A 57,671-nucleotide genomic window follows, 5' to 3' on the forward strand; every position below is an offset into this window, starting at 1 on the left:
CGCTCCAACGCCACCGCACACTCCCCCACCCGCGCCGCAAACACCTCCGAACACTCCAACAACTCACGCCCCATACCAACCCACGGCGAACCCTGCCCCGGAAACACCAACACAACCTTGCCGTCCCCACCCGACCTCACCCCACCACCAACAACCACCCCACGAACATCCTCACCACAAGCCAGCGCACCCAGCCCCGACAACGCCTCATCACGCGAACCCGCCACCACCACCGCACGCTCGGACAACACCGCACGCCGCGACACCAACCCCGCCGCAACCTCCGGCAGCACCACATCCGATGCGGAACCGACGAAGGACGCGAGCCGCTGCGCCTGGCCGGTCAGCGAGGCGGCCGTAGCCGCCGACACCACCAGCGGCACCACACCATCAACGGCATCCACCACCGGCTCAGACGCAGGCTCCGGGGAATGCTCCAGAATCAGGTGCGCATTCGTCCCGCTGAGGCCGAAGGACGAGACACCAGCGCGGCGCGGCCGGCCGGTCTCCGGCCAGATGCGAGCCTCGGACAGCACCTCGACGGCACCCACCGACCAGTCCACCTGTGACGACGGGGTATCGGCATGCAGCGTCGCCGGCATCACGCCGTGCCGCAACGCCTCCACCATCTTGATCACACCAGCCACACCGGCGGCGGCCTGGGCATGCCCGAGGTTCGACTTCAGCGAGCCCAGCCACAAGGGACGCTCGGGCTCCCGGTCCTGGCCGTACGTCGCCAGCAGCGCCTGCGCCTCGATGGGATCACCGAGCACCGTACCCGTGCCATGCCCCTCCACCACATCCACATCAGCCGCCGACAACCCCGCACTGGCCAGCGCCCTACGAATCACCCTCTGCTGCGCAAGACCGCTCGGCGCCGTCAGACCATTCGACGCGCCGTCCTGACTGACCGCACTGCCACGGATCACCGCAAGGACCCGGTGCCCGTTGCGCCGCGCCTCCGACAGCCGCTCCAGGACCACGACACCCGCGCCCTCGGCCCAGCCCGTACCATCCGCGGCATCCGCGTACGACTTGCACCGGCCGTCCGAGGACAGTGCGCGTTGGCGTGAGAACTCCACGAACGTGGAGGGGGTCGCCATCACCGTCGCGCCACCCGCCAGCGCCATGGAGCACTCGCCCTGACGCAGCGCCTGGGCCGCCAGGTGCATGGCCACGAGGGAGGATGAGCAGGCCGTGTCCACCGTGATCGCGGGGCCCTCGAAACCGAACACGTACGACACACGCCCGGATGCCACGCTCGACGCCGTGCCCGTCTCGCCGAAGCCCTCGAGTTCCGCCGGAGCCGCGCCCGATTGCCCGTACCCCTGTGCCATGAGACCTGAAAAGACCCCGACGTCATGACCTTTCAACGTCCCTGGGTCGATCCCGGCCCGCTCCAGCGCCTCCCACGAGGTCTCCAGCAACAGCCGCTGCTGCGGATCCATGGCGAGCGCCTCACGCGGCGAGATCCCGAAGAAACCGGCGTCGAACAGGCCCGCCTCGCGCAGGAACCCACCCTGATCGGCATACGACGTGCCGGTCTTCTCCGGGTCAGCATCGAACAGACTGTCCAGATCCCAGCCTCGGTCCTCCGGGAAGCCGGACACAACGTCCCGGCCCTCGCTGACCAGCCGCCACAGGTCCTGGGGGCTCGCCACACCGCCCGGAAGGCGGCACGCCATACCCACGATCGCAATCGGCTCCGCGGGGTCGGCGGCCCCTGTCGCCTCCCTGGCCGCCTCGTGCAGACCCAGGACCCTGGCCCGAAGGTGTCCGGCAAGGGCTTCGGGAGTCGGGTGGTCGAAGGTCACCGTGGCGGGCAGGCGCAGCCCGGTCCGTTTGGTCAGCCGGTTGCGCAGTTCGACGACGGCGAGGGAGCTGAGGCCGAGGTCGCGGAATGACCGGCCCGCCGGGGTGGGTTCGGCGCTCGTGTGGGTGTGGACGGAGGCGGCCTCCTGGCGGATCATCTCGCCGAGCAGGGCGAGCTGGTCCCGCTCGATCAGGTCCGCAAGGCGCGCGCGTAGGGCGGCGGTGATCGTCTCGTCGGCCTGTGTTGTGGCGCGGGGCTCCTGTTCGGTCAGGGTGTCGAGGAGCGTCCGCACTCGGTCGCCCGGGTTGACGGTGGTCGGCCAAAGTGCCACGAGGGCCGGGGTTCCGGTCTCGATGAGTGCGTCGAAGGCGCCGGGGCCCTCGTCCGGCCGGCCGAGGGCCAGCAGCGAGCCGGGCAGCCCGCGCAGTCGGCGGTCGCGGACCACGGCCTCGGTGAGGGCGGCGGTGACCACCGTCGGGGCAAGGCCGTCGGGCTGCGCGCCCAACAGTGCGGCAGCGTCGGTCACCACCACGAACGCGGCGAGATCGTCGTCGGCGGTGAGGTCGTCCAGTGCTCGGGCGAGTTCGGGGTCGTCAGCGGTGTGCACGACCGCGGTCACCGGACCGGTCCTGGTCAGGGCCGCACGGAGCGCCAGCGGATTCGAGCCGTCGGCCACGACACGGACGATCTCCACGCCGTCCGCCGGTAGCTCGGCCCGGCCCCGGTCGTCGACGGTATCGGTTGCCTGGACGAGCACGAGGTGGCGCGTTCCGTGCACGGTGACCAGGTGGCGGGCGAGGGCCGCGCCTGTCTTCGTGTCGGCACCTGTGACGATCACGGGGCCGTCGAGTGCCGGCGTGGCAAGATCCGGCCCGTCCACGACGGGGAGGCGGACCAGCCTGGGCCGCAGCAGGTTCCCGTCCCGTACGGCGAGCTGGGGCAGGCCCGAGGCGACGGCGGCGATCAGCGCTTCGGCGTACTCGGACTCCGGGGTACTGGCTTCGACGTCGACGATTGTCAGCGGTGCGCCGTGACCCCCGTCGGCCTGTGCGGCCCGTGCGGCAGCCCACAGCGCGACTTCGGCGCGCTCTGGCGTCCCGTCCCGGTCGGTGACGCCCATCACGCCCCGGGTGAGGACGACGAGCCGGGACCCCGTCTCCTCGGCCCATCCAGCGCGGGCCGACGTCAACGTGTCCGCGTCCGCCTCGGCGAGGACGGTCACGTAGGTGGCCGCGTCAGGGGTGGTGCGTGACGTTGGAAGGTCGGCGTATTGCCGTACGTCGGCGACGCCGGCCTTCCGAAGAGCGGCGGCCAGGCCATCGGTGACGGCGTCCCGGCCCACCACCGCCCAACGGAGCTCTTCCGGCACGTCGGAGGAGACTGCCGCCCCGCTCCAGTCCCTCAGCATCAGTCCCTCGTAGTGACCGTCGGCGGCGTATCGCAGCCGGGCCGGCAGGTCAGCGAGGAGGCGACGGATGACCTTCCCCGAGGCGGTCCTGGGGATGGTCCGGGCCTCATGTATGCGTTCGGGGAGCTTGTACGGGGAGAGCTGGGTGCGGCAACGGTCGAGCAGCCGGGTGAGGTCGACACCGTCCGGACCAGGAACCACCCAGGCGACGGGGACCTCGCCGAGGGTGTCGTGGGGCATGCCCGCGACCGCGGCGTCGGCCACGCCCTCGGCCCCGCGCAGGGCGGCCTCGATCTCGTCGGGGTGGATGTTCTCGCCGCCGCGGATGATGACGTCCTTGAGACGGCCGCAGATGGTGAAGTAGCCGGCTTCGTCGCGCCGGGCCAGATCGCCGGTGTGGAACCAGCCGTCCTGCAAGACCTCGGCGGTGGCCTGCGGGTTGTTGTGGTAACCGACCATGACGTTCGGCCCGCTGACCCAGACCTCGCCCTCCTGCCCGGCGGGCACCTCCTGTCCGGTGCGGGGGTCGACGATCCGGACTCCGACACCGGGCACGGGCAGGCCGCAGGAGCCCTCGACCACGTGGCCGTCGGGCGGGTTGATGGTGATGGCGCCGCAGGTCTCGGTGCTGCCGTAGGCGTCGACGAGGGGGACGCCGAAGGCCGCCTCGAAGGAACGGCGCAGTCCGGGGCCGGTGACGGCACCGCCCACGAGGCCGATCCTCAGGTCGGGCAGAGACAGGCCGGTGCGGTGGGCGATGCCGACCAGGTGGTGGTAGGTAGTGGGGACGCCGGCCAGCAAGGTGGAACGGTTCTCGCGGAGAGCGGTCAGGATGTCGTCGGCCGAACTGCCGTCCATGATCCGGGCGGTGGCTCCGGAGACGGTGACCGACAGGACGCAGGCGATGTGCGACAGGCTGTGGAAGAGCGGCAGTGGCCACAGGACGCGGTCATGCTCGGTGAGTCCGGGCACGGGAATGTAGCAGGAGGCAACGGAGTAGAGACAGTTGCGCTGGGTGGACAGGACGCCCTTGGGGCGGCCGGTGGTGCCCGAGGTGTAGAACATCCAGGCCACCTCGTCCAGGCCGAGGTCATCCGGAGCTTCGGTGACGGGCTCGGTGGCGACGATTTCCTCGTACGCCACGGCGCCCGGGGGCAAGGTGTGCCCGGCATCGGGGCCGAGGGCGTCGGCCACAACGACGGACACCTCGCGTGCCGCTCGGGGAATCGACTGAAGAAATGTTTCGGCATTCGCGGTGCCGGTGAGGGCGAGCGTCGCCGCGCTGTCGGCCAGGAGGTATTTCATTTCCGCCGGGGCGGCCTGCGGGTTGATCGGTACGCCGATGCCGCCGGCCCGTACCACGGCGAGATAGCTCTCCACCATCGCGACCGAGTTGCCGAGACACAGAGCCACCCGGTCGCCGCGCCGGACACCGAGGCCGACCAGGTGACCGGCCAGTCTCCGCGTCCGTGCGTCGAGTTCTCGGTAGGTGACCGCGTGCCGGTCGTCCTCGAAAGCGATCTTGTCCGGGAACCGGCCCGCGTTCTCCCTCAGGATGACCGACAGCGGGGTGATCAAGTCGGGAAGCACCTTGGCTCGATTCTCCTTCCGGCTTTCTCCATGCGGGGGCGAGTCGACTCGGAGCCCCTTCACAAAGAACACGGATTCCTTTGCCGGCAAGGGAATCTCGTCGTTCGGCGGGCGCGCAGGCATCAGGCTGCTTCGCGAAATCAAGCTCTGCCCTGAACAACACTAAACAGGACGACCTGCGCCTGACATCCCTTGGTCTGGTAGCTCCCGCCTGAAGGCATGAGACCCGTGACAGTGTCATGTAGATCTCGAAAGCATTCGCGGCCCGCGGCTGTCACAGCCGGTTCTGCCCGGTGAGCCGCTTGTGGAGGACGCGGCCGCCGTCCTTTGGGAGCTGCTCGCCGAGCGGGGTCCGGCGAGCTTCGACTTGGTGTTCGCCGACGGTGTCACCCTCGCCGCCGTAAAAGGGGCCTGACCGACACGTGCCTCGGGGCTGTGACAACCGATGTCGTCACAGCCCCGAGGCACATTGGTCACACGCCGGAGGTCTCCAGGCGCATCGTGGTCGGCGCCGGTCTCGGATCGGCCACGAGATGGAGCCGCTCGACGTCCCGGCCTGCGCCGTCCAGGGCCTCGACGCAGGAGCGGGGTGACTCCTCGAAGCCTGCGAAGCGGTAGGCGACCTCCAAGCGCGTGCTGGGCGAGCATCAGTTCACACATCTCATTGCTGCCTTCGATGATCTCCATGAGTTTGGCGTCCCGGTAGGCGCGGGCCACCACATGACCGTCCCTTGCGCCCGCCGAGGCCATGACCTGGACGGCGATGGCGGCTCCGCGGGCGGCCTGCACCGCGCTGACGTGTTTGGCGAGCACGGTGGCGCTTGGACAGTCCGTCGCCGCCGAGCAGGTGGTCGGCGGGGATCCGTACTCCTTGCAGGGTCACTTCGGCGTGGCCCGCGGCGCGGCAGCCCATCGGGTCCGCGACCCTTCGCACCCGGACACCGGGCGTGTCGGCGGGGATCACGACGGCGGCGGCCCCCTCGCCGTAGCGTCCGAAGACGACGAGCAGGTCGGCGTAGTGGGCGGCGGTTACCCAGACCTTGTGACCGTCGACGACCAGGGTGTCGCCCTCGCCGCGGATGGTGGTGCGGATGGCCGACAGGTCGCTGTCGCGCCGAGTTCACGCAGCGGCGGCTCGGGGATCAGGCCGTCCAGGTTTCAGCCCCCGGCCCGGTCGCCGACCAGGGCGGCGACGGAGGCGGCCGCGTCGGCGAACTCATCACTCACCGGCGGCGAGTTTCGCGTCGTTCACGTCGATGAGGGTGACAGGGACGCCGTGGCCGACCGCCAACGTCGCGATGCTCGGGCCCATGACACCGGCGCCGAGGACGACGAGGTGGTGGTGTGGTTGCCGCATATCGGCCGCCTACTCGCTTTGGGGTCAGGATGGTGCCGGGCAGGACAGAGTCCAGCCAGTCGGCCGGACCGTCCGGACTCCGCGGCGAGGGTGAGCCCGTGAACCACAAGCGCGCCGGACGGGCTCATGGGTCATGAAGCGACTCCTGGCCAATCAGTGTGACCGTCCTGGAAGCGGGTGATCTGCGGTAGCAGCCGCGCCCGCATGGCGTGATCGGTTACCCCGAGGCCGCGTTCGGGAGCGAGAGCGAGCACACCCACCTTCCCGCTGTGCTGGTTACGGTGCACGGCGTCGACCGCCCGACCGGTTTCGTGCAGCCTGTAGGTCCTGGACAACGTGGGGTGAACCATTCCCTTGATGATGAGGCGGTTGGCCTCCCACGCCTCCCGATAGTTGGCGAAGTGGGTGCCGATCACCCGTTTGAGGTTCATCCACAGGTAACGGTTGTCGAATGCGTGGTCGTACCCGGACGTGGAAGCGCAGGTCACAATGGTGCCGCCACGCCGGGCCACGTAAACGCTGGCGCCGAAGGTCTCCCGGCCCGGGTGCTCGAAGACGATGTCGGGGTCCTCGCCGCCGGTCAGCTCGCGGATCTGCGACCCGAAGCGGCGCCACTCCCTGGGGTCGGGCGTGGACTCGTCTCGCCAGAAGCGGTACCCCTCGGCCGACCGGTTGATGACGATCTCGGCCCCCATCGAGCGGACCAGGTCGGCCTTGGCCTCACTGGAGACGACGCAGACGGGGATACCTCCGCCGTTGAGCACGATCTGAGTGGCGTACGACCCGAGCCCGCCGGCCGCGCCCCAGATCAGCACGACGTCGCCCTGCTTCATGGCAGCACCGTTGCGAGAGACCAACTGACGGTATGCGGTGGAGTTCACCAGCTGTGAGCACGCCGCTTCCTCCCATGTGAGATGGGCCGGCTTGGGCATCAGCTGATTGGCCTTGACAAGGGCGATCTCCGCCAGCCCGCCGTAGTTCGTCTCGAAGCCCCAGATCCGCTGCTCGGGGTCGAGCATGCTGTCGCCATGACCGTCCGCGTCGTTCAGCTCGACGGAGAGACAGTGCGCGACCACCTCGGAGCCCGGCTTGAACTTGTGAACCCCGGCACCGACACGCAAGACGACGCCGGACAGGTCCGAGCCGACGACGTGGAACGGCTGGTCGTGGCGGGCCGCCTCCGGTGCGGTGCGGGCGTACCGGGACAGGAAGCGGAAGGTCGGGACGGGCTCGAAGAGCGCGCTCCACACCGTGTTGTAGTTGATGCTGCTGGCCATGACCGCCACCAGCACCTCGCCGGGCCCCGGTTCCGGTGTGGGCACGTCGAAGAGATGCAGCGAGTCGCTCGGGCTGCGGCAGGTGTCCTCGGCCCCGGCATACTTCTCCGCCTCCTCGGCCAGCAACACGACGCCCCGGTAGTGCTCGGGTAGCGGCAGGGCCGCGTAGTCCTCACTGGTGGCCCTACCGGACATGATGGCATCGAGGATTTCTTTCACTGCGTTCCTTCCAGGGCGGGCCGGCGAAAAGGGACAACACGGCTTCCCTCGCTGGACGCTACGTGCGGACCCGCCGCCACAGCATCCCTCATGTTGGTAGAGCGGCTACCCGGCCTTCCGGGCCATGGGCCGGACGAGGAAGTCCTTCCCCGGACCCGCCGAGCCGGTCGTCGCCCCCTCCACCAGGATCCGGTTCCAGGAGCGCGCCAGTTCTACCCGGGAGGTCACGTCGAGCTTGCGAAAGATCTTCTTGAGGTGGAACGCCACCGTGTGCGGAGAGATATAGAGCTGGCTGCCCACTCTGCTGTTGGTGAGGCCCTCGCTGACGAGCTCGGCCACCGCGAACTCGGTGTCGGTGAGCTGACTGATCCGAGTCCGGCTACGGGCCGGTCGGCCGCCGTGGTCGTCGAGTTCACGCAGCCGGCTTTGCACCCGCGCCAGATCCCTGGAGGCCCCCGAGCCCAGATAGGCGCCGGCCGCGCGTCTGAGCAGGTCCACCGCCTGGCCGCGTTCGGCGACACGCTCCGAACGCACCCGGCTCGCGTCCTCCAGAGCGGACGCGCGGGCCCACGGATCCAAGTGCCGCTCGGACACAGCCTCCAGGGCATCCGCATCGCGTGCGTACAGCCCGGAGGCATGCTCGGCCGACGCTCGGACGCTGCGGAAACTGCGGTTCATCACGGCGAGCCGGTGCATGACGCCGACGACGCGCCCGGCGAGATCGTCATCGCCGAGTCGCTGTCCGGCCCTGACCAGCCAGGGGGCCGCGGCCGGCTGAGACACCAACAACTCACGGATGAGCACGTCATGACGGAGAACGCCCTTGAGGAGATGAGCCACGCTCTCCACGCCGTCACGAGCCTCCAGAGCCTGGGCAGCCGCCCAGACACACTGCCCCGGGATGGGGTTCTCCTGCCCGAGCAGCGCCGCGTCCCGCAGGTGGTTGGCATACAGCAATCCGGTCGTCAGGTCCAAGGCGCGGATGGAGCACACGGCCATGACCACGTGCCCCCGCGGCAAGAGCCCACGGTTCCCAGTCTGAGCCGCCAGCCGCAGTCCCGCGTCAGCAGCCGCCACCGCCCTGGTGAGCTGGCCCCCGGCCAGGGAGATCTCCGCCTCGCAGATCAGCAGTGCGGCCTGCACCTCCGGCCGGTGCGGTCCCTGGACATAGGACTGCTCGCCGGCGAGCAACCGTGCGGCGGACCGGAGGCCGCGGACGCGTGTCAGCAGCGTCGCATACCAGATGCTCGCCTCAAACGACGGGTCACGGCCGGGAAACTCACACGAATCCCATTTCGAAACGGCGGCCGCCAGCCCCATGCTCCTGCCAAGCCGTCCTTCGAGCCAGAAAGACGCTGATTGGGCTATAAAGCGACCTCGCTCGGAGGACGATGGGTAGACCATTTCTTTCTCAATTCAGAAGCACTGAGCACTTACGATGCGACGCGCACCTTGCTGTGGGAGGACCACCGGATGGTGTGCCGCAGGGGTATTGATCCGAGACGCTTTGAGTTCAGGATCGACTGCCCGTGAGCCGCGCCCTGGCGTCGAGGACGGGCTCACCGCCGAGATCAGCGCGGGCGTGGTGTGGCGGCTGCTGACCGGACGGCCGGGGTGTGGAACCGCTGTGGTCGGCGATCAAAACACGCGAGCCGGCCAACCTCACCGGCAACCACCTCACCGGCAACCACCTCGCCGACGTCGCCGACACCGCCGAACGCGCCATCCGCCGAGTCTCCTCCGATGGGCAACTCCCGTGGCCCTTCCTCACGCACACGGGATTGATGATCCACACTCAACCACCAACAGAACTAACAAAAAACCTAGTAAGACATTCGTTAAGACGTGTTATGGACAGACCCGAACCGGGGCGGGCCGCGCCCGGGTCGGTGACCTGAATGTCTCACCCGCCCCCGGGATGACCTGCTGGTTTGGATCTGTCAAAGCTCAGCAGGCCGCAAGCCGTTCTCACGCGGCCACCCGCCACGCGAGGTACCACAAGCTCCGCCGAGCGGGCCCCGCTCACACGCTCAGGCCGTACGGCATCATGCAGACGACGACATCGGTGCGCGCCCTGAGGACCGTGGCCAGCAGCAGGCCGCGCTGGTTCTGGAGCATCTTGTAGCGCCGGTGCCGGGGCTCGACCTCGGGGATGAGAACGGCGATCTCCCGGCCGCCCCCGGCCTCGCGCCGCACATACGCGACCATCGGCTGCACCAGGGACCGGTGCGGGCTGTCGATGATCTCCAGGCGCACCCCGGGATTCCAGCGCTCCCAGGAGTCCTGGAGCGCCCGCGCCTTCGCGGGCTCGGCCTGGACGCTGACCGCCACGACCTCGTCGCCCAGGGCGAGCGCCGCCGTCAGCGCGCGCTGCGCGAGCCTGCTGACCTCGCCGAGCGGGACGATGACCAGGCTCATGGTGCGCACCGGTGGCGGCGGGATCCGCCCGGGCCCGAGTTCCTCGCCGGCTGCCGTGTAATAGCGCTGGACGCGGGTGAACAGCAGCATCAGCAGCGGCACCGCGACGACCACCGCCCAGGCCCCTTCGAGGAACTTGGTGGTCAGCAGGACCAGACCGGCCCCGGTGGTCAGCACGGCCCCCAGACCGTTGATCATCGCCCGGTGCGGCCACCCTTCCGGCTGCTCGGTTGCCCAGTGCCGTACCAGCCCGATCTGACTGATGGTGAAGCCGGTGAACACCCCGATGGCGAACAGCGGGATCAGCCGATGGGTCTCGCCCCCCACCGCGATGAGCAGCAGGGCCGACAGCAGCGCCAGCGCCACCACGCCGTACCGGTACACCGGGCGCTCCGCGCGCAGCCCGAACAGGTGGGGCAGCCGGTCGTCCCGCGCCAGCAGGCTCAGCAGGACCGGGAGGCCGCCGAAGCTGGTGTTCGCGGCGAGCGCGAGAGCAAGGGTGACGATGAGGTTGGTCGCGTAGTACTGCCATCCGGCTCCGTACGACCCGGCGGCGAGCTGGGCGAGGACCGTCACACCGCCGCGCGGCGCGACATGGTCACGGCGGATCAGATACGCCATCCCGAGCAGCATCACTCCGAGGAGCAGGCCGAGCATCAGCTCGGTGTGCTGGGCCCGCTTGATGCGCGGCTCGCGGAACATCGGCACGCCGTTGGCGATGGCCTCCACCCCGGTCAGGGCGGAGCAGCCCGAGGAGAACGCTTTGAGGATCAGCAGGACGCCCAGCGCCTCGGTGGCCCGGACGGGATGGGCGGCGCCGACGACGGCCGCGGGATGCGAGCGCAGGATCCCCATGACGACGACGCCGAGCATGCTGACGATGAACAGCACGGTCGGCAGCATCAGCACCCGGGCGCTCTCGGCCACTCCCCAGAGGTTCACGGCCGTGAGCAGGGCGAGCAGCACCAGGCAGACGGCGAGCAGATGCGAGGAGAGGATCGGGAAGGCGGATGCGAGGCTGGCGGCGCCGGCGGCCAGGCTGACGGCGACGGTGAGGACGTAGTCGATGGTCAGGCTCGCCGCGGCGAGCAGGCTCACCCGTTGCCCGAGGCTCTTCTTCGCCACCGCGTAGGCGCCGCCGCCGTCCGGATGGACGGCGATCACCTGGCGGTAGGAGATCACCAGCACGGTGAGCAGGACGGTGATGACGACAGTGATGGGCAGCGTGGCGGTAAGGGCCCCGGTGCCGGCGGCGACCAGGACGACCACGATGGCCTCAGGGCCGTACGCGACCGAGCTCAGCGCGTCCAGGGACAGCGCGGCCAGCCCCTCAAGGCTGGTGAGACGGTGCTTGTCGCCCTCCCCGTGGCGCAAAGGTACCCGTGGCCGCAATGCGCGGTGTGCCAGTCCGAACGCCATGGGGAACCTCGGGGCGGGGTTGTCGGGGACCGTCCCGCGACAGTGTGCCCCGCCGTGGCGCCCGGCCACCTGAGGCATGCCCGAACAGCCGCCACGTGTCCGCCGCCTCCGTGACTCCCTGACCTGACCGAGTGCTCCTCACGGCGCTCCCCGAGTGTCGCCGGGGCGGTGGGAGCCGCGCCCATAGCATGACCTGGCGCGGTCACCGACCTGTCGGCAGCAGGCCGGGCCGTGCGATTGGTTCCTGGGGCCCATGCGGTCGCGCATCCGCCGAGCGAGGGTGGCACTGACGAGGCGCGCCGGGTTACGCCCGGCGCCGGACGACTGGAGGTTGGTGACCATGACGGTGATGTCCGTGCCCAGGTTCGAGCGGTTCTTCCGGGTGGCGGCGGGACTTGATGTCGACAAGAACGACCTCAAGCGCTACAGCGACTTCGTGGACGCCAAAGTCTACGATCTGCTGCTCATCGCCGAGGCGGTCGCGAAGGCCAACAACCGGGACGTGATCGTGCCGTGGGATCTGCCGATCACCAAGGGGCTACAGGAGAGCATCCACCGCTTCCGGGACCTCGACCACGAGATCGAGTTGAAGCCCATCCTCGATCAGCTCGTCAGGCACCCGCCGCTGGACCGCGCACCCGACGACGCGACAGAGGCGAGGTTGCCGGAAATCGTCGGCGGGCTCAGCCTGGCGCTCGCCAAGGCGTTCAAGATCATCTATCCGGACCTGAAGAATCCGCAGACCAAGCACTGGGAGACGGTCTGGCCGCTCTTCAATCTCCTGTTGTGACGCCGGGGTTGTGAACGCCGGGAGCGATGCGGTGGCCGCCGGACCGGCGGATTACGCGCCCAGTCCCTGGGACGCTCCGCCGTTCCCTGGCCTCGCTGCTGTCGGCGAACCGGCATGTTCATCGTCCGTCACCTCCGGTGTCGGTCAGTGGGCAGGGGATGTGCCGTGACCACCGCCCGGCTCGGTGAACGGGCCGGACGGAGCCTCTGCGTCATCGAGGTGGCGCGCGACGTCGACGGTGGTGTGGCCGAGGTGCTCGTGGACCTGGTGGATGGCCATCGCCCCTTCGCCGGCGGCGGAGGCCACCCGCTTGACGGAGCCGCTGCGCACGTCGCCCGCGGCGAAGACGCCGGGCAGGCTGGTCTCCAGCCCCAGACAGGTACGGCCCTGGCCCTCCCAGACCGTGCCACTCGCGCGGGCCCGCGCCGAGGCGCCGGTGAGCACGAAGCCCCGGTCGTCCAAGGCGACCACGTCGCCGAGCCACGCCGAACGGGGCCGGGTCCCGATGAAGACGAACATCGCGCGCACGACCAGATTGCGGCGCTCCCCCGTACGGTTGTTCTCCACCACGATGGCCCGCAGGACCTCGTCGCCCTCCACCACCCCGCGCACCTCGCTGTTCCGCAGCACATTCACCCGTGGATGGCGTTCGATCTGGTCGACGAGGTAACGGGACATCTTGGCGCCGAGGTCCGGGCCCCGGACCAGCAGATGCACGCGCGGGACGCGCTGTGCGAGGAAGAGGACGGCCTGGCCCGCGGAGTTGCCGCCGCCGACCACCGCGACCGGATCCGCGCTGCACTGCTGCGCCTCGTACACGGTCGCCGCATAGTGGACGCTCGTCCCCTCCACCCGTTCGATGCCGGGCACTTCGAGCCTGCGGTACCAGGCGCCCGTAGCCAGCACGACGGTGTGGCTCACCACATCGCCGCCGTCGGCGAAGGTGACACGGTAGTAGCCGTCGTCCTCGGGCTTGAGCAAAGCCGCTTCCGCGGGAACCCACACCTGGGCCCCGAACTTGCGCGCTTGGAGTTCGCCTCGTTCGGCGAGGTCGGAACCGGAGATCCCGCTCGGAAAGCCGAAGTAGTTCTCGATGAGGGACGACGTGCTCGCCTGGCCGCCCGTGGCGATCGCGTCCAGGAGGGCTGTGGTCAGTCCCTCGGACGCGCCATAGACGGCGGCCGCCAGCCCGGCGGGTCCGGAGCCGACGATGATCAGATCGCTGCGGGTCTCCTCGGCGGACGGAGGGGAGAGACCGATGAGCCGCGCCAGTTCGGCATTGCTGGGGTTGCGCAGCACCCGCTGATCGCGCCAGATGACGATCGGTGTCTCTTCCGGGGGGATGGAGAAGCGGCGCAGCAGTGCCTCGGCCTCCTCGTCCGCCTCCAGATCGATCCAGCGGTGCGGCAGCCGGTTGCGAGCCGCGAACTCGCGCAGCCGCCGGGTGTCGGACGAGTAGCGCGAGCCGAGGATGCGGAAGCCGGCGCCGACCCCGACGAGCAGCGCCCGGCGGCCCAGGTAAGCGCGGAGGATGAGGTCGCCGAGGATCGGATCGCGGGCGACCAGCACCCGCAGCCGGTCGATCGGAAGGGACAGCACCTCCCCGGGCTCACGGACCCGGGCGGTGTAGAAGGCCACCTGCCCCTGGAGCAGCCCCAGCTCGCCGAGGAAGCGCCCCGGCCCATGCACCCTCAGGACCCGCTCGTCGGGGGTGCCATGGGCCTCTACGATCTCGATGGAGCCGCTGAGGATGACCAGGAACTCCGCACACCCCTCCCCCTCCCGGACCAGCACCTGGCCCGGCTCGACCCGGAAGCGCTCCCCGTGTTCGGCGAGGAACGCGATCTGGGCTTGCGACAGCCGGGGATAGGCGCCGTACAGATCCGGGGTCTCGAACGGCACCGCCTCGTCGGGAGCGGCGTCGGGGGGCCGGTCCTCGCCCGCCATCAGACCATGGCCTCGCGGGCGTAGCACCACCGCCAGGTCTCGCCCGGCTCCATGAGTTCCACGGGCTCCACGATGGGATGCTGCTCGACGTGGGCGTGGGCACGGGCGTGCTTGAGCGGCGAGGAGTCGCGGCATCCCACGTGTCCGCAGGTCAGGCAGAGCCGCAGATGGCCCCAGGGGGACCCCAGACGCAGGCACTCCTCACACCCCTCGGGGGTGTGCGGGGTGACCGGACGCACCATCGACAGATGCGGATCGGGCTCGGTGGCCATGGCGTTCACCCTCTCTCGCTGTCCCGCCGTCCCGCCGCCACCTGCTCGACCCACGAGCGCAGGGTGCCCGCCGGGGCGGCACCCGCGCGGCGGGCGACCGGCTTCCCCTTGTCCAGGATGAGCAGGGTCGGCACGGCCTGCACCTCGAACCGCTGGGCGAGGCGCGGATTGCGGTCGATGTCGGCCTTGACGAGTTTGACCCTGCCCGCCAGCGTGGAAGACCTCGAGACGCTCGCGCAGGCCGCGCAGGATGGAGACGGTGTCCTCCACGCGGGCAAAGACGGCCCCGCGCGGCCAGGATGCGCCCCGCCCCCGTGGGCCTCGGGGCACCGGGACAGCGGCCCCCGGTCCCCGGCCGCCGGATCAGCCGGAACCGTCCGGGTGCAGGATGACCTTGGTCCAGCCCTCGTCCCGGCGGTCGAAGTGGTCATAGGCGTCGGGGGCCTGGTCCAGCGGAAGCTCATGGGAGACCACCCAGCTGGGCTTGGCCTTGCCCCCGGCGATCAGGTCGCGCAGCCGGCGGTTGTACCTCTTCACCGGCGCCTGACCGGTGCCGATCTGCTGGCCCTTGAACCACAGCTTGCCCCAGTCGATGGGCACCTTGCCCTTGGCCTCGAAGTCGCCGATCTGGGGCTGGGCTTCCCTGCCGCCCGGGTCCTCGCGGACGAACACGCCCACCACGCCGATGCACCCGGTGAAGCGGACGCTCTCGATCAGGCTGTTCATCGTGCGGGAGGCGTCCTCGTGGCCCGACGGGTCATGGGCCTGGTAGCCGACGCACTCGCAGCCGTTGTCGGCGCCGAGCCCCAAAGTGGCTTCCTTGATGACCTCGCCCGGGTCCTGCTCGCGCATGTCGATCGGCATGGCGCCGATCTCCTCGGCCTTGCGCAACCGATCGGTGTGGAAGTCGCACACCCACACCCGTCCAGCACCCTTGATCACCGCCGAGTAGGCCGCCATCAGCCCCACGGGACCCGCACCGTAGATGACGGTCTGGTCCCCGGGCTTGACGTCCGCCATCTCGGTGGCGTGGTAGCCGGTGGGGAAGATGTCGGCCAGCATCACGTAGTCCGCCTGGCGCTCTTCGGCGTCCTCGCCCAGCCGCAGCGCGTTGAAGTCCGCGTACGGCACGCGCAGGAACTCGGCCTGGCCGCCCTGGTACGGCCCCATGTCCGCGAAGCCGTAAGCGGCTCCGGCGGCCGAGGGCTGCGGCTGCATGGTCAGGCAGTAGTTGGTCAAGCCGCGCTCGCACTGTTTGCAGAAGCCGCAGGCGATGTTGAACGGCAGCACCACATACATGCCGACCTTGAGCTTTCTGACCGCCGAGCCGACCTCGATGACCTGCCCCAGGTTCTCGTGCCCGAAGATGCGGCCCTTCTCGAACGACGTACGCCCTTCGTACATGTGCAGATCGGAGCCACAGATATTGGTGGTGGTGATTTTGACGATCGCGTCGCAGGGGTGCTCGATCCTCGGGTCGGGCTTCTCCTCGACCGTGACGTTCCGCGGCCCTTCGTATACAGCTGCTTTCATGATCACTCCTCGTCTCACCACCACACGTATGCGCCCACTGCCGTCACCCGGCCCGAGGCCGCGAGTGATGGTGGATGGATGGTGGCGAGGCCGTCATGTCCTGCGGCCCCGCTGCGATGGCGGCAGGTGCCGTGGGAGACGGGTCGCCCTGTCCTCCACGGTCTCACCCGGGCACTTCGAACGCGACCACAGCCGGCAGGGCTGGTGGGGCGGCGCCCTCGGCCCCGCTCAGTCGTCGGAGAGGTCCTGCTCGGCCCAGATGGTCTTGCCATGGACCTCCAGGCGAGTGCCCCAGCGCTGGGCGAGTTGGGCCACCAGGAAGAGGCCGCGGCCGCCCTCGTCGAGCGCGCGGGCCCGGCGCAGATGCGGTGCCGTGCTGCTGAAGTCGGAGACCTCGCAGATGAGCGCGCGGTCGCGGATCAGGCGCAGCCGGATGGGCGGGCGGCCGTAGCGGATCGCGTTGGTGACCAGTTCGCTGACGACCAGCTCGGTGGTGAGGACCAGCTTCTCCAGTCCCCAGTCCATCAGTCGGGCGGTGGCCTCCTGCCGGATCCGGGAGACGACCGCGGGTTCCGGGGGGATCTCCCAGGTGGCGACCCGGTCGGGGCCGAGGGCCCGGGCGCGGGCGAGGAGCAGGGCGACATCGTCTTCGGGGCGGGCGGGGAGCAGAGTCCGCAGGACGGTGTCGCCGAGGGCGTCCAGGGACGGGCCCGGCTGGGCCAGGGCCTCGCACAGCGCCTCCAGTCCCTCGTCGATCGCGCGGTCCTGGCCCTCGACCAGACCGTCGGTGTAGAGGGCGAGGACACTGCTCTCGGACAGTTCGGTCTCGACCGCCTCGAAGGGCAGGGTGCTGAGGCCGAGGGGCGGGCCGTTGGGGACGTCGATGATGTCGGCGCTGCCGTCCGGGGTGACCACGACGGGCGGGGGGTGGCCGGCGCTGGCGAGCGTGCAGTGGCGGGAGACCGGGTCGTAGACCGCGTACAGGCAGGTGGCGCCGGTGGCCCCGGGGGGTTCGGGATCGTCCTCGGCGGCCAACCGGGTCACGAGATCGGCGAGGTGGGTGAGCAGCTCGCCGGGCGGCAGATCGATATCGGCCAGGGTGCGTATGGCGCTGCGCAGCCGCCCCATGGTGGCGGACGCCTCGACGCCGCGGCCCGTGGTGTCGCCGACCACCAGGGCGGCGCGAGCGCCGGAGAGCGGGATCACGTCGAACCAGTCGCCGCCCACTCCGGCCCAGGTTTCCGAGGGCAGATAGCGCGAGGTGACCTCCACCGCGGCCAGGTCGGGCAGGCGCCGCGGCAGCAGATTGCGTTGCAGAGCCCTGGCCGTCATGCGCTCGCGCTTGTAGCGGCGTGCGTTGTCCACGCATACGGCCGCTCGGGCCGTGATTTCCTCAGCCAGCAGCAGATCGTCCTCGTCGAACGGCACCGGCGTCCGGTGGCGAGCGAAGAACACCACGCCGAGGGTGACACCGCGGGTGCGCATCGGCACCACCAGCTCCGAGTGGATCCCGTACTCCCGGATCCGGGCGGCCCGTACCGGATCGAGGGCCTCCCACCGGACCATGAGCTCGTCGGTCACCTGGTAGAGGATGGCCCCATCGGCCAGGCATTCGGCCGACGGTGAAGACTCCGGGTGGGTGTCCAGTTCGCCCACGTCGGCCACGGCCTCCGGGGTTCCGGGGAGGACGGAGCGATGGGCGGCGCGGCGCATGGTGATGGGACCGGACAGCGGGCCCGAGGGGGGTTCCTCACCCTGGTCGAGAAAGGTGAGCAGGTCGACGCCGACGAAATCGGCGACCCGGGGGACGGCCACGTCGGCCAGTTCATGGGCGACATGCGCGAGGTCCAGGGTGGAGCCGATGCGCTTCCCCGCCTCGTTCAGCAGCAGCAACCGCTCCTGGGCCTGGTGCCGACGGGTCGTGTCGTACGCGGCGAAGCACACGCCGTACACGCGGCCCGTCCGGTCCTTGAGCGGCGCGAGCGAGATCGTCCAGGCGTGCCCGCGGCTCTCCCCCGGCACCCGCAGATAAGCCTCCAGGACCTGCCGTTCGCCGCTTTCCAGCACGCGACGCATGCCCTCCTCGGCCTGATCGCTCTCCGGATGCGACAGGAGCTCGACCAGGCGCATACCGCGCATCCGATCCTCGGTGACGGCGGCCGCCGCCTCCATTTCGGCGTTCGCCCGTACCAGCCGCAGGTCCGTGTCGAAGACCGCGAGCACGCACGGGGCCTGGGTGAACGCTTCCACAGCCGCGTCGGCCTCGGGCGAACGCGGTTCCCGCGCGACGGCGGACGCCAGGAGCCACCCGGTGGCACCGCCGTCCTCCACCACGCGGTGCGCCAGCGCCTCCGCCTCCATACGATGGCCGTCACAGTGGCACAGCCCCACCCGTCCACTCCACCTCGACCGGCCGGCCAGGCAGCGCCCGACCGCCTCGGCGGCGGTCTCCCCGGCCCACAACTCGGTCACCGCTCGCCCCACGATCTCCTCGGGCCGATAGCCGAGCAGCCGCTGGGCGCCCTCGCTCCACCCGGTCACGACGCCGTGCGAATCCATCGTGGCCGTGGCCAGGTACACCATGTCGAGAGGCTCGTTCACCACGGAGGACATCGTCCTACGGTCCCGGCGGCCACCATTCCATCATCAAAATCGTGGCGTCGTCGCTGAGTTCGTCGCGCCGGCGGTCGACGATGGCGTGAATGAGCAGGCGGAGCACCTCGGGGGCGTTCTGCCCGGCGGCCGTCGACCGGATGATGTGGTCGGTGAAGCGGTCCAGGCCGAATTGTTCGCCTCCCTCATTGCGCGATTCCACGACACCGTCGGTGTACAGCAGAATCCGGTCACCGGGTTCCAGGGCCGCCTCGTGTATCTGCCGGGCACTGGCGGCCAGGCTGGCGGGCAGCCCCAGCGGAGGCTCGGAAGGCCGCTCCAGTTCCTTCTCCAGCAGCCGGTGGCGGCGGATGAGCAGGGGGGACGGATGGCCGCAGTCGGACCAGCGCAGCACCCCCGTGGGCATGTGCAACTGGGTGAAGACGCCGGTGCAGAACTGATCCGGGAGCCAGGTCGACAGCGCCGAGTCCACGGCGCCGACGAGCGAGGCCAGGTCGGCGCCCGTGCGCCGGGCGTTGCGTGACCCCGCCATGGCCACGGAGGTGGCGAGGCCGGACGCCAGATCGTGGCCCATACCGTCGAGGATCGTGGCGTGCAGCACGTCCGCGGTGAACGAATGGTCGAAGGCATCGCCGCCCAGCTCGTACGCGGGCTCCAGGACCGCGGTGGAGACCACCCGGCCGGTGCCGATCGAACGTGGCGGCAGAAAGGCCCGCACCATCTCCGTGGACAGCTGCATGGACCGGGTCCGGGTGCGCTGCGCGAACGTGTCGATGTAGGTGCGCTTGGAGGTGATCACCAAGCCGAGGAGCGAGGCCAGCGCCCGCGAGCGCCACAGCCGCAGCCCGTCCAGGAACTCCATCCGCAGTCGCAGGACTCCCAGCCGCTCGGCCCCGTTGGCCAGCGGCAGCCATACGACCAGCCCACCCGAGCCGTCCTCCTCCACCCGCAGGGCGTCCGTGCGGTACGCCCATCCGGCGAGGGAGGCGTCCACCGGGAGTTCAGCCTCGTCCTCTGCCAGCGGCAGCAGCAGCCTCTGCTGGAGATCGATCAGATGGACGACGGCGCGGCCCAGGCCCATGGCCCCGGCATAGCGGTTCAGGACCTCCGGGAACTCCGCAGGCGAGGCTTGCTGGATGGCGCTGACCAGCTCCTCGAGCAGCTGTTCGGCGGCCCCGGCCGAGGTCGACACATCCGCGTCCACCATACGAGCAACTGTACGACGGGCTCTCTTCCGGCGTCGTCCGCTGTCTCCCCGCAGGTGGGCTGTGTTCGGTCAGTCCGCTGGGACCGTGTCTTCCGTGATCGTGTCCTTGTACAGCATGACCCGGAAGCCGCTGACCGATCCATCGGTGTTCCTCCGTCGCGGGACGGCGAAGGACGCGGAACCGCTGGTGCTACGGCACGAGAACGCTGTGCGAGTGCGTCTGCGCAGGTCAGAAGCTCGCAGGATGTCGCACGGGCCGCCCTGGGCGACTCCGAGAGCACTGGACGCGTGCGGGGCTCGAATAATCACCGCTCCTGGTCAAGCGGCATATCCGTACTCGTTGATCACACCGCCGAGGACGCGAGTGCGCAGGACTTTACGGCTGGCCGGCTTCAGGACCGTACCAGGAGCGAAGGGAGCCCCGTCGGGGCAGGGTGACCAAATGTGTCCCCTGCCCCGACGGAGCTCGGTCGGCCGGGCGGCGGGTTACCGGCGCCCGGCAGAGACCGGCGCCGTGTGCGGCGCTCTCCTGCTCAGCCGAAGTTCACGTCGCTGCACCACATGTAGGCCTGGTCGAGGTGCGAGGCCTGCCAGATCACGAACAGGACGTGGTGTCCGGTGTAGCCGGAGGTGCTGACGTTGAACGTGTAGTCCGTCGCCGGGCCGAAGCGGCCGGTCTGCGTGATGAGGTCGAGGTTGCCCCAGCCCAGGGTCTGGGTCTTGGGGTCGAAGCCCTGCTTGCTCACGTAGGCCGTGAAGTAGTCGGCACCGTGGGACGCCTGGTCGTGCACGTGGACCGAGAAGTTGTTGCCGACGGTGGTCGTCTTCCACTGCCCGGGCTTGTTCAGACTGGCGTTCCTCGAGAGGTTGTTGCTGCACAGCGTCCCGTTGGGGGTCTGCGCCTGGAACTGGCCACCGAGGCCGTCGCGGAGCGCGCTCATCCAGTTCCACATGGTGTCGGGGTTGGCCTGGAAGGCCTGCCAACACATGGGGTCCTCGGTCTGCATGGCCGGGTTCATGTGGTCGTTGCCCCACCTTTCCCAGCAGTGGTACGCGCGGGAGGCGGGGCCGACGACGGAGCCGTGAGCCTGGGCGGGGGCCGACCAGGTCAGTGCGCCGACAACCACGGCGAACAGCATGGCGAGCGCCTGGAGAGGCCGGCGGAGGGCCGACCAGGAACGCCCGGTTAATGGACTCTGTTTGCGCATGGGGGGGAACTCCTTCCAGTTGAAAGGCACCATGGGAGCGCTCCCAACCTACGACTTCTGAGTGAAATGTCAATAAAACAAACGGAGTTGATTACAGGGGAGGGCGACGATCAGGGAATCTGCCGTGAGCCGGGAGTCACGGGAGGCTTCGGCGACTTCGGTGGCACGACAGTCAGCACCCTTCCCGAAACCGTAAAGCGAGGTGCGGCCTGCCCGCGTTCCGCATAATTCGGAGCTCAGAGGGCCACGACACTGCGGGTGCCGATGAATCATCCACGCAGGTCGGCAGACTGATCACGGATCTTCAGCTCTCCTCGACATTCGCCCCCGGGGTCTTCACCTGCGCGGGGCCCCGGTCCTGCGCCGGCATCGCGACCTGCTCAAGCGGCGCCATGCCGCGACCTGCGTACCATCACCCAACAAGCCCAACTCGCCCACCTGGAAGTCCACAGACGAGACCGACTCAGCGGAACCCTCCACGAGTACCAGCACGCCGCCTGAGCTGCGTGGATGATGTATCGGCACCCGCAGCACTCCTCAACGCTCCGGACGTGATCGTGGAACGGATCGGCCCTCTCTCATGCGCAGGATCAACGTGACCGCGTCCTCCGAGCGGGTTCCGGGAGTCAGGACTTCCTGCAAGAGGAGGCCGCGAAGCGCGGCAATGGTGACGGTGGCCACATCCCGCGCTTCCTTCGTGTCGAGCCCTTCGCGTTCCGCGAGTGAGGACAGCACCGCGGTCAGGTCACCGAGCGACTCCACGAACTCACGGAAGTCCTCGGGGCCGTACGCGGCCAGTCCGGCGACGTAGAAGAAGCCGCGGGCACGCGACAGCCGCTCCGGCCGGGCGTAAGTGCGCCAGATCGCCACCACGAAATCGTCGAAGGTGCTCTGCTGGGCGGCCTCCAAAAGTGCCTCGTTGTCACGGGATCGCTGCGCCTCGAGCATGGCGGCCAAGACGCCCGAGAGTGACCCGAAGTGGTATCGCAACAGGGCGTGGCTGGTCTCGATCCGGGCGGCGATCTCACGGAGCGACATCTCCGGCGGGGGAAGGGCCTCGCCGAAGGCGTCGAGAAGCCGTGCCAGGAGTCGCTCGCGCGCGCTGCCCTTGCGTTCCGAGGTTGACAGGATCACTCCCACAGTTTATCCATTGGAAAAGAACGATTGGCGGTTCCGTGTTGCTCCGCACATGGTCGCAGTCAGCTCGCAACGACGGAGGATCGACTATGGGACCTGCTCATGTAGTCGGCGCCACGGTCATCGACGGGTCGGGGCGCGATCCCGGCAACCTCGACATCACTATCGAGAGCGGCCGCATCACCCAACTCGGTGCCTCCAGCGCGTACGGCGAGCGTCTCGATGCCGAGGGATTGACGATGACGCCCGGCCTGATCGACGCTCACGTCCACCTGGGCGTGTCGAGCCCGATCCAGCCGCACTTCTCGTTTCAGATAAGCGCCGCCGAGATCGCGGCGGACATCTTCGCCACGGCCGGCGCGACGCTCGACGCCGGCTTCACCACCGTTCGCGACACCGGCGGGATCGACGGCGGTGTCGTCACCGCGATCGCGAAGGGCAAGGTCAGAGGGCCGCGCGTCCTGTCGTGCGGACCTGTTCAGTGCCAGATCGGCGGCCACGGCTACTACGGAGCCGAATGGGAACCCACCGAGCTGTGGAGCAGCCACCACATCCCGGGCCTGTGCGCCCTCTCCATGATGGCGGGCAACGCGGACGAGCTGCGGCACAACGTCCGCGAAGCCTTCCGTCGCGGAGCCTCCTTCCTGAAGCTCTGCGTGACCGGCGGAGTGGTGGGCGCACATGATCGACTGACCGACACCCAGTTCACCGTCGAAGAGATCGCCGTTGCAGTTCAAGAAGCTGCGGCACGGAACACCTATGTGACAGTCCACGCCCACAACAACGAGGGCATACGAAATGCGGTCGAGGCCGGGGTGCGCTGTGTCGAGCACGGCACGAGCCTCGACGAATCCACAGCGGCCCTGATGGCCGCTCGCGAGGTTGCCCTCGTGCCCACGTTCGCTGTCGTCGAGCAAGTGCTGCACGACACCGCCGGAGCCGGTCTCGCCGAGTCGACCCGCGACCGAGCCAAGGGCGTACGCGAGCAGATGACGAAGGCGCTCGCCGTCGCCAAGCACGCAGGAGTACGGATCGGGCTGGGTTCCGATCTCATCGGTCCGGCCCAGGACCGTCGCGGCAGAGAACTCAGCCTGCGCGCAGCGCTCGAGACGCCGATGGAAGCGCTCGTGGCGGCGACCCGGACCAACGCCGAGATCCTCGGCCTGTCCGGCCAGGTGGGTGTCATCACTCCCGGCGCGCAGGCAGACCTCGTTCTTTGGAACGGCAACCCGCTCGAAGACCCGGAACTGTTCTCCGACCCCACCAACGCCGTCCTCGTCATCCAGGCCGGCGAGATCGTAAAGGACCTCAGATGAGCACCATGTGGCAGGGCTGCCTCGCCCACACCGACTACTTCGAGATGCGCTCCAGCGGTGGGCACGACTACGGCGTCTGGGTCACCACGCCACCGCGCTACGACCCTGCCGCGGCGCAAGCGCCTGTCGTGTACGTGCTCGACGGCAACTGGACCGTGGGCATGACCGCCCCACTCATCGTCACGCAACTGGACCCCTTGCAGTCGATTCAGCCCTACGTCCAGGTCAGCGTGGGTTACGCAGGCGAGGAAGCAGAGCACTGGGAGCGGTTGCGCAACCGCGACCTCGTGCCTCCCGGCGAACCCATCGCGAAGGAGTACATCGATGCGGTGGAGATGGGGGTCGAAACGGGCACGATGACTCGCGAGCAAGCCGATGCCTACCTCGCTGAATTGAGCGACAGCCGCGGGGATATGTTCCTGGACTTCCTTACCGACGACCTACACCCGCGGATCGAACGCGACTACGGCACGGCCCCGAGCGGTCACGGCCTCTTCGGCTATTCCTACGGCGGACTCTTCAGTCTCTACGCCTGGCTCACCAAAAGCACCTTCTTCGAGAGCATCGGCGCGGGCAGCCCCGGCATTGTCCATGCGGACAGTCAGGTCTTCGCCCGCCTTCAAGCAATGGGTGACACCCTGCCCGCTACCAAACTTCACGTGACCCTCAACGACCGAGAGATCCTCGGAGACCTGGCGGTCTACCAGAATCTCGCGAAGAACGCGGCCACGTTCCTCCACCGCCTCACCTCACGCAGCGAATCCGTCACCAGCGCACTCATGCATGAAACGCACGTGACGGGGTTGCAGGCATCCTTCCTCAGCTACCTCAGGACCTGCCGTGCCCGGTAAACCTGGACGCCGCGGCTCTGCCTGACCGCCGCGCTGGGCGGCGGTGTGGTGCCATCTGTGGTGCATTCATATGTGAGTCAACTTCGCTGGAGGTGTGCGGGTGGCCGAGCGGGACTTCGTCAGCACGACGCCCCCTGCCGTGGGTATCGCCGAAGTACTCGGGCGACGGCTGCCCGAGGGCCGGGTGGTGACTGATCCGGACATCGTCGCCGGTCTCTCCCACGACCAGGCGGTGTGGGCCCCTGTTGGCCGAGCGGTGGCCGTCGTGCGCGCCAAAAGCACCGACGAGGTCCGGACCGTGGTTCGTGCGTGCCTGGAGCAAGGAGTCCCGTTGGTTGCACGCGGCGCCGGTACTGGATTGTCGGGGGGCGCCAATGCCGTAGAAGGCGGCGTGATCCTCGCGCTGGACGGCATGGATCGGGTGCTGGAGGTCGACGAGCTGGAGCGCCTCGCCGTCGTGCAGCCCGGTGTGGTCAACGACGACCTGCGCGCCCATGTAGCGGCGCTCGGCCTGTGGTACCCGCCTGACCCCGCTAGTTCGCCCTGGTCGACCATTGGAGGAAATGTCGCGACGAACGCCGGCGGAGTGTGCTGCGTCAAGTACGGCGTCACTCGCGACTATGTCCTCGGTTTGGAGGTCGTGACCGGCACGGGCGAGGTGGTCCGGCTCGGGCGCCGTACGTCGAAGGGGGTCGCCGGCTACGACCTTGTGGGCCTCATGGTGGGTGCCGAGGGCACTCTTGGTGTCGTCACCGAGATCACGGTCCGGCTGCGACGCCTGCCTCCGGTCGGCGTGACCGCCGTCGGCTACTTCGACAGCGTCGGGCAGGCCGGTGACGCGGTGCGTGCGACGGCTGCCGCCGGGCTGCGGCCGGCCGCGTTGGAACTTGTCGACCGGCACTGTCTGCGCGCGGTCGATGCCTGGAAGAACATGGGGCTCTCCGCCGAGGCGGACGTGGTCCTCCTGGCCCGTTTCGACGACGATGGCCGCGCCGCCGAGGAGGGCGCCCGCCGGATGGTCGACTGCTTCCGCGGGGCCGGCTCTACTTGGGCGGACCGGTCGGAGACAGAGGAAGAGGCCAAGATGCTCTTCGCGGCCCGCCGGCTGGCCTTCCCCGCGCTCGAGCGGCTGGGGCCGGTACTCACGGAGGACGTCTGTGTCCCCATCGGGGCGGTGGCGGAGATGCTGGCCCGCATCGACCGGACCGCGGAGAGGCACCGGATCACCATCGCTAACATCGCGCACGTCGGCGACGGCAACTTGCATCCGCTGCTTGTGACGGAACACGGTGACGCGGCGGCTCAGGTCCGGGCCCGCGCGGCGTTCGACGACATCATCGCGGACGCCCTTGAATTGGGTGGGACGGTGACTGGTGAGCACGGTGTGGGACTGCTCAAGCGGCCCGGCCTCACCCGTGAACTCGGCCCGGCCGTCCTGGAGATGCATCGCGCGGTGAAGCGTGCTCTCGACCCGGCCGGGATTCTCAACCCTGGCAAAGTTTTCGGGCCGGCATGACCCCTTGGCGAAGTACAAGACCGGGCCGCGGACGACAGAGCTCCCAGAGGCCGAACGACGCGGCGGGAAGCTGCTGCCACGTGCATCCGGAAGTCGCTACGAACACGATCGCGGCCAGCACCTCCCGATCGCCATGCCGACGCCGACCACCGCCCTGTGGTCGCGAAGGCGCCTCGGGCACCACCGGCTGGAACAGTTCCCACAACTCATCCGGCACCAGCCGCCGCACGGCCGAAACCACGACCGACAGACCAGCGATCCACATGAGATGACTGAAGGGTGTCCACTCAGCCCTCTCCTCGAGATCCATCAGCAGGTTGCGGGCCCGAGAGTGCTTGTGCGCGCGGAATCCCGCGACCGCTGAGGACGCAGCGGCCGCGGGTTCGGAAGGGATGCTCAGAGGTGCTGCTCGGTGGACCGAGTGCGCTGGTACTCCTCCTGCCGTTCGTCCGTGATGTACGCCGGAACCGGGAAGTCCCACCAGCCGGGCACCCAGGGACCGGCGGCGTCGCGGTCTGTCGGGATCTCCACCAGCGCGGGCTCGCCCGACTGGACGGCCTTGCGCAGCGTCCCCTCCAGGGAGTCGGCGTCCGACACCTTCCACGATTCGATGCCGTAGGACCGGCCCATGGCGGCAAAGTCGGGGCTGTACGGCGTGCCGTCGGGATAGGAGAACTCGGTACCGATGTGCCGGGAGGTCTGCTTGCGCTGGCCGCCGCGGATCGACATGTAGCCCGCGTTGTTCTGGACGACGAAGACCACCGGTGCGCCGGTGGTGACGCTCAGGGCAATCTCCTGCGCGGTCATGAGGAAGTCACCATCGCCCAGGACGCACACCACGGGACGGTCGGGCCGGCCCAGCTTGGCGCCGACCGCCGCCGGGACGGCCCAGCCCATGGAGGAGAAGCCGCCCGAGGTGAGGTGGGTGCGCGGGGAGTACACCGGGAAGGTCTGCTTGACCGCGCCCTGGGTGTTGCCCGAGCCGGCGACGATGATCGCGTCGCGGGGAAGAACGGAGCGCAGGGCGCCGAGCGGGCGCTGCGAGGTGAAGGGGAAGCGGTCGCTGTCGCGGCGGCCGGCGAGCTTGTCCTCCCACTGCCGCTTGAGGGTGGCCAGCTCGGCGAGGTATTCGGAGCGGTCGCTGCCCTGCTGGGGCAGGGCGTCGACGATCGCGGCCACGGTCCGCTGTGCGTCGGCGACGATGCCCACCTCGGCGGGGTAGTTCTTGCCGATCTCATGGGGGTCGATGTCGATGTGGATGAGCTTTGCCGGCGGAATGGAGAAGCTGACGCCCTTGGCGTAGCTGGAGGCCGACCAGTCGGTGAAGCGGCAGCCGACGGAGATGACGACATCGGCGGAGCTGGCGATCGCGTTGCCGACGATCGTGCCGGTCTGTCCGACGCTGCCGGCGAACAGCGTGTGGTCCTCGGGGAAGGCACTCTTGCCGTTCCAGGTGGTCACGACTGGGATCTGCCAGTGCTCGGCCAGGGCCAGGACCTGGTCGGAGGCGTCGGAGGTGATGGCGCCACCGCCGACGACGATGACCGGCCGGGTGGCCCCGCGGAGCACGTCGACGGCGCGGTCCACCGCTTCGGGGTCGGGGTGCTGGCGGCCGACGGGCATGCGCCGGGCCAGGTCGTGGAGGTCGACGTCCGCGGCCTCGGCCTGTACATCCATGGGCACTTCGAGGTGCACGGGCCCGGGGCGGCCGGTCAGCATGGAGTTGAAACAGCGGTGCAGGACGAAGGGGAGTTCCTCGACGCGGGTGGCGACCCAGTGGCGCTTGCTGACGGCCTCGGCGACCTTGGGGAAGTCGTTGGCCGTGTAGCGGTCGAGCTCCTGGAGCAGGCCGTGGCCGCGCATATGGGTGGGCGGGCCGCCGGTGATGACGAGGACGCTGGTGGAGTCGGTGAAAGCGGTGCCCATGCCGATGACGGTGTTGCTGGCGCCCGCGCCGATGGACGTCACGGCGGCCTGGGGGCGGCCGGTGACCCGGTAGTAGCCGTCGGCGAGGTGGACGGCGCTCTGCTCATGGAAGGTCTGGATGAACGGGATCTTGGATTCGTCGTCCAGGAAGGCGTCGGTCAGTGACCAGATGCCGTGGCCGGGAATGCCGGCCACGTAGTCGACGCCGTAGTTGCGCAGGGTCCGCGCGACGATCTGGCCTCCGGTGAGGACGGGCATGTGGTTGCTCCCACTCAGCTTGGTTCGGTTGGTGCGGTCACTGGCCCCGGCGGGCGGCCCAGGCGAAACCCTGGGTGCACAGCCGGGTCACATCGGGGTTCTGTAGGTCGTCGAGGTCGTGTCCGACCGCGCTGTAGAAGATCCGGCCCCGTCCCCAGGTCCGGGTCCATGCCTGGGGGATGGTCTTCCCCTCCAGCCAGGACAGGTGCTCACCGGTGAAGCTGGTCTGTGCCAGGACGTGGTTATTGGGGTCGACCGACATGTAGTACTGCTCGGACGCCACGCGGAAGTCGCCGACTCCAGCGGTGATCTCGTGGCCGGTGTCGGTGATGGAGACCTGGTAGGGGTACTTCACCCCTTCTCCGGCCGGGTGCTCCAGGAAGCTCCCTCCGATCAGCCAGTGGTACTTCAGGCTCGTACGGAACGCCGCCGCGGCACCGTGCCAGGCGGCGATCCCGGTGCCGGCCTCCACTGCCTGGAGGAGACTCGTCTCCTGGGCGGCGGTGAGCCCCTCGGACAGCAGCGCGTTGTTCCAGTTGAGTGCGATCAGGTCATAGCCGGTGAGATCGGCGTCCAGCGCGAAGATGTCGTTGGTCTGATCGACCTCGAACCCCAGATCCCTGAAGATCGGGAGCGCCCATTCCTCGGCGACCTGATAGGGCTTGTGTCCCGGCCAGCCACCGTAGAGATACAGAACGCGGGTCATGCGCTCTTCCCTTCCGCCATCGATGTGATGCCTGCGGCGCGGTTGCGCAGGCGTTCCGCCACCTCCAGCGCGTCTCCTTCCGGCGCGGTGGACTTCCGCTCGGGTTTCGCCGCCAGTAGGTACACCAGTCCCACCGCCGAGACGATGAGGAAACCGATCAATGCGATCCATCGGTCCACGAACGGGGTGTCCGCGTCGCCGGTGGGGAGGGCCAGCAGGACCATCGCCAGGACGCCGTAGACAAGGGCCGCCGCATTGACCGTGAGTCCCCAGCGGCCGAGGGTCCACGCCCCGGCGGGGCGCCAACCCCGGAGCCGCATCCGCAGTGCCGCCAGCACGACCATTTGGAAGGCCGCGTATCCGGCCAGCACCTGGAAGGCCGCGATCTTCACGAGGGAGTCGGGTGAATAGTAGACGAAGACGAACAGCAGGAGCGGCGCGATGTTCACCGCCACCAGCGAGTTCAGCGGGACACGGTGCCGGCGGGAAACCTTCGAGAAGAGGTGGGCGCCGGGGAACATGTCGTCGCGGGCGAAGGAGAACACGATACGGCTCGCCGCGGCCTGCTGGCTCATCACGCCGGCGAGGAAGGAGGTGAGGGTGACGACCAGCACCAGCTTGGTGCCGACGGTCCCGATCGAATTCTGGAGGATCGCGGGGATGGGGTTGGCGTCCTTCCCCGCGAGGATCGACGGCAGGTCCGGTGCGGCGAGCGCGTAGCCGGCGAACGCGAAGATCGCCGCCAGCCCTCCGACGACCACGGTCAGCTGCATGGCGCGGGGGATGCTGCGCGCGGGGTCAGGCACCTCCTCGGCGACCTCGCCGCATGCCTCGAATCCGTAGTAGAGGAAGAGGCCGACGAGCGATGCGGCCATGAACGCCCCGAGGTAGCTCCCGTTGTGGTCGATACCGCCGCTGTCGAAGAACATCGAAAGGGAGTTGTGCCGCTCGAAGACGAGCAGGTAGAGGCCCACGAGGATGATGCCGATCAGTTCCGCGGCGAGACCGATCTTCGAGATCAGGGCCAGTGTCCGGGTGCCGAAGCTGTTGAGCACCAGACAGACGGCCGTGATGGCGACCGCGATGAGCAGACGCTGGCCGGGCGTCGAGGTGACCCCCGGCCGGTCGGCGGTGCCGGCGAAGAGACTGGCCACGAAGTCGGAGCTGAACAGCGCCGTGCTGGTAATGCCGATGGTGATGCAGCATATGTAGATCCACGCGGTGAACCAGGCGTAGCGCCCGTTCCACAGCCGCCGGACCCACTGGTAGAGGCCGCCGGCGAGCGGGAACTGCGAGACGACCTCGCCGAAGACCAGGGCCACCAGGAACTGCCCGAGGCCGACGATGGCTATCCAGAAGATGGACGGTCCGCCGGCGGTGGACAGTCCGACCGCGAAGAGGGAGACGACTCCCACGAGGGGCGAGAGATAGACGAAGCCGAGGGCGAAGTTCGCCCACGTGCTGACCTTGCGGTCGAACCGCTGCTGGTAGCCCAATGCGGCGAGCAGCTCGGCGTCCTCGGCTGATGAGGCCGGGCCGGCGGTCCCGCCCGTGGAGCCGGCAAGGGCGGTATTCGGTACCGCCCGTGCCCCGTTCTCGGTAGCTGGCATGACGTACTCCGGGGGTTGAAGTGGTGGTACTGCTTCTTGTGCCTCACCGCGAGTGCGGTCCGGGGTAAGCGCTCATCCGCCGGCACTGGTCAGGCCCGGCCGAAGGTGTGATCGGTCCAGTCCAGCCGGGCTGACCCGTAGCGTGCGCTGCGCACGTCTCCCGAGCGCGCGTGGCCCTCGAAGTTCTCGATCCGGGAGGCCCTGCCGCAGACCTCGCCGAGTTCGGCACTGGAGGTGGCGTCCTGGATCTCCTGGTACGTCACGGTCTTGAGGTACTTGCCGACCCAGAGGCCACCGGTATAGCGGGCCGCCCCCAGCGTCGGCAACACGTGATTGGTGCCGATGACCTTGTCGCCGTACGGGACGCACGTCTTGTCCCCGAGGAACAGCGCTCCGTAGTTCCGCATCCGGTGCAGGGCCTCACGCGGCTCGGCCGTGAGGATCTGCACATGCTCGCTCGCGTACTGGTCGGCGAGTTCGTAAGCGGCGTCGAGGTGGGGGACCACGATCACCTCGCCCCGGTCGCGCCACGCCCGTCCGGCGACTTCGCCCGTGGGCAGGCCCGGCAGCAGTTCCTCCACGCACGCGATCGTCCGCGTGGCCACCTCTTCCGAGGTGGTGATCAGCACTGCTGGTGAGTCCGGTCCGTGCTCGGCCTGCGACAGCAGATCGGTCGCCACCACGAACGGGTCGGCGGTCTCGTCGGCGACGATCAGTACTTCCGTCGGGCCGGCGAACAGGTCGATGCCGACCTCGCCGAAGAGCTGCCGCTTGGCCTCCGCCACATAGGCGTTGCCCGGTCCGGCGAGCATGTCGACGGCGGAGATCGTCTCGGTGCCCAGTGCGAGGGCCGCCACCGCCTGGACGCCACCCATGACGTAGATCTCGTCGGCGCCGGCCAGGTGCATCGCGGCGATGCTCACGGGGGGTGGCGCACCGCGGTCCGGCGGGGTCGTCGCCGCGACCCTTCCCACTCCTGCGACCTTGGCCGTCAGGACGGTCATATGGGCCGACGCGGTCAGCGGGTACCGGCCTCCGGGAACGTACGCGCCGGCCGCGCTGATGGGAATGTTGCGCTGTCCCAGGAACACTCCGGGCAGGGTCTCCACCTCGAAGTCGGTGAGGGAGTCCCGCTGCGCCTGTGCGAAGCCGCGGACCTGGCGCTGGACGAAGCGCAGATCGTCGAGGACGGTCCCGGGGACAGAGGAGACCACGGAAGCGATCCGGTCGGGGCCGAGCCGGAACGACTCCGGGCTCCACCCGTCGAACTTCTGCGACCATCGACGCACGGCCGTGTCGCCGTTCTGTCGTACGTCGGCGATGACCTCGGCGACGGTATCGACGATTTCCGGACGGCTCGTGGTCCGCGACGCTTCTACCGTGTCGGGACCCTTCACGATCTTGCTCGTGGTGGACACTCCGCACTCCTTGCAGATAGATGTGCCTGCGGGCTTGACCTGAAGTCTGGGTAAACAACAGGCTGTGACGACAGGCACAATGTGTGCCACGTTGAGCATGAAACTTGCACACACTGAGGCAGTACATGACCGAAGTCCTGACCATTCGCGCCGCGCTGGAACTCGAGGTGTTCAGTCGCACCAGGGTGCGCGTCTATGCCGGAGAGAAGAATCTGGACCGCCCTGTGCGCTGGGTGCACACCGGAGAGATCCCGGATATTCATCGCTTTCTCACCGGGGAAGAAATGCTGTTGACCGCAGGACTCGGCATGGGAGCCACAGCCACCCAGCAGCGCGCCTTCATCCAGCGTCTCGCGGACGCCCGCGCCGCCGTTCTGGTCGTCGAGCTCGCCGGCCGAATGTTCGACTCAATGCCCGTGGCCGCCATCGAGGAGGCCGAGGCCGTCGGCCTCCCCCTTGTCGGCCTGGCCGACGAGATCCCCTTCGTGGAGACCTCGGCCCAGGTCCACGAAGTGCTGGTCCAGATGCGCGTCAAACAGTTGACCGCCGAAGAGGCCACCAGCCAGGCGTTCATGGATCTGCTACTCGCCGACGAGGACTATGTCGGAGTGGTCCGAGAACTGGCTCGCCGTACCGGACACGCCGTGGTGCTGGAAGACGCGGCCCACCAGATGCTCGCCTATGGAGGCGCCGACCCGGAGGCTGATGAGGCCGTGACCCAGTGGAGTGCGCACTCCCGGGCCATTCATGAACGCCATCACTCCCTCACGGCCCAGCTGCCCGCGGTTCCCACCGCCCACGCGGCATCGTTCCGTGATGTCGTGCCCTGCGCACGCCAGCCGGTGATCCTCCGTGGCGAGGCGTGGGGCTGGCTTCACCTTCTGCACGGCACAGTACGGCCGAGCCCAACCGAGCTTCGTACGCTGGAACGGGCAGCCACAGCAGTAGCGATCACCCTGCTGAGCGAACGAGAGCATGGGGCCCGCTCGGCCCACCGCCAGACAGCCCTGCTGAGCCGGCTCCTTCTCGGCGACATCACCGGAGAGAAATTCGTCAGCCTCGCCTTGGCGCTCGGGCTGGACCTCCGTGGGCGTGATCTGATCGTCGTCACGGCGTGTGCAGGGGACAGCAAACACTTCAAAGGTCACACCCTGACTCGCCTTCTGCACGATGCCGGGTGGCCCGCTGTCGTCGGCGATACCGGAGATTTCGACACGGCGGTCGTGGGCCTTTCCGCTGACAGCGATATCACCCACATACAGACCACATTGATCGACCACGACGTCAGGGGCGGCATCAGCCGTATCGTGCCACCGGCGGCACTGCCACTGGCACTACGGCAGAGTCGCAGCGCGGCCTCCGTGGCGGCAGCCGCCGCGGCGCCGGAAGTTCGCCGCTTCGATGACCTGGGAGCGCTCCGTCTGCTGGTGGCACTCGCCGAGGGGCCCGAACTCACACGCTACGTCGAGGACGAACTGGGACCGCTGCTCGAGCACGACGCCCTGGTGAAGAGCCCGCTTCTGCCGACCCTACGGGCCTTCCTGGACTGCGGCGGCAACAAAGCGCGGGCAGCGGACGCTCTCTTCATCCAACGGCGAACGCTCTACCACCGCCTCAACAGACTCTCCAAGATCCTCGGGATGGACCTCACCCGAGTCGACAACCAGCAGCGATTGCAACTCGCCGTACGAGGACACGATCTGCTGCGCAAACCGGCCCTCCGACGTACCTGAGGGCGGGCCGCTCAGGCTGTACCGGTCGGTAGCCAGGTGTGGACCCGGGGCGCCAGCCACCGCAACGAACAACTTACGTGTTCGAAAAGACTCACTCCGAACAGCTTGCATGTTCAATGCCGGGAGTGTTCAATCGCGACATGAGCAACGCAGGCCGTCACCGGCTGATCGCCCAGGCTGTCAAGGAGTCGGGCAGTGCCACCGTCCAGGAACTCGCCGAGCTGACCGGTTCATCGGAGATGACCATCCGGCGCGACCTCGACACTCTGGCCGCGCAGGGCGCCCTCGAACGCATCCGCGGCGGGGCGCGCACCCTGCTGCTCAGGAGCGAGGAGCCGCCTTTCGCGCTGCGCGCCCACGAGGCCATCGACGCCAAGCGCCGGATCGCGGCCGAGGTGTGCTCGCTCATCGGCGACGGGGAGACCGTCCTCCTCGACAGCGGCACCACCTGCCTGGAGGTCGCCCGCCTGCTGTGTGGACGGCAGATCACCGTGATGCCCCTGTCATTGCAGGCCATCCACGCACTCAGCGGTTCTCCGAGTCCGACCACGTTAATGGTGCCGGGCGGACGGCCCCGCGCCGCGGAAGGCGCCCTGACCGGCCCCCTCACGCTGGCCTCCCTGTCGGCACTGCGCTTCGACACCGCGGTCGTCGGCTGCTGCGGCCTGAGCGCAACAGAGGGCCTGACCGCCTACGACCTCGACGACGCGGCAGTGAAGAAAGCGGTCATCGCCTCCACGCGCCGCGTCATCGCCGCCGCTGACGGCAGCAAGCTCGGCCACACCGCCCACGCCTACGTCGGCCCCTCCATCCTCCTGCACACCCTCGTCACCGACACCACGGCGCCCGCCGACGAAGTAGCCGCGCTCGAAGACACCGGCACTGTCGTCAAAACCGCCTGACGGGGTCCCTGCGCGGCGCGCACCGCACCGCGAACCCAAGAAGGACTCGCCTATCATGACCACCACCATCGGGCAGGACGCTCACGCCGTGCTGCTGCCCGCACTCGACGGATTCACCGTCCCTGACTCCTTGGCCTCACTGCTCGCCTCCGGCTGCCGCTCCGTGATCATGGGCGAATCCCGCACCGAGTACACCGCTCGTGTCATGGCCGAAGAGCGACAGACGACCGAGACCTCGCAGCAGTTCATCGACTTCACCGCGCGTCTGCGCGCCATCGCGGGGGCGAGTGTGCTCGTCGCCGTCGACCAGGAACCCTGGGGGATCAAGCGGCTGCACCGCCTCGTCCCCGGCCTGCCCGTCTTCGGACCGGACACCGACCCGGCAGAGGTGGAGCGTGCCGCCCACGAACTCGGTCGCGCCGCACTGCGGTTGGGCGTCAACACTTTTTTGTCTCCTGTGTGCGACCGCCTCATAGGAGACAACCCCTGGCTGCGAGGACGCACCCTGGACCTTCCTGGCGCCCGCATCGGAGAACTGGCGGCAGCCTTCGTCACCGGCGTGCAGCGCGCAGGTGTCACAGCCGTCACCAAGCACTTCCCCGGCTTCCCAGAGGTCACCGCGGATCCCGCCCTGGAGGTGGCGCACGTTCCCGAGGGCCGCTGGACCGAAAGCGCACTCATCCCGTTCGCCGCCTGCGTCCAAGCCGGCACACAAGCCGTCATGATGGGCCCCGCCCCTGTCGCCGGGCTCGACGGCGATGAACCCGCCCTCACCTCCCCCACCGCGGTCACACTCCTTCGCGACCTCGGCTTCGACGGCCTGATCGTCAGCGACGACCTCGATGCCCCCGCCACCCTGCGCGGACGCTCCGCCCCCCAGACCGCGGTGGCCGCCATCCGCGCCGGTGTACACCTCCTGCTCGCCGCTGAGGACGGACGCCTCGGCGACGTCACCGCTGCTCTGATCAAGACCGCCGAAGGCGACACCGCCTTCGCCCGCACCCTTCACAGCGCGGCCGAACGCGTCCGCGCCCTGGCCGAAAGCACCGGAACCTGACGGTCACACGCGATCCGGCCCAAGAGCGGCTCCGGATCGTGAGGGCCAGGCCAACGGTGGTGAGCGCCATGTCCCCTCCATGGCTGCGGCTGCCGTCCATGGCTGCCGTGCCCATACTGTGCGATTCGAAGACCGGATATTGCTCACCTTGTGCATGTTCCCGCGCGCCCATGGCTGCCTAGTCTCTGTCACTCCAGGACCGCTCCAGTGATGCCTTTCTCCACCTCGCTCCGAGCCCGGCAGAGCCAGAGCCCCATCTGGCCCAGCCCCATTCGCGTCCGAACCCCGTAACCCATGACCCCGGCCCGGCAAGCCCGGCTGCCACGGGAGGCAGATATGACGACCATCGCGGAAAACTACGACTACGTGGTCGTAGGTGCCGGTTCGGCAGGCTGCGCGCTCGCAGCTCGGCTGTCGGAGAACCCGGATGTCACCGTGGCCCTCATCGAAGCGGGGCCCCCTGCCCAGGGCCGCCTTTTCGAGATCCCGGCACTGTTCTCACAGCAGCTCAAGACGGCATACGACTGGGATTTCGAGACCGAGCCCGAACCCCAGCTCGGCGGACGCCGTGCCTACCTGCCGCGCGGGCGGGTGGTAGGCGGCACAAGCTCGATGAACACGATGCTCTACGTCCGCGGCCATCGTTACGACTACGACACCTGGGAGCGACTGGGCAACCCAGGCTGGGGCTACGCCGACGTGCTGCCCTTCTTCAAGAAGTCCGAGGACAACCAGCGAGGGGCCGACGACTTCCACGCCGTGGACGGCCCCCTCACGGTCAGCGATCCCATCTCCGTCCACCCGTTGCTGACGGCTTGGGTGGAAGCGGCCCAGGACGCGGGCCACGAGCCCAATCCGGACTTCAACGGGGCGGAGCAGGAAGGAGTCGGATATCACCAGGTCACACAGCGCAACGGCCTGCGTTGCAGCAGCGCCGTGGCGTTCCTGGAACCGGCGGCCGACCGCCGGAACCTCACCGTGCTGTCATCGACGATCGCCCTGCGCGTCCGCTTCGACGGTGCCCGTGCCGAAGCCCTGGAAGTCGATCACCTGGGTTCCGTCCGTACGATCCGGATCAACCGCGAGATCGTATTGTCCCTGGGCGCCTACAACACACCGCACCTTCTGCTTCAGTCCGGTGTCGGGCCGGCGGACGAACTCACCGCAGGCGGTGTTCCTCCCGTTCTCGACCTGCCGGACGTCGGCCGGAACATGCAGGATCACGCCGGCTGCTTCATCAGCTTCTTCAGTCACACCGAACCCGTCCTCGGGCCGGACACGTCGAAAGAGGAACAGCTTCTGCGTGAGCGAGGCGCCGGGCCGATGGCGTGGAACGAGGTCGGCGGTTTCTTCAAGTCCAGTGATGACCTCCCGGCCCCTGATATCCAGGTGCATGCCGCGCTGGGTATCGTCCGCGACGAGGGTCTCGCCGCACCGCTCGAGCCCGGAATGTCGTTCGGTCCCTATGTCGCTCGGCCGGCCAGTCGAGGGTCGGTACGCCTGCGGCATTCACATCCTTACGCCAAGCCACGTATTTACCATAACTATCTCGATGACGTCGACGACCGCCGACGACTTCGGGAAGGCATCCGCCTGTGCATGCGGATCGCGCGTGAATCGCGACTTACCGACCTCCTGGAGTCGGACCTGCGAGCGGCTGCTGACGCCGGGCTCGCCCCCGTGTCGGATCGGGATCAGGACATCGACGCATACATTCGTGCGCAGTCCTTTTCTTTCTACCACCCGTCAGGAACCTGCATGATGGGGAAGGTTGTGGACCCCGAGCTCCGCGTCTTCGGGCTGGAAAATGTCCGGGTGGCGGACACTTCGATCATGCCGACATTGGTGACGGGAAACACGAATGCGCCGGCCATCATGATCGGAGAAAGAGCCGCCGCATTCATTCAGTCGTAATCGGCGACATGTCGTCCGCCCATCGATCGAGCATGAGAGTGCCAGAAGGAAGCTCAATGGTTAACCCGGTCCCCCAGGACTACACGCCCACGGGGCTGCGCCCCGACTCCCTGATAACCGCCGGAGCCGCAGATGAAATCGACACGGATGTTCTGATCGTCGGCTCCGGCATGGGCGGCGCAACGCTGGCCTGGGCCCTCAAGGACTCCGGTCATCGGGTCCTGGTCGTCGAGCGCGGCACTTTCCTCCCCCGCGAGCCCGAGAACTCGCGGCCGGCCGAGATGTACATCAAGGGCCGGTACAAAAACGCCGGTCACTGGTACGACGGCAGCACGGGAAGGCCGTTCGCGCCGGGGGTCTACTACTGGGTCGGCGGCAACACCCGCTTCTACGGCGCCATGCTGCCCCGCTTCCGGCACAGCGACTTCACCGAGGTGGCTCACTACGACGGTGTCTCGCGGGCCTGGCCGTTCACCTACGAGGACCTGGAGCCCTTCTACGCCACCATGGAGCAGTTGCTCCAGGTGCACGGGCAGACCGGTGAGGATCCGACCGAGCCCCCGCGCTCACAGCCCTATCCCTACCCGGCGCTCAAGCACGAACCGGTGATCGAAAGGTTCGCCGGGTCGCTGCGCGAGCAGGGGCTGCACCCGTTCCACACCCCGAACGCGCTGAATGTGACCACTCAGGACGACCGTGCCGCAGTGACCACCGCGGACGGTTGTCCGGATGAGACCGGGATGAAGTCCGACGCGGAGAACAGGATTCTGCTGCCCGCGCTGAACGACGGCGTGAAGATCATGACGGGAACGGAGATCACCCGGTTGATCACCGCCCCGGACGGCCGCAAGGTCGTCGCGGCCGAGGCGCGGCACGCGGGCCGTACCCTCCGCATCAACGCCAAGAGCTTTGTCGTGGCCGGCGGCGCGGTCAACTCGGCGGCGCTGCTGCTGCGTTCGGCCAACGACGCGCATCCGAAGGGGCTCGGCAACTCGTCGCTGCTGCTGGGCCGTAACTACATGGTGCACAACAGCACGTTCTTCGTAGGCGTCAATCCGCTGCGTCCCAACCCCACGAAGTGGCAGAAGACGCTCGGGCTCAACGACTTCTACGAGGCGAGCCCGGGAACGCCGTATCCGCTCGGCAATCTCCAGATGCTGGGCAAGCTCCAGGCCCCGATGCTCAAGCCCGCCCGTCCGTGGGCACCGATGTGGGCCCTGGCGTTCATGTCGGGCAGGAGCATCGACATCTACCTGACGACCGAGGATCTCCCCTCGCGCGAGAACCGGGTCCGGGTGGAGGGCGACCGGATCCTCATCGACTGGAAGCCGAACAACCTCTGGCCCCACCACGAACTCGTGCGCCGGGTCACCAGGATGGTCCGCAAGGCGGGCTACCCGCTGATCTTCACCCAGCGCATGGGCATCGAGACGAACTCGCACATGTGCGGCACCGCGGTAGCGGGGCACGATCCCGCGCAGAGCGTCCTCGATCCCTCCTGCCGCAGCCACGACATCGAGAATCTCTGGGTGGCCGATGCCTCGTTCTTCCCGTCGTCGGCCGCGCTCAATCCGGCCCTGACCATCGGCGCCAACGCACTGCGCATCGCCCCATCCATCGCACAGGCCACCAAGAGCTGACCCAGCGCGGGGCGACCGGGGGCGTGTCAACTCAACCGCCCTGTCTCGCATTCGGCGGTGACGGAGGGTGAGGGGGTCGTTGACATCAAGTGTGCGAATCGTGGTGCGGGCGCCGCACACGGACCACCACCCGGCGTCAGGCCGAGGACAGATCCTCGAACAGTTGGCGGCGACGCTGCTGGCGTGCCACCGCAGGCTGATCGCCCGGAAGTGGGACTCGGGATGACAACGGTGCGGGTGCCGGTACATCATCCACGCAGGTCGGGAGCCTGATCACGGATCTTCGGTACTCCTCGACATTCGCCCAAGTGTCGTCACCTGCGCAGGGACCCGGCGGCATCATGGTCTGTCGTGCTGCTGCGCCTGGCCTATCTCGCCGCGACCAACGCCCTGGCGTTCCTACGCCTCCTGCCGATGAGCGACAGAGAAAAGGACGTCGAGATTCTGGTACTCCGGCACCAACTGCTGGTCCTACAGCGTCAGGCTCGAAGTTCACAGCCGCCTTCGACACCCTCATGACCGATGCCGGTCTCAAGGTCGTCACCACCGGCATTCGGATACCGCGGATGAACTCGCTCGTGGAGCGCTGGATACAGACCTGCCGCAGGGAGCTGCTGGACTGGACCTCGATCTGGAACCAGAACCACCTTCTCCACGCCCTGCGCGAGTACGAATCCTTCTACAACGAGCACCGCCCGCACAGGCCCCTGGAGCAGGCGGCCCCATGCCGCCCGCTACCCACGCCAATCACCCAACAAGCCCAACTCGCCCACCTGGCAGTCCACAGACGAGACCGACTCGGCGGAACCCTCCACGAACATCAGCACGCGGCGTGAACTGCACGGATGATTTATCGGCACCCGCAGAGTCGCCCGGGAACGCTTCCCCCACACGGATCCACATCAGTTGTAACTGTTGGCGCGGGTGAGGAAGAACCCCGTGGTGTCCACGGCCTGGTGGAGGACATACTCGCCTCGTGGCACCGCGAGTGGGTCGACAGTCTGCCGCCGCTGATCACTCCGGAGGGCCAGGAGCTCCTCAAGGAGGACATCCTCCCCCACTCGCACCGCCACACCTATGCTCAACGGCATGCGGACGCCGGCTCCCTGTCGGTGTGCTGAGCGAGCTCATGGATCACAGATCCCTCGCCGTCACTCAGACGTACTACCGCGTGAGCGCGGTCCGCCGCCGTGAAGCGGTCGACAAGGTCGCCCGTCACCAGCTCGATCGCCACGAGGCACCCGCCTGGCGGGAGGCGCAGACACTGCTGGACGGCCAGCGGGCCCGATACGCGCGCCAGGCGATCAGCTAGGACTTGTCCGGGCGATCATTCCGAATTGCCATCATGCGAGCTGTCCTGAGTGTCCACAATCCCTCCCTCCTGAAGCCGAAGCCTGATGGACGCCCGCACCTCCCCTCGAAGCCGCTCCCGCTCCGCTGCCTTCTCGGCCTCCCGGTCCCGCACGATCAACGGCCCCAACTCACGCTGCAACCGCTGGACCATGGCGTCCACCCGGCGCCCGCTCTCCTCTCCCGGCTCCCGAACCCACTCGGCGATCACCCCTACGGCTTCGCCGAGGAGCGCTAGGTCACCGGGGGTGACACCTCGCAGAATGTGCGAGACATCAGCGGCCGGCGCTTCCTTCCCAGGCAGATCCGCCCACTCGGCAATGGCAGCGACTGCCTCTTCCCGTACCCGCTGGGCACCACTGCCCTGCGCCGAGGCGGCGATCGCGAGAGCCTGCAATGACTTCACAAACCGGGTCTCCGCGTCGGTTTCATCGAAGGTCACGCCCGGTCACCTGCCCCTTCGGGCCGTTCCTCTGTGTCCAGGCGGGTTTCGACATCGTCGATGACGGTCCAGCACTCGAGTCCGTACGGCCAGAGCCTGGGCAGGTGGGCTCGGGCCTCGGCCGGATCGAGGAAGACGAACGCGACGTTGTCGACCGGCTGTTCCGGGGCCAGCAGATTGTCGCGCCGAGCGGCGCAGGCGTCTCGCATCTCCACGGCCGGGACCGTCCGTCCCAGGACCACAACCTTCAGTACGCGACGGCTTGCATCGTAGAAGCCCTTGATCTCTTTCCGGTAGACGTAGGGCGTTCGGAGGAAACCGCCTTCGTTCGAGTGGCCCATGTGCTCATGGGCGGGCTTCGCCTGGGCGAGCGCTTCCGCGGCGCCCAGCTTCAGGTCGTGGAACTGCACCAGCGTGGTGTCGTTCGGCCCGTGCAGAAGATGCCATGGTCCCGTGTCCAGCCAGCGGCGGGAGACCAACGAACGGTGTCCCTCGCCACGAAAGGCACAGGCCCAGCCATGAGGGAAGTGCGCTCCTCCGAAGCTGGGTGCCCAGTACTTCTCCTTGGCCTGCCATTCCCTGTACCGGCTCTGGAAAGAGGCGATTTCGAAGGGGTAATCGCTCAACGCGTCGACAAGTTCGGCCGCTTCACCCTCGAAGTCGAAGGAAAGCCTTACCATTTTGTTCGCGTGAACAGTGAGGTAGCGGTCGAAGTTATCCCCGAAGAAGGCGGCAACTACATCGGGGCCCTCAACGGCACCTTCATCGACGCCTTCCTCGGCACCTTCACCGGTACGTCCGAGGTGGCGTTCGATCCAGTCCGCCGAAGGGGAGACCTCATGGGAGTCGACGGTAATTCTCTGCGGAACCTCGCCCGGAAACCACCGCTCCCGTAGTTCAGTCGCCATGTCGGTAATGTCGAGTCCGGTAAGCGCCATTCCAATGCGTCCCAGCGTCACCCGCCGCCTCCATCCGTCGCGCGTCAGTTGCCGAGCCACTCGCTCAGAGTCTTGCCGTTGCAGCCTTCGGGTTCCGCTCCGCCACGCCCTCCAGCCGCTCGTCGAACTGCACGCCGGTGTCCCGTAACACCTCTTCCAGCTGCTCGGGATCGGGCACCGCGTCCCGGCCGAGGATCTGCCCAAACTCCCGCAGGCTGCGTTCCAGTCCGCCGCGCGCCGTCGCCACGCCCTTGCCGATCGCGGCGGTGGCCCCGGCCGCGTTCCGCTCGATGGCCTGCCGCTGCTGCGCCGCCTGGGCCCTTACCGCCGCGATCTGCGAACTCTGTAGCTGGGCCAGGCTCCCCTCGGCCGAACTCAGCGCCTGCCCAATACTCGCCAGCGCGCCCGCCTTGGCGTCGTCCGCGCCCTGCAACGACTGCTTGTGCCCGTCGGCCAAGCCCTCCTGGCTCTGCTTGAGCACCGTCTCCAGGCTCTTGCGGACGTCATCGGCGACTTTGCCGATCGCCTTCTCGGCGTCCGGCTTGCCCTTCTTCATGTCGGCGATGGGGTCGTCCGCCGCCTTGGGTAGTTCGTCCTTGTAGGCATCGCCGACCGCGGTGGCTGCATTCGCCTGCGCCTTACACCGGTTGTCGGTGAGCGGACCGTCCCAGAAGTTGTCGTCGCGGTGGATCATCTTGGAGCGGTACTGCGCAGCGCGCTTCTTGCCCTCGCCGACCGCCAGTTCCCCCGCGTGCTTGGCGGCGTCCCGTATCCGCTGTTCCGTGTGGCCGTACAGCTCGCCGAGCTTGGTGATCTGGTTGTCCTGCCTGCCGGTGACGGCCTCTCCCGCCGTACGGAATCCGCCGTCCATGGCCGTACGCGCCCCCGAGGCGGCCGAACCCATCGCCGCGACCGCCGCCGAATGACCAGCCGTCACCTGCCCCCGGGCCGTCTGCGCCTGTGCCTGAATACGCGACCGGGCACCCTGCACCGCGGCCTGCACCCTCGCCACGCTTGAGGTCTCGGCGGATCCGATCTTCGCCAGCGCCGCCGCTTTGGCCGCCTGGACCTGCTGCGTCAACTGGGGCGCGAGGGCGGCCAACTCCGTCGATCTGGCCCGGCGGCTCTCGGTGAAGGCCGCCACCTTCTCCTTGGCGACGCCCCGGTCCTGGGCCAGCCCCTGTTCGTAGTCCTGAACCTCCGCCTCGTGCTGCTGCGGCGACTGCCCCCACAACGGCGGCAGCAGCGGCTCCAGGTCCAGATCGACAAAGTCGACCTCCGACCCGTTGCCATCGCTGTGACCGGCGTCGGCCGCGTCGTCTTGGGCGGCCCGGCCGGGGCTGTGGGGAGACGGGCCGCCACGTTGATCGTGGTCGTGGTCCCGATCCCCTTGCCCTCCCCCTCTCTCTTTCCTTTTCCCCCTCCCGCTTTCTCCTCCTCCTTCTCCTTGCTGTTCCTGGGCCTCGCGGTGCTCCTTCAGAAGCGATACGGCCGGACGCTCCCTCGTACGGGTCTCCTGTAGCTCGCCCTGGCGCGCGTCCACAGTGGCGGTGGCAGCAGCAGCACCGCCCTCCGGAAGCCTCTCGGGCAGTGCAGACGCGCTCGCGGGTGGACTGTCCCGCTGCGGCCGCCCCGGTTTCTCGCCATCCGTCGCTCTCCTGATGGAAGGGGAGTTCACGGAAGGGGGGTTGGCGGCAGATTGGTTGGCCCAGGGAGGGCTGGCGGCACGAGGTACGCCCGAACGAGGTGTGGCGGAATGCGGCGCGGCGGCCCCTGTCGACGCCTGACCCGCATACCCCGCCTGACCTGTCTGTCCCGCCTGCTCCACCTGACTGGCCGGTCCGGGCATGCCCGCCGAACCGGCAGAACCAGCCGGGCTGCCCACTCCACCCGGCGGCCCTTGCCGTGACGGTGATGAGGGCGGCCGCTGCGCGGCGAGCAGCCGCGACACAGCGGCGTTTCCCGCACCGCGCTGCAATCGCTGAACAGACCGGGCGTTGAGCATGGCACCGCGTCCCGCAGGCTGCTGAGTCCGCTGCTCTTCGCGCCGCTCCGATTGCGGCTTCGGGGCTTTTGACTCGTCTTTATCGGGCGCGCTTTCGTGAGCGTGCACGGCAGGCCGGTCCTGTCAGCGAAGGTGCAGAGCGTCCGAGCCGAGCCTCTACGAACCGACGCAGGAGGATCAGGACCATTGAGGCAGCATCAAGGGCGATGTTCTCTGCCCTTCCGTGCACGCTGAGCTGGTTCACTGCTCTTCGACGTACTGGTGAGGAGAGGGAACGGACAGCAGGTGTCTGGACGCGGGCAATCGGTGTTGACCGAGTTGTGGCAGCGGAGGTGGCCCGGGTGTCCTCCCGTCATGCACCTATTGCGTGGGCCTTATCGGGATGTGCGGGTGCGTTTCCACAGTCTGCCGGGCTCGAAGCGCTACCCGGAGAACGAGGACCGGTACGCCGTCGTCCTGGAACGGCACAACACGATCCTCGACGAACTATTCGATGGCACGGACGTGTATCTGATCACGCCTGTGTGGACGACCGAGCCGGATGCACCGCCTTGCCACGGGGACGCGGAGTACTGGGAGAGCCGCCTCGTGACGGACGACCCCGATCCGGAATACCGCACCCCAACATCTTTTCGTTGCCCGTCGCTCTCCTGGTGCCGCGGATGCCTCGACGACCTTCTGCGCGACGTTGCCAATGACAAGGCTGCGGGTGCCTTGGTCACTGATGTCCTGATTTAGACCGTGTCCTATGTGGTGAGGCGGATCAGTCGCTTGTAGCAGCACAAAGCGGCGGCCAAGCCGAGAAAGGCCAGGTAGTTACGGGGATCGCGCTCGTAGCGGGGGCTGAGCCTGCGGTAGCCGGACAGCCAGGACATCGTCCGCTCGATCACCCAACGACGGCGGCCCAGGCGTTCGCTGGACTCGATGCCTTTGCGGTCGATGCGCACGCCGATGCGTTTGCCGCGTAACCATTTCCGCAGGTGGGGGATGTCATACGCCTTGTCGGCGTGCAGGCGTTGGGGCTTGAGGTGACGGCCGCGGTGGGGGTCGTGTCTCGTTTGGTGGCCCTCGACCATGGGCTTCAGCGCTTCGCTGTCATGGGTGTTGGCGGCCGAGACGCCGACGACCAGGGGCAGTCCGTTCGCGTCCGACAGGACGGTCGGGTGGCCCGGAGGAATCTCACCCCCGGGCTCCCACAGAACCGTGCGTAACAGTCGCCCGTTACACGGCTCTTGCCATCTTGATCACCAGAAGGTCGGAGTCCATGCCCAGTGGGCGAAGAGCCGTGGATGCTGCCGGATGATTCGCTTCCAGCAGGCATGGGCCTTTTTGAAACTCCGGAGCCGTCGGTACTTCCTGCGGATCCAGCGCACCAGGTAGGCGTTGATGCGCGCGAGGAGTGGATGCAGCAGGGAGCGATAGTGCGCCCCGTAGTACTGCGTCCAGCCACGCACGATGGGATTGATCCTTCGCGCGAGCTCGTGAAACGTGAGGTGGATCTGCATGTGAAGCCGCCAGGAGCGGACTTCTCTGCCGATCTTCTTCAGGGCCTCCTTGCTGACCGCGGGTAGGAAGTTGGTGAAGTTCACCCCATACCTGCTCCGCGCCTTGCGGGCTTGGAACGTGAAGCCGAGGAAGGTGAACGACGTGTGCTCGTATGAGGCGCGCCGCTTGCCGTCCTTGCAGTACACGATCCGGGTCTTGTCGGGATGCAATCGCAGCCCGACCTCTTCCATCCTGTCCCCGAGCGCCGCCAGAACCGTGCGGGCCTGTGCTCGCTGACGCAGTGCACGACCGCATCGTCGGCATAGCGCTCGAACTGGATACCCGGGTAGGTCCGGGTCAGCCAGGCGTCGAACGCGTAGTGCATGAACAGGTTCGCCAGCACGGGCGAGACTGCGGACCCCTGTGGGGTGCCCCGGTCCCTCATCTGCAAGGTGCCGTCGGGCTGTTGCAGCGGGGCTTGGAGCCACCGCTGAACGTACAACTTCACCCAAACGGCGTCAGTGTGAGCCTCCACGGCCTTGACGATGAGGTCCCAGCGGACGCTGTCGAAGAACTTCTGGATGTCGAGATCGATCACCCAGTCGCGCTTCCAACAGCGTTTCCGGCAGGTCTCCACAGCGTCCAAAGCCGACCGCCGCGGCCGATATCCGTAGGAGTCCTCATGGAAAATTGGGTCCACGCGGATTCCAAGGTGTTTGGCCACCACGGTTTGTGCAACTCGGTCGGCAACTGTGGGGACGCCAAGCATCCTCGTGCCGCCACCGTGCTGTTTCGGAATCTCCACCGCACGCACCGGTGACGGAAAGTATGACCCCGACGACATTCGGTTCCAGATCTTGTACAGGTTTCCCTTCAGATCCTTCTCGAAGTCCTCGATGGACTGCCCGTCCACTCCCGGTGCACCCTGATTCTTCTTTACCTCCCGATACGCCTCCAGGACATCCCACTTGGAGATATCAAACGGCTTGTCCGGTGACTTCAGCTTGTCCATCGGCTCCTCCCGGAGAACTTCCGGTTGACCAAATACACACAGCCACAGATGACCCGGCCCCTTCGCTCCACCCCCATTACAGGGGCTTCGTCACTAATACGGGCCGGTCCGCCAGCACATCTCGCGACAGTACTCAACTCCTTGCGGGTCCTCCGCTTGGAGCGCTCCCTCTCGCACCCCCGCTCCGGGATGCAGTTTCGAGACGTGCTTTCCCACGTTCCGTGCAAGAGCAGCAGATCAGGCTCACGTCACCTCCATGCCGGACACCATCTGGCCAATAGACGGGCACCCGCCAGACTCCTCCCGAGGCCGATACAAGTAACCCCGGTTTCGATGTCACTTCATCCGTAACGACACGTCAGCAGTGATTCACTTGCGTTCGTCTTCCTGATCCTCACCTGACGTCTCATGGACGCCTTTTTCCACATCGCTCACCACGGTCACGTCACCGCTTCCGCAGCATGCGGCGGTTTGAAGCCTCCCCCCGCAGGGCGACTCCGAGGGGCCAAATCCCTCATCTCCTGCACAGCACCGCTTCCGGAACACTGCCTACATAGGGCTCCTTCTTGCGTTCGTGGCACACTGCATCTTGGAACCCGGCTTACCCCGGTCCACGGGGCTCGGACCTGTGAGTTCGCCCCTTTTTTAGCCCGGACATGAGCGGAGTCGAGGACGACCCGCGAGACGTCGATGAGGCTGGCGTCGTCGAGTCGGTGCAGCACTGCTTCATGCAGCCGGCCCCACACGCCAGCCCGCGACCAGGTCAGGAACCGGCGGTGTGCGGTCGACTTCGATATCCCGAAACACGGCGGCAGAGCCCGCCAGGCACAACCGCTGACCAGCACGTAGAGGATCGCCGCAAACAGCGTCTCATCAGGCGTGTCCTGCGTTCCGCCGCCCTGCGGCCGCACCTTCGACGGTGGGATCAGCGGCTCGGCGATCTCCCACAAGCCGTCCGGAACAATCCAACTCCACGTACCCCGCCCCTGTGGGTGCCGGAATCTGTGTCGCCCTATGCGACCTGCGAGTATTCGTGGATAAGGCCGCCGAGTCGGGCGCGTCGACGAATGCGAGTGTTGTCCCTGGCGATGGGCGGTTCGGGGCTGGTGAGTTGGTCTGGTGGCCGTTGTCCGAGGGATCGGTGCAGCCGGTGTCTGTTGTGGTGCTTCGCGTACTCGCCGATGACGAGACGCAGGTGGCATTCGCCGGTGATCAGGATGCGGTCGGTGGCCTCGCGTCGGCATGATCCGATCCAGCGTTCGGCGATGGCGTTCATCCGTGGCACAGCGGGCAGTGTGGGCACCAGCATTGGTGGAGTGCTGCTGTGACTGCTCTCGTACCGCTCCAGAATGACTGCGCAGCCCCTGACCTGGGACGACGCTCCCCTGCACCGATACGACACCATGAGTCCTTATGTTCGTGCGACTGCTCTACCTGATCTCCACACGGATCATCTCCCCACGCACCCTCCTCGCCTGGCACCAACGGCTCATCAAGAAGAAATGGACGCAGCCGCCGTCCGCCGGACGCCCTCCAGTCCCACAGGGACTGCGCCAGCTGATCATGCGGCTCGGCACCGAGAACCCACACTGGGGCTTCCGACGAGTACACGGCGAACTGCGCCGCCTCGGACACAGGGTCAGCCCGGCCGCCATCCGCCGCATCCTGCGCGCCGCAGGCCTGGGCCCCGCTCCGCGACGACATCCGACGCGGGGCGAGTGGACAACCTTCCTCAAGGCCCAATCCAACGGCCTGCTCGCCACCGACCTGTTCCACGTCGACACAATCGGACTCCAGCGGCTGTACGCCCTGTTCGTGATGGAGGTACACACCCGCACGGTGCACATCCTCGGCGTCACCGCCCATCCCACCGCAGCCTGGGCCACACAACAGGCACGACAGCTTCTCTGGCACCTCGGAGAACACGCCGCCGGCTTCACCCACCTCGTCCGCGACCGGGACGCAAAGTTCACCGCAGCCTTCGACGCCGTCTTCGCCAGTGAAGGCATCACCGTGGCCAAGGCCCCTCCGCGCAGCCCCAACTGCAATCCGCACGCCGAGCGCTTCATACGTTCGGTACGCGAGGAATGCGCCAACCGCCTGCTGATCTACGACCGCGGTCACGCCCAGAGGATCCTCCACGACTACGCCCACCACTTCAACGAGCATCGCCCCCACCAAGGCCGCCAGCAGCTTGCGCCCCTGGACGACCCCAAGGTCCTACTACTGCCAGCAGCTCGGATCAAACGCCGGCAAGCTGTCACAGGCTTCATCAACGAGTACCGCCGGGCCAGCTGACCCCGGACGAAACCCCAGCTCACAGATGGTGAAGTCGTTTTGAAGCGGTACGGGCCTCGGCCGACTTCACCACCAACAGCTGCGTGAAGCCGTCTTCCTGGGCTCCCATCCGCAGGTCCACATCCGGCAGGACGTCCGGATAGGTGGCCGTGTCGCCCTGTAATCGCGGGGCCGGCAGGTCCGTCGGCCAGGACAGGGCCAGCTCACGCCCCGCCTTCGTCATCCGCACCAGCGGCATGCTCCCGCCACCGGAGAACTTCAAGTCCACGGTCGTCGCCTTCGGCGCAACCATCCCGTCGCCAGTCTTCACCAGCGCGGTGTCGATGGCCTTCCATTCACCATCCACGCGCGCTCGAACGGGACGCAGATACTCTCTTGCCTCCAGCTTCCCGTCGGGAGTGGCGAACACCTCGCTGCTCTCACCCCGCAGTGAGGCGATCTCCACCGGCTTGTCCTCGCGCTCAGCAGCCGCTCGCGCCAGCTCCTCACTCACCGCGCTCTTCACGCCGCGCGCATCCTTGGCCACCGGCGCGGTACGCACGCCGGAGCCCTGCGCGCCAGCGTGCGGGAGCGCTCCCAAGATGACCGAGGTAACCAACGCCACCCCGGACACGCGCGCACACCGCCGAATGCCCAGAGGCATAGCAGACTCCCCCCACAAGGCCTCCCCAGACCTTGCTCAGTTATGAACAATTCTCGATGGAATCGTGAACGCGAGAGTAGACATCGCCTCGCACACCAGTCCAGGTAGCCAAAAAAGAACATTGCTCAATATTTGGAGCAATAACCACATCGCCGCGCAGTGACGTGCACCACATCTGATACCGGTAGGGAACCACTGCTTCAGGCCGACTCGACACGCCGACCACCGACTACACCCCAAAGGGGTCGGCACTGGTCAGCATCCTCGACGGACGCCGTGTGATGGCAGGGTGATGACATCGCCCCGGATACGCCATGATCAGCCACCTCATGCGCCAGGCGTCGGCACCTCCACGGTGGAGTTAATTCCCCCCACGGAGGTGAACACGATGGCTTCTCAGCCTCCTGAACGCGGCCGGGTGTACCGGCGTTGCGGCTGCCGTCGCCCCGACGGCCGACAGTACGTGGCCGCTGCCCCAAGCTCCACGATGGTTCAAGGCACGGCTCTTGGGCTTTCGCTGTCGACCTGCCCTCGGCCGACGGCAAGCGCCATCCGCTCTGCCGTAGCGGATTCGCCACCCAGAAGGCCGCCGAGACAGCGCTCGAGCGAGCCCTGGAGTCCGAGCGCTCCGGCCTGGACCGCAGCGAGGACCTCACCCTCGCCACGTATCTGGCCGAGTGGCTGCGCCTCAAGGAGAAGGCGCTCAAGCCCACCACGTTCACCCGCTACCGCGATCACGTGCGCGCGGACCTCATCCCGACCTTCGGCCGACTGCCCCTGACTCATCTGCGGGCCCGGCACATCACCGCCTGGAGTGAGGCCGAACTCGCCCGCGGACGCGGGCGCACCGCCGTCTACCGGATTGGAGCCATCTTCTCCAGCGCGCTCAGCCATGCCATGCGCTCGCGCGTAATCGTGGCCAACCCGTGCCGGTACGTTCTGCTGCCCCGTCCGGTCGCGCCGGAGCGGATCTGCTGGAATCCCGCGCAGGCCGCAGCGTTTCTGCGGCGGCAACCATGCTCACTACGGCGATCAGATGGCCGATCTGTTCGAGATGCTGCTGGGCACCGGCATGCGGCGAGGTGAGTCCCTGGGGCCGCACTGGACCGACGTCCACCTGGCCGAACGGATGCTGCTGGTGCGCTGGAGCCTGACAGCCGTGAACAACAACCACCTCTACCTCGGCCACCCCAAGACCAAGGCCGGCCGGAACTGGGTGAGCCTGGCCCCACGCGTGGTTGCCGCCCTCGGGCACCAGGCCGCGCTCACCCGGACCGGCCAGCCCAAGGGGACGCCGCTGGAGGGGCTCGTCTTCCGCCGCCCGGACGGCTCGCCGCTGCGCCCGCAGGGGGCGCTGGTCGAGCTGCGACGGCGCCGCTGAGCTCAGCCTGCCACGGATCGGGGTGCACGATCTGCGGCACCCGGCCGCCACGATCATGATCAGCTCGCGGGTGCCACTAGCGGTGGTCTCCAAGACGCTGCGCCACTCGACACTGGCCACCACCGTCAACCTCTACGGCCACCTGCTCCCCCACGCCGCCCGCGAAGCCGTCGCCGCCATCGGCACAGCCTTGGAACGCGCCGACCGCAAACACGCCACCGGCGATCCTGGCGGGGCGTCAGAACAGCGGGCGGTCTGAACCTTCGTCCGCCCCCGCTCCCGGTTGGGATTCTCTCTGTTGCAGTGCCCCTGGCCAGGGGCACTGTGGCGGCATCGCCCCAGCGCTCACCGGATGTCATCACGTCGCCATCACGTGTCACACGCACGCAAACAGCGGGTTCGCCATCACTGGCAAACCCGCTGGTCACACCGTCGGGACGACAGGATTTGAACCTGCGACCCCTTGACCCCCAGCCGCGCGGCAACTCTCCGCGACGATCCGTATCGCACCGTGGTGCTCGGTTCGGAACCGTACCGCGCCCTTGCGCGCCTACGGAGAACGCGGCAATCAGCCACTCCCCCATAAGCCACGCCATGCGACGGCTTGCGGAGCGGACAAGGGTCTCCCACGGCTACCGCGCCCGCACGGTAAGGTGCGACGAGCAGCCCTGCACTGGAGGTCATCGTGACTGCGCAGCCAGACGGCCCGTATGGACCCCTGATCCCCATGCCCGACCTGACCCCTGACGCACTGCGCGCGGCTGTCGCCCGGATCGCTCCCAGCAGAGTCCCTGCGCTCACTCAGCACCTGTTCGAGGCGACTACAAACGCACAGCAGACACAGAGCCTCGCACCCCTGCGGGCTTTCGTCCACTCATGGGCCGTGTTCGTCGCCATCGAGCGGCACCCGGAACGCGCCGCCCGCCTCCGTGAACTCGAGCAGATCGTCGATATGGCCGAACAGGACCCGACGGCGGCCATCCATGAAATCCAGCAGATCCGTAAGGCCGCGGAGGCCGAGGCGGGGCTGTGACCAACTGGACCTGGGAGTACAACCCGAGTGAGGAGTACGTCGCCGACGGACTTGCGCCAGATGTCGTAGCAGAGGTCGAGCGACTGGCGACCGAACTCGCCGCGCTTGGAGTCGACGCGGCAAAGGTGGGTCGGCCGTTCGACCGAGAAGGCGGACTCCGAGAATTCGACATTCTCGGCGGACGCGGCTTCATCAGCTTCCTGTCAGTACCACGCCATCACTGCATCTATATCTGCAACATCACCTGGTACGGATGACGTTGCTGGGCTCGATGCCTCGGGTGTGCAGTTCATGCGACTGTGCTTGCCGAGAATGCCATGAGCCCGGATCGGAGCGGGTGCACCGAGTCCCGACGGTCGTCGGCCACAGTCGCTCGTGCAGACGCTCTCGCGTGGCCGGTGGTCCACGCGAGACGAAAATCGATCGTGCTGCTGCGGCTGGCATTGTGCCATTCGAACCCTGCGGCAGCACTGGTGCCGTGACGGGCAGAATGCGGATCAGGTGTGGGGTTCCATAATCCGGTCAGGACGTTGACCTGCAAAGCTCCATGGAGCGTCACTGATCGGGCAGGATCGTAGTTCGTGTCCTTGCGCCTGCTCTGCCTGCTCGCCACTCGGCTACTCAGCTGGTTCGTGTTACTCGGCCGTTCCTCCGCATCCAAGGACGTCGAGCCACTCGTGCTCCGCCATGAGGTAGCCATGCTGCGCCGCAGCATTCCGAGGCCACGCTTGACCTGGGCGGACCGCGCGATCCTCACCGCCCTCGTCCGACTTCTGCCGAGAAAGCTGCGCGCACACAGACTGGTTACCCCCGACACGCTCCTGCGCTGGCACCGCCACCTGGTGGCACGAAAATGGACCTATCCACACAAGGTCGGCCGCCCCCCTCTCGACGAAGCAATCGCCACGCTCATCGAACGGCTCGCAACAGAGAACCCGTCCCGGGGGTACAAACGGGTCCAAGGCGAGCTGATGCGGCTCGGCCATCGGCGGCGTCACACGCGGCGATGCGCACGTCCGCCGCGCCTAGTGCGCATCGGTGCCTCCACCATCCGCAGAGTCCTCCAACCTGAACCGCCCCGGGTTCGGTAGAGATCTCAGATTGTGGTTGTGACCTGGGGCTTCGTGAGTTCGGTGTAGTAGGTGGCTTCGTACTCGACCGGTGGGACGTGGCCTGTCTCACTGTGGAGTCTGCGGTGGTTGTACCAGTCGACGTATTCAACGGTGGCGAGTTCGACCTCGGACAGCGCCTTCCAGGGCCGCCGGGGTTTGATCAGCTCGGTCTTGAACAGACCGATCGGTGCTCTCCATCAGGGCATTGTCGTAGGCGTCTCCGACTGGTCCGATCGAGGCGGCGATGCCGGCGGCGGCCAGGCGCTCGGCTAGCCGGAAACTCGTGTATTGCGACCCTCCGTCCGAGTGATGGATCAACTCGCCTGGCCGGACAGGGTGTGGGTCGCGGTCGCGCTGCCAGATCGCCATCTCCACAGCGTCCAGGACAAAGACCGTCGCCTTCACGGTGGCCGCGGACCAGCCGACGATCCGGCGGGAGAAAGTGTCCACGACGAAGGCGACGTAGACAACACCGGCCCAGGTCGTCACGTGGGTGAAGTCCGCGACCCAGCAGCGGTTCGGAGCCTTTGGCGACGAAGCCGCGCTCCAAGCGGTCGGGAGCCCGTTCGGCTTGTCCGCCGGGGAGTGTGGTGATCACCTTCTTGCCGCGGACGGCGCCGGTGATGCCGAGTTCGCGCATGAGGCGCTCGACTGTGCAGCGGGCCACCGCATGTCCCTGCCGGTTCAGCTCGCGCCAGAGCTTCCGGGCACCGTAGACGCGGTAGTTGGACGTGTGGACCTCCTGGATCCGCTCTTTGAGTTACATGTCGCGCGCCGAACGGGCGGAGGGAGTTTCGAGGCGTTTCTTGCAGGCGTAGTACGTGGAGGGGGCGATCTTGCAGTCGTGCCCGGTGAGGGTTCTGCAGATCGGCTCGACGCCGCCGAAGCGGTCCCGGTGCTCGTCGATGAACGCTACGAGCGTGTGTGTGGCCAGTCGAGCTCGGCCGCGAAGAAACTCGCCGCGGCCTTGAGGATCTCGTTGGCCCGCTTGAGTTCGGCGTTTTCCTTCTCAATGGCGCGCTCCACCTGGACGCCATGGACCACGCCCGCTCCACGGTGTGTGGGTCGACGGCGGACGGGATGGGAGCTGGGGAGAGTGGTGGGGTGCTGTGCTGTGGCCGAGGATGAACTGCAAGCACCGGAGCGCATAGGCCGCCTCGTGCTGGCGCGATGACCTGCCACTCCGTGTCCGTGGTGTCCGAGGTGTAGCGGCGGGGCCGGGCCGATAATGGCGGCCGTGGCCGAAGTGGCAGGCCAGGCACGAGCAGTCAGCTTGCCCGTTCGAGGCAACAGCAGGTGCGACAGGGGCCTACAACGGGCACGACGGGACCTCTTGGCGCGGCTGGGCTTCGACACCGATGTTGCTACCAAGAAGTCCCGGCCGTGCACGTCACTTCGCCGATTCCCACCCGCCCCCGATGCGCCCTGAGTTAGATGAGCCAAGGGCCGAGTTGGCCCTTCGTGGGTTGGAGCGAAACAGCGCGGACCTCACTCCGAAGTCTTGCCGCAGAGCATTTCCAGCCAATCTCGTTAATGCGCCAAATGGCGTGGACCGACTCTCTCCGGATGCCGTCTACTGGTGGAGCCGATCGTTCGGCAGCACCTTTGCGGGGAGTACGGGAGAGGTCCGCACATGTCGGGGGAAGCCAAGCATCACTGGATCGTCGCGCTGGACATCGAGAATTTCAGTCCGCGTCGAGACCCCGTGCAGCGACGAGTTCGGGCCGCGATGTACCGCGTTCTCGGTGGCGCGATGGAGCGTGCCGGGCTCGCCGTGACGGACACCGTGTCCGAGGACCGCGGCGACGGCGTGCTCATGCTCATCCGGTCGTCCGTGTCACCCGTGGTGATCGCCGGGCCGTTCGTGCGCGAGCTCGACGAGGGGCTCGGCGAATACGCCCAGGAGGTCAACGAGGATCACACGGTCCGGCTGCGGATGGCACTGCACCAAGGCCTGGCGACAGACGACGAGCACGGCTGGTCGGGCAACGCGGTCAACACCACCTGCCGGATCGTCGACGCCCAGCCGCTGCGCGACGTCCTCGCTTCCGCCCCGTCGGCCCGGATGGCGTTCGCCGTGTCGGACGAGGTCCATCGCGCGGTGATCCGGCATGGCCACCGGGGAATCGACGCCGCGGCCTATCTGCCGTTCGACCTCACCACCAAGCACGGTGAGACGATCAGTACCTGGATCACGGTCCCCGGCTACCCGGCCCCTCCGGGACTGCCCGCGCCGGCCGCCGGGCCGCCCTGCGACCAGGAGGCGCCGACCGAGACGGACGGGCAGCAGAGCACCGCCGCCGACCGGCCCTCCGACGGCCGGCCCTCCGTCGTGCAGCACGCGGCAACCGTGCAGGGCGACCAGGTCGCCGGGTCCAAGCACGTGACCGTCCACAACACAGGGAATGTGCGGCTGTGACGGCGGCCGCAGCGGGAGGACCCCCGGCCGCCGGTGATCCAGGGGGGAGCCGGCCGGCGGCCGGGCCGGGGGGACCCACGGGGGGCGGTGCGCCCAAACCGTCCGCCCCGGGTGCCGGCCAGGAGTCGGCGAAGGACAGACAGGACGGCCCGCCCCAGGCGCAGCCGACCACGGGAGGCGACGGCGGGGCGGAGACTCCGCCGCCCCCGCAGTCCGGACCCGGCGCGGAGTCGTACGAGGCGACCGGTCAGCTGGGGCAGGGTTCGCAGCGCCGAGGGCTGCTGCAGAACGCCGTCGCCAACGTCGAGGGTGACATGGTCGGCGGCGACAAGTACGTGGTGGTGCTCGGTGGGCACAAACGCCGGCTGCGGGTGTTGTCCCCGCTCATCGCGGAACGGGTCCGGTTCGCCTACAGCGCGCCCGCCGACCTGCCCGACGCCCGCGAGGCGCTCGCCAGACAGCGGCTGCTGATCCTGCGCTCGGCGGCCGGGCACGGCAAGTCCGCGATGGCCGTACGGCTGCTGCTCGGCGCGTGCCGGGGTGCGGTCTACCACCTGGACAGCGGGGTCGACTTCGCCTCGTTGGCCGAGCAGCTGGAGAACGACAGCGGGGTCATCGAGCGCGGTGTCGGCTTCCTGCTGGAGCGGCCCGAGGACATCGGAAACCTCGGCCGGGAGACGTACGAGAAGGTGCAGGGCGCGCTGTCCCAGGCGGACGCGTGGATGGTCGTCACGGTGACGGACGGTGAACTCGCCGACGGTGAACTGCTCGTCGGCGTATGGGATCTGACGGATGCTCCGCAGCCCTTGGAGGTCGTGCGCGCGCATCTGCGCTGGCGGCTGGGGGAACGCGACGCCGACCGGCTGCTGACGCGCGAGGACGTACGGGACGTGATCGCCGAGCTGGTGGGCGGCCTCCCGGCCTGTCGGCAGGCCGGAGACCTCGCCGCCGCGATGATCGAGCAGTACGACCTGCACGGCGTCGTCGACCTGGACCGGCTACGTGAACACCGGGCCCGGCTGGAGGCGGAGGACTTCGAGATCTGGGCCGAGAGTATGCCGGACGCCGGCACGCGCAGCTTCGCGCTCGCCCTGGCGGTGCTCAACGGGCTGCCGCAGGAGGACGTCGCCCAGGCCGCCCGTTCGCTGCGCGAGCGGCTGGAGGACGACGGACCCTACCTCCGGGCGCCCGGGCCCGACGGACGCCCGGTCCGGTCCAAGGATCTGTTCGAGACGCCCCGGCGACGGCAGTTGCAGCACCTGCGCGCCGAGGAGCGGGGCAAGCCGGGCGGCGAGCCCGGGACGATCATCGAGTACAAGGACCCCGGGTACGCGCGCCGGGTGATCCTGCACGCCTGGACCCAGTACGAGATCCAGGACGAACTCCTCGACTGGCTGGACGAGTTGGTGGTGCACCCGGCGGAGCAGGTGCGCGTCTACGCGGCGGCCTCCGGGCTCGGGGTGCTGGCCGCCGAGGCCTATCGGTACATCGAACGCCGAGTCCTGGGGCCCTGGGCGCGCAGCGACAGCGCGCTGCGCCGCACCGCCGTCGCCTACGCGCTCTCCGTGGCGTGCCAGGACCCCTGGGTGCGGGAGCAGGCGGCCGCACTGGTGGGCGGCTGGTACGCCGACGAGCGGCCCCAGGTGCGGGCGTCTGCGGCCCGGGTGCACGGGCTGGGCGCGGTGTCGGGACATCCGGTGGAGGAACTCGCCCGGCTGTTCGCAGTGGACAGCGTGACGGTGGCGGTGGCCGTCGGCTGCGCGCTGGCCGATCTGGTCGCCGACGATCCCGACGCGGCCGGCTCGGTGCTGCCCATGCTGCGGGACAGGACCGGCGACCACCGCTCCGGCCGGGCGGCGGTGCTCGCCTTCCTGATCGTCGCGGCACAGGTGGTCGTGGAGACGAAGGACCTCGACCCGGGAGCCGCGGTGCCCGAGTGGCCGACGCTGCTGTACCTGGCGCACCGGCGGCCCGAACTGCGGGATTCCTTCGTGTGGTTGTGGCGTGCGGCGCTGAACGAGTCCTTCTTCCACGACGAGGCGGAACAGGTCGTCGGCGACTGGGCGAAGCTGGCCGAACGGGACTCCGAACTCCGTGAGATGTTAAGGCTGCTGGTCGGCGCCATCGCCCACGGAGATCAGCGTTCGGGCCGGATCCTGCGCTCCTGCGCCGACGACTGGGTGCACCCGGACCGGATCGTCGGGCTGCCCCTCACGGCCGCCGTGGTGCACGCGCAGCTCGACATGGAAGGGGTGTGAGGATGAGCGTCTCCCTGATTCTCAACGAGCGGGTGATCTCCCGCAGTCGGGTGGGCGAGCTGCCCAACCTGCCGCCCTCGGTGGCGATCGTCTACCCGGTGGAGGGCGGACCCTTCGAGGTCGAGACCGTCCGCACCTTCGGGCAGCGCTGGTTCGGCAAGAACCGGGCCTGCTACGTCGTCGACCTCAGCGACCACAGGCGCCAGGCGTCCGTCAGCAAGACCCCGCTGACCTGCAAGG

At 68.1% G+C, this 57,671-nt stretch carries 47 protein-coding genes and 5 pseudogenes (1 of these 52 running past the window's edge); 22 read left to right on the top strand and 30 right to left on the bottom strand.

Annotation, left to right across the window (positions count from 1 at the left end):
• The 7 genes and pseudogenes from AB0E24_RS35750 to AB0E24_RS35780 form a co-directional block, all read right to left on the bottom strand.
• On the bottom strand, nucleotides 1–4,811 hold a 4,811-nt coding region (locus tag AB0E24_RS35750), incomplete at its 3' end, for an AMP-binding protein (RefSeq protein WP_359383470.1).
• A gap of 473 nt (nucleotides 4,812–5,284) precedes the next feature.
• Nucleotides 5,285–5,440 (bottom strand): hypothetical protein, encoded by a 156-nt coding sequence (locus AB0E24_RS35755; protein ID WP_158525891.1) that lies wholly within the window; start codon nucleotides 5,438–5,440, stop codon nucleotides 5,285–5,287.
• Nucleotides 5,439–5,919: pseudogene (locus AB0E24_RS35760) on the bottom strand (acyl-CoA dehydrogenase family protein); the annotation flags it as partial. The pseudogene AB0E24_RS35760 and the gene AB0E24_RS35755, both read right to left, overlap by 2 nt.
• 111 nt (nucleotides 5,920–6,030) lie before the next feature.
• Nucleotides 6,031–6,168 (bottom strand): 3-hydroxyacyl-CoA dehydrogenase NAD-binding domain-containing protein, encoded by a 138-nt coding sequence (locus tag AB0E24_RS35765; RefSeq protein ID WP_347231417.1) that lies wholly within the window; start codon nucleotides 6,166–6,168, stop codon nucleotides 6,031–6,033.
• Between the two features lie 131 nt (nucleotides 6,169–6,299).
• Nucleotides 6,300–7,664, bottom strand: a complete 1,365-nt coding sequence (gene ccrA / locus AB0E24_RS35770) for a crotonyl-CoA carboxylase/reductase (protein ID WP_359383475.1) — start codon at nucleotides 7,662–7,664, stop codon at nucleotides 6,300–6,302.
• A gap of 105 nt (nucleotides 7,665–7,769) precedes the next feature.
• Nucleotides 7,770–8,855 carry a helix-turn-helix transcriptional regulator gene (locus tag AB0E24_RS35775; RefSeq protein WP_158525892.1) on the bottom strand — a complete coding sequence of 362 codons (1,086 nt, stop codon included), beginning with the start codon at nucleotides 8,853–8,855 and terminating at the stop codon, nucleotides 7,770–7,772.
• 831 nt (nucleotides 8,856–9,686) lie between these two features.
• Nucleotides 9,687–11,501 carry an APC family permease gene (locus tag AB0E24_RS35780; RefSeq protein ID WP_359383479.1) on the bottom strand — a complete coding sequence of 605 codons (1,815 nt, stop codon included), beginning with the start codon at nucleotides 11,499–11,501 and terminating at the stop codon, nucleotides 9,687–9,689.
• A gap of 340 nt (nucleotides 11,502–11,841) precedes the next feature.
• On the opposite strand from AB0E24_RS35780, the gene AB0E24_RS35785 reads away from it, so the two are divergent.
• Complete coding sequence (locus AB0E24_RS35785; RefSeq protein WP_069874098.1) at nucleotides 11,842–12,291, top strand: DUF1931 family protein; 450 nt, start codon at nucleotides 11,842–11,844, stop codon at nucleotides 12,289–12,291.
• 144 nt (nucleotides 12,292–12,435) lie between these two features.
• Here AB0E24_RS35785 and AB0E24_RS35790 read toward each other — a convergent pair whose 3' ends face one another.
• From AB0E24_RS35790 to AB0E24_RS35825, 8 genes are all read right to left on the bottom strand, one after another.
• The gene (locus tag AB0E24_RS35790) at nucleotides 12,436–14,238 is read right to left on the bottom strand and encodes an FAD-dependent oxidoreductase (protein ID WP_359383483.1); all 1,803 of its coding nucleotides are present in this window, start codon (nucleotides 14,236–14,238) and stop codon (nucleotides 12,436–12,438) included.
• The gene (locus AB0E24_RS35795) at nucleotides 14,238–14,510 is read right to left on the bottom strand and encodes a UBP-type zinc finger domain-containing protein (RefSeq protein ID WP_359383485.1); all 273 of its coding nucleotides are present in this window, start codon (nucleotides 14,508–14,510) and stop codon (nucleotides 14,238–14,240) included. The genes AB0E24_RS35790 and AB0E24_RS35795 overlap by 1 nt, the downstream gene beginning before the upstream one ends.
• Nucleotides 14,511–14,515: 5 nt before the next feature.
• Nucleotides 14,516–14,941, bottom strand: coding sequence for a thioredoxin family protein (locus AB0E24_RS46075; RefSeq protein WP_432445203.1), 426 nt, complete (start codon nucleotides 14,939–14,941; stop codon nucleotides 14,516–14,518).
• Nucleotides 14,874–16,043 (bottom strand): glutathione-independent formaldehyde dehydrogenase, encoded by a 1,170-nt coding sequence (locus tag AB0E24_RS35805; protein WP_359383488.1) that lies wholly within the window; start codon nucleotides 16,041–16,043, stop codon nucleotides 14,874–14,876. The genes AB0E24_RS46075 and AB0E24_RS35805 overlap by 68 nt, the downstream gene beginning before the upstream one ends.
• Nucleotides 16,044–16,271: 228 nt before the next feature.
• Nucleotides 16,272–18,656 (bottom strand): SpoIIE family protein phosphatase, encoded by a 2,385-nt coding sequence (locus tag AB0E24_RS35810; protein WP_359383491.1) that lies wholly within the window; start codon nucleotides 18,654–18,656, stop codon nucleotides 16,272–16,274.
• 4 nt (nucleotides 18,657–18,660) lie between these two features.
• Nucleotides 18,661–19,863: a PP2C family protein-serine/threonine phosphatase gene (locus tag AB0E24_RS35815; protein ID WP_359383493.1), complete on the bottom strand. Its 1,203-nt coding sequence runs from the start codon at nucleotides 19,861–19,863 to the stop codon at nucleotides 18,661–18,663.
• A 533-nt stretch (nucleotides 19,864–20,396) separates the two neighbouring features.
• A complete protein-coding gene (locus AB0E24_RS35820; protein ID WP_173963325.1) occupies nucleotides 20,397–21,071 on the bottom strand; it encodes a lytic polysaccharide monooxygenase auxiliary activity family 9 protein in 675 nt (224 codons plus the stop codon).
• 537 nt (nucleotides 21,072–21,608) lie between these two features.
• On the bottom strand, nucleotides 21,609–22,211 hold the full coding sequence (locus AB0E24_RS35825; RefSeq protein WP_359383495.1) for a TetR/AcrR family transcriptional regulator: 603 nt from the start codon (nucleotides 22,209–22,211) through the stop codon (nucleotides 21,609–21,611).
• A gap of 86 nt (nucleotides 22,212–22,297) precedes the next feature.
• Here AB0E24_RS35825 and AB0E24_RS35830 point away from each other — a divergent pair, with 86 nt between their 5' ends.
• The 3 genes from AB0E24_RS35830 (at nucleotide 22,298) to AB0E24_RS35840 (ending at nucleotide 25,891) form a co-directional block, all read left to right on the top strand.
• Nucleotides 22,298–23,524 carry a metal-dependent hydrolase family protein gene (locus AB0E24_RS35830; RefSeq protein ID WP_359383498.1) on the top strand — a complete coding sequence of 409 codons (1,227 nt, stop codon included), beginning with the start codon at nucleotides 22,298–22,300 and terminating at the stop codon, nucleotides 23,522–23,524.
• The gene (locus AB0E24_RS35835) at nucleotides 23,521–24,375 is read left to right on the top strand and encodes an alpha/beta hydrolase (RefSeq protein ID WP_100807777.1); all 855 of its coding nucleotides are present in this window, start codon (nucleotides 23,521–23,523) and stop codon (nucleotides 24,373–24,375) included. Before AB0E24_RS35830 ends, AB0E24_RS35835 begins: the two co-directional genes overlap by 4 nt.
• Nucleotides 24,376–24,520: 145 nt before the next feature.
• Complete coding sequence (locus tag AB0E24_RS35840; protein ID WP_087684396.1) at nucleotides 24,521–25,891, top strand: FAD-binding oxidoreductase; 1,371 nt, start codon at nucleotides 24,521–24,523, stop codon at nucleotides 25,889–25,891.
• Here the strand turns inward: AB0E24_RS35840 and AB0E24_RS35845 are convergent.
• From AB0E24_RS35845 to hisD, 5 genes are all read right to left on the bottom strand, one after another.
• The gene (locus tag AB0E24_RS35845) at nucleotides 25,860–26,156 is read right to left on the bottom strand and encodes a transposase (RefSeq protein WP_257788948.1); all 297 of its coding nucleotides are present in this window, start codon (nucleotides 26,154–26,156) and stop codon (nucleotides 25,860–25,862) included. The two genes, AB0E24_RS35840 and AB0E24_RS35845, sit on opposite strands and share 32 nt — an antisense overlap.
• 131 nt (nucleotides 26,157–26,287) lie before the next feature.
• Entirely contained in the window at nucleotides 26,288–28,075 is a 1,788-nt protein-coding gene (locus AB0E24_RS35850) for a thiamine pyrophosphate-binding protein (RefSeq protein ID WP_093704319.1), read from the bottom strand.
• A 37-nt stretch (nucleotides 28,076–28,112) separates the two neighbouring features.
• Nucleotides 28,113–28,781, bottom strand: coding sequence for a ThuA domain-containing protein (locus AB0E24_RS35855; protein WP_079256985.1), 669 nt, complete (start codon nucleotides 28,779–28,781; stop codon nucleotides 28,113–28,115).
• Nucleotides 28,778–30,391 (bottom strand): APC family permease, encoded by a 1,614-nt coding sequence (locus AB0E24_RS35860; protein ID WP_079153782.1) that lies wholly within the window; start codon nucleotides 30,389–30,391, stop codon nucleotides 28,778–28,780. The genes AB0E24_RS35855 and AB0E24_RS35860 overlap by 4 nt, the downstream gene beginning before the upstream one ends.
• Before the next feature lie 89 nt (nucleotides 30,392–30,480).
• Nucleotides 30,481–31,809, bottom strand: a complete 1,329-nt coding sequence (hisD, locus tag AB0E24_RS35865; RefSeq protein ID WP_435865360.1) for a histidinol dehydrogenase — start codon at nucleotides 31,807–31,809, stop codon at nucleotides 30,481–30,483.
• Nucleotides 31,810–31,934: 125 nt separating this feature from the next.
• Between hisD and AB0E24_RS35870 the strand changes: the two genes are divergently transcribed.
• The 8 genes and pseudogenes from AB0E24_RS35870 to AB0E24_RS35905 all read left to right on the top strand — a co-directional run bounded on the left by AB0E24_RS35870 (nucleotide 31,935) and on the right by AB0E24_RS35905 (nucleotide 40,367).
• Complete coding sequence (locus AB0E24_RS35870; protein WP_079256987.1) at nucleotides 31,935–33,542, top strand: PucR family transcriptional regulator; 1,608 nt, start codon at nucleotides 31,935–31,937, stop codon at nucleotides 33,540–33,542.
• Between the two features lie 140 nt (nucleotides 33,543–33,682).
• On the top strand, nucleotides 33,683–34,444 hold the full coding sequence (locus tag AB0E24_RS35875; protein ID WP_359383505.1) for a DeoR/GlpR family DNA-binding transcription regulator: 762 nt from the start codon (nucleotides 33,683–33,685) through the stop codon (nucleotides 34,442–34,444).
• A 55-nt stretch (nucleotides 34,445–34,499) separates the two neighbouring features.
• A complete protein-coding gene (locus AB0E24_RS35880) occupies nucleotides 34,500–35,501 on the top strand; it encodes a glycoside hydrolase family 3 N-terminal domain-containing protein (protein ID WP_174885765.1) in 1,002 nt (333 codons plus the stop codon).
• Between the two features lie 336 nt (nucleotides 35,502–35,837).
• Nucleotides 35,838–37,415, top strand: coding sequence for a GMC family oxidoreductase (locus AB0E24_RS35885; RefSeq protein WP_093704311.1), 1,578 nt, complete (start codon nucleotides 35,838–35,840; stop codon nucleotides 37,413–37,415).
• 56 nt (nucleotides 37,416–37,471) lie between these two features.
• Nucleotides 37,472–39,055, top strand: coding sequence for a GMC oxidoreductase (locus AB0E24_RS35890; RefSeq protein ID WP_359383509.1), 1,584 nt, complete (start codon nucleotides 37,472–37,474; stop codon nucleotides 39,053–39,055).
• 485 nt (nucleotides 39,056–39,540) lie between these two features.
• Nucleotides 39,541–39,891, top strand: a pseudogene (locus AB0E24_RS35895) (integrase core domain-containing protein); the annotation flags it as partial.
• Nucleotides 39,892–40,011: 120 nt separating this feature from the next.
• Entirely contained in the window at nucleotides 40,012–40,176 is a 165-nt protein-coding gene (locus tag AB0E24_RS35900) for a hypothetical protein (protein ID WP_359383512.1), read from the top strand.
• Nucleotides 40,177–40,184: 8 nt separating this feature from the next.
• Complete coding sequence (locus AB0E24_RS35905; protein ID WP_093705254.1) at nucleotides 40,185–40,367, top strand: hypothetical protein; 183 nt, start codon at nucleotides 40,185–40,187, stop codon at nucleotides 40,365–40,367.
• Nucleotides 40,368–40,382: 15 nt separating this feature from the next.
• Here AB0E24_RS35905 and AB0E24_RS35910 read toward each other — a convergent pair whose 3' ends face one another.
• Genes AB0E24_RS35910 through AB0E24_RS35920 form a run of 3 tightly spaced genes read right to left on the bottom strand, consistent with a single transcriptional unit; the run spans nucleotide 40,383 to nucleotide 43,019 of the window.
• Nucleotides 40,383–40,847, bottom strand: a complete 465-nt coding sequence (locus tag AB0E24_RS35910; protein ID WP_359383515.1) for a hypothetical protein — start codon at nucleotides 40,845–40,847, stop codon at nucleotides 40,383–40,385.
• Entirely contained in the window at nucleotides 40,844–41,806 is a 963-nt protein-coding gene (locus AB0E24_RS35915; RefSeq protein WP_359383518.1) for a hypothetical protein, read from the bottom strand. Before AB0E24_RS35915 ends, AB0E24_RS35910 begins: the two co-directional genes overlap by 4 nt.
• A gap of 43 nt (nucleotides 41,807–41,849) precedes the next feature.
• The gene (locus AB0E24_RS35920) at nucleotides 41,850–43,019 is read right to left on the bottom strand and encodes a hypothetical protein (protein WP_359383520.1); all 1,170 of its coding nucleotides are present in this window, start codon (nucleotides 43,017–43,019) and stop codon (nucleotides 41,850–41,852) included.
• 1,125 nt (nucleotides 43,020–44,144) lie between these two features.
• On the opposite strand from AB0E24_RS35920, the gene AB0E24_RS35925 reads away from it, so the two are divergent.
• A complete protein-coding gene (locus AB0E24_RS35925) occupies nucleotides 44,145–44,528 on the top strand; it encodes a DUF3885 domain-containing protein (RefSeq protein WP_347234841.1) in 384 nt (127 codons plus the stop codon).
• Nucleotides 44,529–44,536: 8 nt separating this feature from the next.
• Here the strand turns inward: AB0E24_RS35925 and AB0E24_RS35930 are convergent.
• From AB0E24_RS35930 to AB0E24_RS35950, 5 genes and pseudogenes are all read right to left on the bottom strand, one after another.
• A pseudogene (locus AB0E24_RS35930) lies at nucleotides 44,537–44,947 on the bottom strand (transposase); the annotation flags it as partial.
• 87 nt (nucleotides 44,948–45,034) lie between these two features.
• Nucleotides 45,035–45,379, bottom strand: coding sequence for a group II intron maturase-specific domain-containing protein (locus AB0E24_RS35935; RefSeq protein WP_359383523.1), 345 nt, complete (start codon nucleotides 45,377–45,379; stop codon nucleotides 45,035–45,037).
• Entirely contained in the window at nucleotides 45,376–46,287 is a 912-nt protein-coding gene (locus tag AB0E24_RS35940; RefSeq protein WP_359383526.1) for a reverse transcriptase domain-containing protein, read from the bottom strand. The genes AB0E24_RS35935 and AB0E24_RS35940 overlap by 4 nt, the downstream gene beginning before the upstream one ends.
• Nucleotides 46,288–46,839: 552 nt before the next feature.
• A pseudogene (locus AB0E24_RS35945) lies at nucleotides 46,840–47,303 on the bottom strand (transposase); the annotation flags it as partial.
• The gene (locus tag AB0E24_RS35950; RefSeq protein WP_359383529.1) at nucleotides 47,300–47,692 is read right to left on the bottom strand and encodes an integrase core domain-containing protein; all 393 of its coding nucleotides are present in this window, start codon (nucleotides 47,690–47,692) and stop codon (nucleotides 47,300–47,302) included. The pseudogene AB0E24_RS35945 and the gene AB0E24_RS35950, both read right to left, overlap by 4 nt.
• Before the next feature lie 8 nt (nucleotides 47,693–47,700).
• On the opposite strand from AB0E24_RS35950, the gene AB0E24_RS35955 reads away from it, so the two are divergent.
• A complete protein-coding gene (locus AB0E24_RS35955) occupies nucleotides 47,701–48,585 on the top strand; it encodes an integrase core domain-containing protein (RefSeq protein WP_359383531.1) in 885 nt (294 codons plus the stop codon).
• Between the two features lie 19 nt (nucleotides 48,586–48,604).
• Here AB0E24_RS35955 and AB0E24_RS35960 read toward each other — a convergent pair whose 3' ends face one another.
• Nucleotides 48,605–49,228: a hypothetical protein gene (locus tag AB0E24_RS35960; protein ID WP_359383534.1), complete on the bottom strand. Its 624-nt coding sequence runs from the start codon at nucleotides 49,226–49,228 to the stop codon at nucleotides 48,605–48,607.
• Between the two features lie 429 nt (nucleotides 49,229–49,657).
• Here AB0E24_RS35960 and AB0E24_RS35965 point away from each other — a divergent pair, with 429 nt between their 5' ends.
• The 5 genes from AB0E24_RS35965 to AB0E24_RS35985 all read left to right on the top strand — a co-directional run bounded on the left by AB0E24_RS35965 (nucleotide 49,658) and on the right by AB0E24_RS35985 (nucleotide 51,899).
• Nucleotides 49,658–50,314: a tyrosine-type recombinase/integrase gene (locus tag AB0E24_RS35965; protein WP_359383537.1), complete on the top strand. Its 657-nt coding sequence runs from the start codon at nucleotides 49,658–49,660 to the stop codon at nucleotides 50,312–50,314.
• Nucleotides 50,265–50,609, top strand: coding sequence for a site-specific integrase (locus AB0E24_RS35970; protein WP_359383539.1), 345 nt, complete (start codon nucleotides 50,265–50,267; stop codon nucleotides 50,607–50,609). Before AB0E24_RS35965 ends, AB0E24_RS35970 begins: the two co-directional genes overlap by 50 nt.
• Nucleotides 50,610–50,631: 22 nt before the next feature.
• Nucleotides 50,632–50,868: a tyrosine-type recombinase/integrase gene (locus AB0E24_RS35975; protein WP_359383542.1), complete on the top strand. Its 237-nt coding sequence runs from the start codon at nucleotides 50,632–50,634 to the stop codon at nucleotides 50,866–50,868.
• Between the two features lie 426 nt (nucleotides 50,869–51,294).
• Nucleotides 51,295–51,642, top strand: coding sequence for a hypothetical protein (locus AB0E24_RS35980; RefSeq protein ID WP_069869090.1), 348 nt, complete (start codon nucleotides 51,295–51,297; stop codon nucleotides 51,640–51,642).
• On the top strand, nucleotides 51,639–51,899 hold the full coding sequence (locus AB0E24_RS35985; protein ID WP_359383545.1) for a hypothetical protein: 261 nt from the start codon (nucleotides 51,639–51,641) through the stop codon (nucleotides 51,897–51,899). The genes AB0E24_RS35980 and AB0E24_RS35985 overlap by 4 nt, the downstream gene beginning before the upstream one ends.
• Nucleotides 51,900–52,738: 839 nt before the next feature.
• Here the strand turns inward: AB0E24_RS35985 and AB0E24_RS46080 are convergent.
• Nucleotides 52,739–53,984, bottom strand: a pseudogene (locus AB0E24_RS46080) (IS3 family transposase).
• A gap of 499 nt (nucleotides 53,985–54,483) precedes the next feature.
• Between AB0E24_RS46080 and AB0E24_RS36005 the strand changes: the two are divergent.
• The 3 genes from AB0E24_RS36005 to AB0E24_RS36015 form a co-directional block, all read left to right on the top strand.
• Nucleotides 54,484–55,173, top strand: a complete 690-nt coding sequence (locus AB0E24_RS36005; protein WP_093702858.1) for a hypothetical protein — start codon at nucleotides 54,484–54,486, stop codon at nucleotides 55,171–55,173.
• A gap of 314 nt (nucleotides 55,174–55,487) precedes the next feature.
• On the top strand, nucleotides 55,488–57,431 hold the full coding sequence (locus tag AB0E24_RS36010; RefSeq protein ID WP_359383549.1) for a hypothetical protein: 1,944 nt from the start codon (nucleotides 55,488–55,490) through the stop codon (nucleotides 57,429–57,431).
• A 2-nt stretch (nucleotides 57,432–57,433) separates the two neighbouring features.
• A protein-coding gene (locus AB0E24_RS36015) for a hypothetical protein (RefSeq protein ID WP_232637239.1) crosses the window boundary here: on the top strand, nucleotides 57,434–57,671 show its start. It continues 1,487 nt past the right edge of the window; the window shows 238 of its 1,725 coding nt (coding positions 1–238); the start codon lies at nucleotides 57,434–57,436; its stop codon lies off the right edge, out of view.

It is taken from the genome of Streptomyces malaysiensis subsp. malaysiensis, assembly GCF_040653035.1.
Lineage (GTDB): Bacteria > Actinomycetota > Actinomycetes > Streptomycetales > Streptomycetaceae > Streptomyces > Streptomyces malaysiensis.

Excerpts from the sequence above, each read along its gene's own strand:
- AB0E24_RS35765 (WP_347231417.1), bottom strand. The coding sequence starts at position 6,168 with ATGCGGCAACCACACCACCACCTCGTCGTCCTCGGCGCCGGTGTCATG.
- AB0E24_RS35780 (WP_359383479.1), bottom strand. The coding sequence starts at position 11,501 with ATGGCGTTCGGACTGGCACACCGCGCATTGCGGCCACGGGTACCTTTG.
- AB0E24_RS35785 (WP_069874098.1), top strand. The coding sequence starts at position 11,842 with ATGACGGTGATGTCCGTGCCCAGGTTCGAGCGGTTCTTCCGGGTGGCG.
- AB0E24_RS35790 (WP_359383483.1), bottom strand. The coding sequence starts at position 14,238 with ATGGCGGGCGAGGACCGGCCCCCCGACGCCGCTCCCGACGAGGCGGTG.
- AB0E24_RS35795 (WP_359383485.1), bottom strand. The coding sequence starts at position 14,510 with ATGGCCACCGAGCCCGATCCGCATCTGTCGATGGTGCGTCCGGTCACC.
- AB0E24_RS46075 (WP_432445203.1), bottom strand. The coding sequence starts at position 14,941 with ATGACCACTTCGACCGCCGGGACGAGGGCTGGACCAAGGTCATCCTGC.
- AB0E24_RS35805 (WP_359383488.1), bottom strand. The coding sequence starts at position 16,043 with ATGAAAGCAGCTGTATACGAAGGGCCGCGGAACGTCACGGTCGAGGAG.
- AB0E24_RS35810 (WP_359383491.1), bottom strand. The coding sequence starts at position 18,656 with ATGTCCTCCGTGGTGAACGAGCCTCTCGACATGGTGTACCTGGCCACG.
- AB0E24_RS35815 (WP_359383493.1), bottom strand. The coding sequence starts at position 19,863 with ATGGTGGACGCGGATGTGTCGACCTCGGCCGGGGCCGCCGAACAGCTG.
- AB0E24_RS35820 (WP_173963325.1), bottom strand. The coding sequence starts at position 21,071 with ATGCGCAAACAGAGTCCATTAACCGGGCGTTCCTGGTCGGCCCTCCGC.
- AB0E24_RS35830 (WP_359383498.1), top strand. The coding sequence starts at position 22,298 with ATGGGACCTGCTCATGTAGTCGGCGCCACGGTCATCGACGGGTCGGGG.
- AB0E24_RS35835 (WP_100807777.1), top strand. The coding sequence starts at position 23,521 with ATGAGCACCATGTGGCAGGGCTGCCTCGCCCACACCGACTACTTCGAG.
- AB0E24_RS35845 (WP_257788948.1), bottom strand. The coding sequence starts at position 26,156 with ATGTGGATCGCTGGTCTGTCGGTCGTGGTTTCGGCCGTGCGGCGGCTG.
- AB0E24_RS35850 (WP_093704319.1), bottom strand. The coding sequence starts at position 28,075 with ATGCCCGTCCTCACCGGAGGCCAGATCGTCGCGCGGACCCTGCGCAAC.
- AB0E24_RS35855 (WP_079256985.1), bottom strand. The coding sequence starts at position 28,781 with ATGACCCGCGTTCTGTATCTCTACGGTGGCTGGCCGGGACACAAGCCC.
- AB0E24_RS35860 (WP_079153782.1), bottom strand. The coding sequence starts at position 30,391 with ATGCCAGCTACCGAGAACGGGGCACGGGCGGTACCGAATACCGCCCTT.
- AB0E24_RS35870 (WP_079256987.1), top strand. The coding sequence starts at position 31,935 with ATGACCGAAGTCCTGACCATTCGCGCCGCGCTGGAACTCGAGGTGTTC.
- AB0E24_RS35875 (WP_359383505.1), top strand. The coding sequence starts at position 33,683 with ATGAGCAACGCAGGCCGTCACCGGCTGATCGCCCAGGCTGTCAAGGAG.
- AB0E24_RS35880 (WP_174885765.1), top strand. The coding sequence starts at position 34,500 with ATGACCACCACCATCGGGCAGGACGCTCACGCCGTGCTGCTGCCCGCA.
- AB0E24_RS35885 (WP_093704311.1), top strand. The coding sequence starts at position 35,838 with ATGACGACCATCGCGGAAAACTACGACTACGTGGTCGTAGGTGCCGGT.
- AB0E24_RS35890 (WP_359383509.1), top strand. The coding sequence starts at position 37,472 with ATGGTTAACCCGGTCCCCCAGGACTACACGCCCACGGGGCTGCGCCCC.
- AB0E24_RS35905 (WP_093705254.1), top strand. The coding sequence starts at position 40,185 with ATGGATCACAGATCCCTCGCCGTCACTCAGACGTACTACCGCGTGAGC.
- AB0E24_RS35925 (WP_347234841.1), top strand. The coding sequence starts at position 44,145 with ATGCACCTATTGCGTGGGCCTTATCGGGATGTGCGGGTGCGTTTCCAC.
- AB0E24_RS35940 (WP_359383526.1), bottom strand. The coding sequence starts at position 46,287 with ATGGACAAGCTGAAGTCACCGGACAAGCCGTTTGATATCTCCAAGTGG.
- AB0E24_RS35950 (WP_359383529.1), bottom strand. The coding sequence starts at position 47,692 with ATGGTGTCGTATCGGTGCAGGGGAGCGTCGTCCCAGGTCAGGGGCTGC.
- AB0E24_RS35955 (WP_359383531.1), top strand. The coding sequence starts at position 47,701 with ATGTTCGTGCGACTGCTCTACCTGATCTCCACACGGATCATCTCCCCA.
- AB0E24_RS35960 (WP_359383534.1), bottom strand. The coding sequence starts at position 49,228 with ATGCCTCTGGGCATTCGGCGGTGTGCGCGCGTGTCCGGGGTGGCGTTG.
- AB0E24_RS35970 (WP_359383539.1), top strand. The coding sequence starts at position 50,265 with ATGGCCGATCTGTTCGAGATGCTGCTGGGCACCGGCATGCGGCGAGGT.
- AB0E24_RS36005 (WP_093702858.1), top strand. The coding sequence starts at position 54,484 with ATGTACCGCGTTCTCGGTGGCGCGATGGAGCGTGCCGGGCTCGCCGTG.
- AB0E24_RS36010 (WP_359383549.1), top strand. The coding sequence starts at position 55,488 with ATGGTCGGCGGCGACAAGTACGTGGTGGTGCTCGGTGGGCACAAACGC.